General features: G+C 70.6%; 43 protein-coding genes (2 of these 43 cut by a window edge). 26 read left to right on the plus strand and 17 right to left on the minus strand.

All coding sequences use genetic code 11. The features are described from left to right. The 3 genes from ABZT02_RS03720 to ABZT02_RS03730 form a co-directional block, all read right to left on the minus strand. Positions 1-2694, minus strand: the 5' portion of a protein-coding gene (locus ABZT02_RS03720) for a caspase family protein (RefSeq protein ID WP_356013875.1). 2538 nt of this gene lie to the left of the window's left edge; 2694 of the gene's 5232 nt are visible here — the first part of the coding sequence; the start codon lies at positions 2692-2694; its stop codon lies beyond the left edge, outside the window. Positions 2695-2806: 112 nt separating this feature from the next. Continuing rightward, positions 2807-4498, minus strand: a complete 1692-nt coding sequence (locus ABZT02_RS03725) for a DUF2264 domain-containing protein (RefSeq protein WP_356013876.1) — start codon at positions 4496-4498, stop codon at positions 2807-2809. A gap of 88 nt (positions 4499-4586) precedes the next feature. Continuing rightward, positions 4587-5627 carry a rhamnogalacturonan acetylesterase gene (locus ABZT02_RS03730; RefSeq protein ID WP_356013877.1) on the minus strand — a complete coding sequence of 347 codons (1041 nt, stop codon included), beginning with the start codon at positions 5625-5627 and terminating at the stop codon, positions 4587-4589. A 193-nt stretch (positions 5628-5820) separates the two neighbouring features. Between ABZT02_RS03730 and ABZT02_RS03735 the strand changes: the two genes are divergently transcribed. Next, entirely contained in the window at positions 5821-7503 is a 1683-nt protein-coding gene (locus ABZT02_RS03735) for a rhamnogalacturonan lyase B N-terminal domain-containing protein (RefSeq protein ID WP_356013879.1), read from the plus strand. Positions 7504-7510: 7 nt separating this feature from the next. Here ABZT02_RS03735 and ABZT02_RS03740 read toward each other — a convergent pair whose 3' ends face one another. Both ABZT02_RS03740 and ABZT02_RS03745 read right to left on the minus strand, forming a co-directional pair. After that, a complete protein-coding gene (locus ABZT02_RS03740) occupies positions 7511-8920 on the minus strand; it encodes an RICIN domain-containing protein (protein ID WP_356013880.1) in 1410 nt (469 codons plus the stop codon). Next, positions 8917-9993: a glycoside hydrolase family 43 protein gene (locus ABZT02_RS03745; RefSeq protein ID WP_356013881.1), complete on the minus strand. Its 1077-nt coding sequence runs from the start codon at positions 9991-9993 to the stop codon at positions 8917-8919. Before ABZT02_RS03745 ends, ABZT02_RS03740 begins: the two co-directional genes overlap by 4 nt. Positions 9994-10182: 189 nt before the next feature. Between ABZT02_RS03745 and ABZT02_RS03750 the strand changes: the two genes are divergently transcribed. After that, on the plus strand, positions 10183-12273 hold the full coding sequence (locus ABZT02_RS03750) for an autotransporter (RefSeq protein WP_356013883.1): 2091 nt from the start codon (positions 10183-10185) through the stop codon (positions 12271-12273). 10 nt (positions 12274-12283) lie between these two features. Here ABZT02_RS03750 and ABZT02_RS03755 read toward each other — a convergent pair whose 3' ends face one another. Beyond that, positions 12284-13408 (minus strand): aminoglycoside phosphotransferase, encoded by a 1125-nt coding sequence (locus tag ABZT02_RS03755; RefSeq protein WP_356013884.1) that lies wholly within the window; start codon positions 13406-13408, stop codon positions 12284-12286. A gap of 89 nt (positions 13409-13497) precedes the next feature. On the opposite strand from ABZT02_RS03755, the gene mmuM reads away from it, so the two are divergent. Continuing rightward, the gene (gene mmuM, locus ABZT02_RS03760; protein ID WP_356013886.1) at positions 13498-14439 is read left to right on the plus strand and encodes a homocysteine S-methyltransferase; all 942 of its coding nucleotides are present in this window, start codon (positions 13498-13500) and stop codon (positions 14437-14439) included. Between the two features lie 222 nt (positions 14440-14661). Further along, entirely contained in the window at positions 14662-15717 is a 1056-nt protein-coding gene (locus ABZT02_RS03765) for a LacI family DNA-binding transcriptional regulator (RefSeq protein ID WP_356013888.1), read from the plus strand. A 19-nt stretch (positions 15718-15736) separates the two neighbouring features. On the opposite strand, the gene ABZT02_RS03770 is transcribed toward ABZT02_RS03765, so the two are convergent. The 7 genes from ABZT02_RS03770 to ABZT02_RS03800 all read right to left on the minus strand — a co-directional run bounded on the left by ABZT02_RS03770 (position 15737) and on the right by ABZT02_RS03800 (position 26830). Next, positions 15737-17323 carry a carboxylesterase family protein gene (locus ABZT02_RS03770; RefSeq protein WP_356013889.1) on the minus strand — a complete coding sequence of 529 codons (1587 nt, stop codon included), beginning with the start codon at positions 17321-17323 and terminating at the stop codon, positions 15737-15739. 89 nt (positions 17324-17412) lie between these two features. After that, positions 17413-18666, minus strand: a complete 1254-nt coding sequence (locus ABZT02_RS03775) for an alginate lyase family protein (protein ID WP_356013890.1) — start codon at positions 18664-18666, stop codon at positions 17413-17415. Positions 18667-18705: 39 nt separating this feature from the next. Beyond that, positions 18706-22059 carry an alginate lyase family protein gene (locus tag ABZT02_RS03780; protein ID WP_356013891.1) on the minus strand — a complete coding sequence of 1118 codons (3354 nt, stop codon included), beginning with the start codon at positions 22057-22059 and terminating at the stop codon, positions 18706-18708. Then, on the minus strand, positions 22056-23585 hold the full coding sequence (locus tag ABZT02_RS03785; protein WP_356013893.1) for a glycosyl hydrolase family 28 protein: 1530 nt from the start codon (positions 23583-23585) through the stop codon (positions 22056-22058). Before ABZT02_RS03785 ends, ABZT02_RS03780 begins: the two co-directional genes overlap by 4 nt. Before the next feature lie 34 nt (positions 23586-23619). Continuing rightward, positions 23620-24495 (minus strand): carbohydrate ABC transporter permease, encoded by an 876-nt coding sequence (locus ABZT02_RS03790; RefSeq protein WP_356013894.1) that lies wholly within the window; start codon positions 24493-24495, stop codon positions 23620-23622. Next, positions 24492-25484 carry a sugar ABC transporter permease gene (locus tag ABZT02_RS03795; RefSeq protein WP_356013896.1) on the minus strand — a complete coding sequence of 331 codons (993 nt, stop codon included), beginning with the start codon at positions 25482-25484 and terminating at the stop codon, positions 24492-24494. Before ABZT02_RS03795 ends, ABZT02_RS03790 begins: the two co-directional genes overlap by 4 nt. Further along, positions 25481-26830, minus strand: coding sequence for an extracellular solute-binding protein (locus ABZT02_RS03800; RefSeq protein WP_356013898.1), 1350 nt, complete (start codon positions 26828-26830; stop codon positions 25481-25483). The genes ABZT02_RS03795 and ABZT02_RS03800 overlap by 4 nt, the downstream gene beginning before the upstream one ends. Before the next feature lie 282 nt (positions 26831-27112). Between ABZT02_RS03800 and ABZT02_RS03805 the strand changes: the two genes are divergently transcribed. The 7 genes from ABZT02_RS03805 to ABZT02_RS03835 all read left to right on the plus strand — a co-directional run bounded on the left by ABZT02_RS03805 (position 27113) and on the right by ABZT02_RS03835 (position 36057). Continuing rightward, on the plus strand, positions 27113-28126 hold the full coding sequence (locus tag ABZT02_RS03805; protein WP_356013899.1) for a hydroxyacid dehydrogenase: 1014 nt from the start codon (positions 27113-27115) through the stop codon (positions 28124-28126). A gap of 243 nt (positions 28127-28369) precedes the next feature. After that, a complete protein-coding gene (locus ABZT02_RS03810; RefSeq protein WP_356013901.1) occupies positions 28370-29458 on the plus strand; it encodes a LacI family DNA-binding transcriptional regulator in 1089 nt (362 codons plus the stop codon). Positions 29459-29831: 373 nt separating this feature from the next. Beyond that, complete coding sequence (locus ABZT02_RS03815; protein WP_356013903.1) at positions 29832-31166, plus strand: extracellular solute-binding protein; 1335 nt, start codon at positions 29832-29834, stop codon at positions 31164-31166. A 20-nt stretch (positions 31167-31186) separates the two neighbouring features. Beyond that, positions 31187-32071, plus strand: coding sequence for a sugar ABC transporter permease (locus ABZT02_RS03820; RefSeq protein WP_356013904.1), 885 nt, complete (start codon positions 31187-31189; stop codon positions 32069-32071). Then, positions 32071-32976 carry a carbohydrate ABC transporter permease gene (locus ABZT02_RS03825; RefSeq protein ID WP_356013906.1) on the plus strand — a complete coding sequence of 302 codons (906 nt, stop codon included), beginning with the start codon at positions 32071-32073 and terminating at the stop codon, positions 32974-32976. Before ABZT02_RS03820 ends, ABZT02_RS03825 begins: the two co-directional genes overlap by 1 nt. Further along, positions 32973-34859 carry a family 43 glycosylhydrolase gene (locus ABZT02_RS03830; protein ID WP_356013908.1) on the plus strand — a complete coding sequence of 629 codons (1887 nt, stop codon included), beginning with the start codon at positions 32973-32975 and terminating at the stop codon, positions 34857-34859. The genes ABZT02_RS03825 and ABZT02_RS03830 overlap by 4 nt, the downstream gene beginning before the upstream one ends. 154 nt (positions 34860-35013) lie before the next feature. Continuing rightward, the gene (locus ABZT02_RS03835) at positions 35014-36057 is read left to right on the plus strand and encodes a LacI family DNA-binding transcriptional regulator (protein ID WP_356013910.1); all 1044 of its coding nucleotides are present in this window, start codon (positions 35014-35016) and stop codon (positions 36055-36057) included. A 197-nt stretch (positions 36058-36254) separates the two neighbouring features. Here the strand turns inward: ABZT02_RS03835 and ABZT02_RS03840 are convergent, their stop codons facing one another. Further along, positions 36255-36914, minus strand: a complete 660-nt coding sequence (locus ABZT02_RS03840; RefSeq protein WP_356013912.1) for a ThuA domain-containing protein — start codon at positions 36912-36914, stop codon at positions 36255-36257. 72 nt (positions 36915-36986) lie between these two features. On the opposite strand from ABZT02_RS03840, the gene ABZT02_RS03845 reads away from it, so the two are divergent. Both ABZT02_RS03845 and ABZT02_RS03850 read left to right on the plus strand, forming a co-directional pair. Next, the gene (locus tag ABZT02_RS03845) at positions 36987-37619 is read left to right on the plus strand and encodes a VOC family protein (protein ID WP_356013914.1); all 633 of its coding nucleotides are present in this window, start codon (positions 36987-36989) and stop codon (positions 37617-37619) included. 52 nt (positions 37620-37671) lie between these two features. Continuing rightward, positions 37672-38073: a VOC family protein gene (locus tag ABZT02_RS03850; RefSeq protein ID WP_356013916.1), complete on the plus strand. Its 402-nt coding sequence runs from the start codon at positions 37672-37674 to the stop codon at positions 38071-38073. Here the strand turns inward: ABZT02_RS03850 and ABZT02_RS03855 are convergent. Together ABZT02_RS03855 and ABZT02_RS03860 are read right to left on the minus strand one after the other, a co-directional pair. After that, positions 38056-38721 (minus strand): helix-turn-helix domain-containing protein, encoded by a 666-nt coding sequence (locus ABZT02_RS03855; RefSeq protein WP_356013918.1) that lies wholly within the window; start codon positions 38719-38721, stop codon positions 38056-38058. The two genes, ABZT02_RS03850 and ABZT02_RS03855, sit on opposite strands and share 18 nt — an antisense overlap. A gap of 9 nt (positions 38722-38730) precedes the next feature. After that, entirely contained in the window at positions 38731-39672 is a 942-nt protein-coding gene (locus ABZT02_RS03860) for an AraC family transcriptional regulator (protein ID WP_356013920.1), read from the minus strand. A gap of 81 nt (positions 39673-39753) precedes the next feature. Between ABZT02_RS03860 and ABZT02_RS03865 the strand changes: the two genes are divergently transcribed. Further along, a complete protein-coding gene (locus ABZT02_RS03865; protein WP_356013922.1) occupies positions 39754-40590 on the plus strand; it encodes an NmrA family NAD(P)-binding protein in 837 nt (278 codons plus the stop codon). A 142-nt stretch (positions 40591-40732) separates the two neighbouring features. Here ABZT02_RS03865 and ABZT02_RS03870 read toward each other — a convergent pair whose 3' ends face one another. Beyond that, complete coding sequence (locus ABZT02_RS03870; protein ID WP_356013924.1) at positions 40733-41878, minus strand: YihY/virulence factor BrkB family protein; 1146 nt, start codon at positions 41876-41878, stop codon at positions 40733-40735. A gap of 583 nt (positions 41879-42461) precedes the next feature. On the opposite strand from ABZT02_RS03870, the gene ABZT02_RS03875 reads away from it, so the two are divergent. From ABZT02_RS03875 to ABZT02_RS03930, 12 genes are all read left to right on the plus strand, one after another. Next, positions 42462-43670 (plus strand): heparan-alpha-glucosaminide N-acetyltransferase domain-containing protein, encoded by a 1209-nt coding sequence (locus ABZT02_RS03875; RefSeq protein WP_356013926.1) that lies wholly within the window; start codon positions 42462-42464, stop codon positions 43668-43670. A gap of 35 nt (positions 43671-43705) precedes the next feature. Then, on the plus strand, positions 43706-46174 hold the full coding sequence (locus ABZT02_RS03880) for a Pls/PosA family non-ribosomal peptide synthetase (RefSeq protein WP_356013928.1): 2469 nt from the start codon (positions 43706-43708) through the stop codon (positions 46172-46174). 35 nt (positions 46175-46209) lie between these two features. Next, on the plus strand, positions 46210-48297 hold the full coding sequence (locus ABZT02_RS03885) for a non-ribosomal peptide synthetase (RefSeq protein ID WP_356013930.1): 2088 nt from the start codon (positions 46210-46212) through the stop codon (positions 48295-48297). Positions 48298-48310: 13 nt separating this feature from the next. After that, positions 48311-49297, plus strand: a complete 987-nt coding sequence (locus ABZT02_RS03890; protein ID WP_356013932.1) for a TauD/TfdA family dioxygenase — start codon at positions 48311-48313, stop codon at positions 49295-49297. Then, complete coding sequence (gene sbnB, locus ABZT02_RS03895) at positions 49294-50325, plus strand: 2,3-diaminopropionate biosynthesis protein SbnB (RefSeq protein WP_356013933.1); 1032 nt, start codon at positions 49294-49296, stop codon at positions 50323-50325. Before ABZT02_RS03890 ends, sbnB begins: the two co-directional genes overlap by 4 nt. A gap of 31 nt (positions 50326-50356) precedes the next feature. After that, positions 50357-51340, plus strand: a complete 984-nt coding sequence (gene sbnA / locus ABZT02_RS03900) for a 2,3-diaminopropionate biosynthesis protein SbnA (protein WP_356013934.1) — start codon at positions 50357-50359, stop codon at positions 51338-51340. Positions 51341-51584: 244 nt separating this feature from the next. Continuing rightward, entirely contained in the window at positions 51585-53219 is a 1635-nt protein-coding gene (locus ABZT02_RS03905; RefSeq protein ID WP_356013936.1) for an acyl-CoA dehydrogenase family protein, read from the plus strand. Positions 53220-53463: 244 nt separating this feature from the next. Beyond that, positions 53464-54753, plus strand: coding sequence for a GAF domain-containing protein (locus ABZT02_RS03910; RefSeq protein WP_356013937.1), 1290 nt, complete (start codon positions 53464-53466; stop codon positions 54751-54753). 154 nt (positions 54754-54907) lie between these two features. Next, positions 54908-56203 carry a hypothetical protein gene (locus ABZT02_RS03915; RefSeq protein WP_356013938.1) on the plus strand — a complete coding sequence of 432 codons (1296 nt, stop codon included), beginning with the start codon at positions 54908-54910 and terminating at the stop codon, positions 56201-56203. Positions 56204-56220: 17 nt separating this feature from the next. Continuing rightward, a complete protein-coding gene (locus ABZT02_RS03920) occupies positions 56221-56793 on the plus strand; it encodes a GNAT family N-acetyltransferase (RefSeq protein ID WP_356013939.1) in 573 nt (190 codons plus the stop codon). A 127-nt stretch (positions 56794-56920) separates the two neighbouring features. Beyond that, on the plus strand, positions 56921-57004 hold the full coding sequence (locus ABZT02_RS03925; protein WP_349817346.1) for a putative leader peptide: 84 nt from the start codon (positions 56921-56923) through the stop codon (positions 57002-57004). Between the two features lie 125 nt (positions 57005-57129). Continuing rightward, positions 57130-57671, plus strand: the beginning of a protein-coding gene (locus tag ABZT02_RS03930) for a nitrite/sulfite reductase (protein ID WP_356013941.1). 1156 nt of this gene lie beyond the right edge of the window; the window shows 542 of its 1698 coding nt (coding positions 1-542); its start codon is at positions 57130-57132; its stop codon lies beyond the right edge, outside the window.

The raw sequence follows: 57671 nt of genomic DNA on the forward strand, positions 1-57671 counted from the left end.
TCCGAGCACGCCGATCCTGATGGCCTCGATGCCGTTGGTGTGGCCGGTCAGGGGATTGCCGTACTCCTGGCCCGCCGAGAGGTCCCAGACTCGGACCGTGCCGTCCACACCGCCGGCCAATGCCACGGTGTAGTCGCCGAGTTCACCGATGACGACCGCACTCACGGCGACGCCCATGGCCAGCGGCTCACCGATCTGCCGCTGTGTGGTGAGGTCCCACACCCGGACGGTCGCGTCGACGCTTCCGGTCACGGCAATGGGCCGTTCGTCCAGATCGCCCACGGCGACGCAGTCGACCAGCTTGGTGTGACCGCTCAACAGCCGGTGCGCGCCGCTCGCCGACCACCAGGCCCAGCGTGCCGTCCACGGCAGTGAGACGCCCAACCGCTCGATCCGGTCGGCCAGTTCGTCGGCTTCGCAGCGTCGGGCCGACAGTTGCAGGTCGGCCGCACGGGCGCCCAGCGCGCGGTCGGGCGTCAGCCGGTGCGCCACCTGCTCGTAGGCGGTACGGATGCGGCGCGCGGCCTCACCGTCGACCGACGCCAACGCCCGCAGCAGCCCGAGGGTCTCACAGGCCAGGAGGAACCCGGGATCCTCGATGAGCTCCGCGAGCCGACCCGCCGCCGCGGCGTGCGTGGCCAGATGCTGTCGTACATAGGGCGGCGCGCCGAACCAGTCCCACCTGCCGTCGGCCAGAGCGGGTACGACGGAGACGAGCGCCTCGACGACGGCGCTCTGGATGTCGGCGATCACCCGGCCCTCGGTCTTGCGCAGATGCTCCGCCAAGGCCTTGTGGTAGAGCCGGTAGACCGAGCGCCGGTCGTCGTCGACCACCTCCGCCACATACGCCCCGGCGACGTCGAGCGCCCATGAGACATCGGCCTCGGTGCACTTCGCACCGGAGAGCACGGTACTGAGCGTCGTCCAGATCCGGCCACGCGGCAGCCCAGTGCCTTCGGAGAAGGCGAGGGCCAGCAGCATGCGGCGTACCCGGGGTTCGTCGGGGCCGAAGCGCGCCAGGTAGTCGTCGAAGGCCTCCCCGATCTCGCTGGGCAGGTCATCAGCCCAGCCCGGGCGGCTGATGTCGACCGCGCTGCGGTCCGAGCGCAGGGTGCGAGCGGTGGTCCTGGCGTAGAGGTAGACCCCGGCGGCCCTGGCCGCGACACCGACCGCGACCGCAGTGGCGAGCCCGGGCCGGCCGCGGTACGGGCTGGGAACTTCCGGCTCCTCCGCGGCGAGCAGCATCTTGGTGACGTATCCGGTGACGTCGTCCTGCTCGGCCCGGTAGCCGGGGCGGTCGAGGTCGATGCAGCGGAAGGTGGGCCCCAGCGGAGTGACCAGTTCGTGGCGGGTTCCCACCAGGAGCCGTACGCCCTGGATCTCGGACATGGGGCGTAGCAACTCTCGTGTGATACGCCGCGGTTCTCCATGGCCGCCCGCGTCCGCCGCCGTGTCGGAGCCGGCCTCGTCCACCGCGTCGACCACGATGACCACCGGCGGCCCTTTGCGGCCCCGCCGGGTCAGCTCCTGGAGCAGGGCCGCCGAGCCGTCGACGGCCACGCCGAGGTGGTCCGCGATGCGCTCGACGATCTCGTCGAGGCGCTTGTGCCGGGCGTGGACCGCGGCCTTCACGCACCCTTCGGGAACCACCGTCGTCTGATCGAGGCCCTCCAGGTCGAACCTCGTCCGGTATCCGGGATCCGACAGGGCCACGACCCTCCCCAGGACTGCCGACTTGCCGCATCCCGGACTGCCCGTGACGACCCTCCCTCGGCCGTCGCCCTCCGGTGCGGTGAGCCACTGGGTGAGTTCGCTCAGAACCCTGGTGCGGCCACTGAAGTACAGACCGTGTTCCGATTCGAACTCCACACCACGCGAGCGCGGGCCGAAGTGGTCGACGAGGTCCTGTGCAGCGACCCGGCGTTGTACCTCCAGGTCGGTGCCGATGGGCGGCAGCGACTCCCGGTAGCCGGAGTTGGGCAGGAAGGGGGCCAGGCCGGTCACCAAGCCGCTGGCCAGTTCCGCCCGTTGCCCGAGGCCGTCCGCCTCAAAGCGCTCGTTGACGGCTTTCACCAGTTCCGTCAGGTCGAGGTACTGCTGTCGCTGACCGGTACGCTCGGTCGTGACGTCCACCGCCGCGCGCAGTGTGCCGACGAAGCGCCCCTCCTCGGCGATGTCCCTACGCCGTGCGGAGGCCAGGAACCACAGCCCCGTGCCGGCGCCGGCGTGGCGGTAGGCGATCGACTGCAGGGCGAGTGCGGCGGCCTCCGCGCTTCCGGCGCCCGCGGCGCAGGTGTCCAGGACGAGGAGCAGATGACGCAGCTCTCCCCGGCACAGGATGCGTACGAGGTCCTCGGTGGCCAGTGCGGTGGCCGCGACGTCCTCGTCGGCATGGGAGTCCCAGCACAGGAGGTAGTGCCGGTCCCGGTCCCGCGCGAAGCCGTGTCCCGCGAAGTACACGACCACCACGTCGTCGCCGGTGAGTGAGACGTCCGTGGACCAGTGGCGGAGCTTCTGGCGGATCTGCTCGGCGGTGTCGTACTCACCGAGGCCGGGCAGCACCGTCCGGTATCCGAGGCCGTCGAACAGTTCCCGCACGGCCCGGACGTCCGAGGGAACCTGTGCGAGTTGTTCGTCCGCCGAGAGGTGACGGTAGCGGCCGACGCCCAACGCCACGAAGAATCGCCGACCCACCCGCAGCCCCATCGCCCGCCCCCGCAGCGTTTCCGACCAATGCAGCGGGGCGATCACTCTTAGGTCCCGCGTAGGGAAAGTGCCCAACGGCTCCGCTGCCGAAGCGTGTTCGTCAGGAAACGGCGATCTGCTCCGCGTCCATCCGCACGCGGGTCACCTCGCCCTCGGCCCACCTGACCTGGAACCCGTCGCCGCTGGTGATCTCGACGGAGACCGTCTCCGCCAGGTCGCCGGGATTCCGTACGGCGGTGAGACGGGCGAGCGCGACGAAGAGCGACGGCCCGGCGCCGACGGTCCCGGCCAGCTCAGCGCCGGAAGGCTCCAGGCCGGACACGGGAAGCAGTTCGGAGGACACCCCGTCCCGCGCGGACCACCCGGTCAGCCTCACCTCCGCCCCCTCCGCAGCCCCGTCGACACGGAACGCCCGCACCTCCACGGCGCCCCGCGCGAGCACGACACTGGAAACCCGCGCACCCCCGGCCGCCGTGTGCCGGGAGGCCACCCATCCCGCACCGACCCCCAGCGGCTCGATCTCCGTACGGCTCGGATCGCCGCCCACGAGCACGCTGTTGTCGTACGACGAGGAGGGCTCCGTCACCGTCGAGTACGCGAGGCGGGTGTAGTACGGGTCGTAGCGGACGTCCTCGCTGCCGTGGTTGTGGAGGCGGACCACGCCGTCGGAACTCGTGGACTGGAGCAGCCAGTTGGGGGCGGCGATCGAGGTGACCGCGTCGGAGCGCTCGGCTGGGCCGGGCTCCTCCACCGCCGTCCACACCTCGTGGTCGGCCGGGAGCAGCAGGCCGAGGAAGCCCTTGCTCGCCCAGTACGGGGAGGCCGGGCCCGAATAGCCTTGCAGGACAGCCGGGTTGGGGCCGTGCCAGCCGAGGGTGAGAAGGCCGCGGGAGTCCACCGCGCCCCGGTCCAGGAAGTACTTGAGGGCCCCGGAGGCCAGCCGCCGGGTCTCCCCCGGGGGCAGCGGGGTGTGGCCCGTCAGCGCGCCCAGCCACAGGGGGACGGTGGTCGCGAAGCGGTACGTCAGTGAGCGGCCCTGGTGCATCGGGGCGCCGTCGGCGCCGAACAGGCGGGCGTAGTCGTCGAGATGGCGGGAGAGGCGACCGCCGTACAGGTCCAGCAACCGGTCGTCCTGCGCCAGCCAGGCGTGCAGCACCGGGTAGAGGTGCATGGCCCAGCCGTTGTAGTAGTCGAACTTGCGACCGTCGCCGTCGGTGTACCAGCCGTCGCCGACGTACCACTGCTCGATGCGCTCCAGGCCGCGGTCGACCGCCTTGCGGGAGGCCTCCTGCTCATACCCGGCCGACGCCAGGAAGCCCGCGACCGTGACCGGGAAGAGCTCCCAGTTGCAGGGCCAGGCCTCCGCGGTGAGCGCGTCGCCGAGCCAGGCCGCGGCGCGCTGCCGTACGGCGTCGTCGAGGCGGTCCCAGAGCAGCGGCTTGGTGATCCGCAGAGCGAACGCGATGGAAGCCGCCTCCACCAACGGCTGGCTGCGGTCCTCGATGCGGGGCCAGATCCCCGAGACACCGGCGGCGAGTCCGTCGGCGTACCGTTCCAGCGCGGTCGCGTCCTGGCGGAAGGCCGCCAGCAGGAGGGTACGGGCGTAGCCCTCAAGGCCGTCGGAGAGGCGGCCGGACCAGCTCTGGCGGTCACCGGGGAGGTGGTAGAGGGCGCGGTCCTCGGTCGCGTACGGCTCCACCGCGGCGAGCAGGGCGTCGGCGGCGGCCTCCCAGTGGGCGCGCGTGTAGCCGGTGCGGGGACTGAGGGTGCGGTCCTCGGGGGGCAGCTGCATCGGTTCTCTCTTTTTCGTACTCGCAGGCTCGCAGGCTCGCATGACAAGACCTGGGGCGCCCCGGTTCCGGTCGGGACGCCCCAGGCGTCTATCCCACCCTCACAGCCCCTTTGGGCACCAGTCCCTGTGCGACCAGTTCGTCGCGGACCAGGCCCGCGTACACGGTGGCGCCGTGCACGGAGGTGTGGGTGTTGTCCTTCTTCTCGTTGTAGAGGTAGATCGCCTTGGAGCCCTCCACTCCCAGGGACTCAACGAGCGTCTTCGTCTTCGCCGTCAGGTCGATCAGCGGGACGTCCTCGTCCGCGGCCACCGAGCGGATCACCGCGGGATGGTCCACCCCGAGTCCGTTGACCAGCAGGGCCGTCCCGTTGTTCAGCGTGCCGTCCGAGTTGAACCAGCGTCGCACGATGGGCGTCACGAGGACAGGGTTCCCGCCTTTCTCCCTCACACCCGCGACCAGAGTCTCCAGGTTCGCCCGGTACGTCGCCTCGTCCGTCGTCTTGTCGTTGTGGGCGAGCTGGACGAGGACGAGGTCGCCGGGGCGGATCAGCGGCTGGACCGTGGCCCACAGGCGTGGCTCGGCCAGATAGGTCACCGTGCTCTCGCCGGAGTCGGCGTAGTTGGCCACGGACACGCCCTTGCGCAGGTACTGGGGCAGTTGCTGGCCCCAGCCGGAGTAGGGGTCGGCGGGCTGGTCGCAGACCGTGGAGTCGCCGACCAGGAAGATCTGGCGGGCGTGCCGCGCGCGGGTGACCTCGATGTCGGCGAGGGCGGGGGCCGAGCCGCCCAGCGCGAGGTCCAGGCCCGGCGTGCCGTCGGGGCCGGTGGGCTCGCCCTCCGGGGTGCGGACGTTCACGGTGAAGCTGCGGAAGGCCCGTTCGCCGGCGGCGACCGCCGTCTCCGGCAGCAGTGAACGCCGGGTCTCGCCGCTGATCGCGGTGCTCGACGCGGCATCGCCGCCGAGGCGGACCTTCACGTCGTACGTGCCCGGCGGGACGTCGAAGTGGCAGCCGGCGGTGGTGCAGTTCTCGATGCCGAGGGGGCGGCCGGTGTGCGCCTGCGCCGGTACGGCGGTCAGGCCCGCGCTGAGCGTGACCGCTGCCAGCACGGCGAGGTTGAAACGTCTCATTCGAGGCTCCTCAGACGGACGACAAGGCCTGGCGGCTGGACCGTACCCCCTTCGGCAAGCGCTTTCTAGCCCCCGGGCCGATTTCACAAGATTGCCAACCTCCAGCACGCGAAAGCCCTTTCGCGAAATCGATTCAACTGTCACTCTCCAAAGTGCCTGCCCCACCCCCACACCTCTCGAAGGAGGCACCCCCATGTCCGAATCCGCCGTGAACAGACCGGTCGGACGCCGTACCTTCGTCCTCGGCACCGCCGCCGCCGCGGGCACCGCCGCCCTCGCCGGGCCGCTCGCCGGGAGCGCGTCCGCCGCGAGCTTCGGCTACTCCGACGACGGCTCGAACTACGTCGTCGACACCGGCGCCAACCTCGTCTTCAAGGTCAGCAAGACGAACGGCGACCTGACCTCGTTGGTCTACAAGGGCACGCAGTACCAGGGCTACGGCGGCAAGAACTCGCACATCGAGTCCGGCCTCGGCACCTCCACCGTCACGATCAAGCAGTCCGGTACGACGATCCTGATCTCGGTCGCGTACGGCACGCTGAAGCACTACTACGCGGCCCGCAGCGGCGAGAACAACGTCTACCTGTGGACCAACAAGGCCGACGACTCGGTCTCGGCGACCCGCTACATCCTGCGCGTCAACGCGGGCAAGTTCCTCAACGACGAGCCCGACTCGTACACCTACGCGCCCACCACCATCGAGGCCTCCGACGTCTTCGCGAAGTCCGACGGCCAGACCCGCTCCAAGCACTACGCGAAGGCGCGGGTCATCGACTACAACTACGTCGGCTGGACCACCGGCAGCGTCGGCCTGTACATCGTGCGCTCCAACCACGAGAAGGCCTCCGGCGGCCCGTTCTACCGCTCCCTCCTGCGCCACCAGAGCGCGGACGGTGGCGGCCTGTACGAGATCCTGTACTACGGCGAGAACCAGACGGAGGCCCAGCGCTTCGGCCTCCAGGGCCCCTACGTCATCGCCTTCACCGACGGCGGCGCCCCCTCCTCCTCGCTGTACCCGGGGACCCTCACCACCTCGTGGGCGGACTCGCTCGGCATCTCCGGGTACGTCCCCGCGAGCGGCCGGGGCAAGGTCGCCGGCGTAGGCATCACCGGCCGGAACACGGCGTACGCCTACACCGTCGGACTCGCCAACTCCGCCGCCCAGTACTGGGGTTCGGCGCGGTCCTCGGACGGCTACTTCTCCATCGGGGGTGTGCTGCCGGGGACGTACACCCTGACCGTCTTCAAGGGTGAACTCGCTGTCTACACCGGCTCGGTGAGCGTCAGCGCGGGTGGCACGACCACCCTGAACAGCATCGCGATCCCGTCCTCGAACGATCCGAGCAACGCGAGCGCGATCTGGCGCATCAACAACTGGGACGGCACGCCGGGCGGCTTCAAGAATGCCGACCTGATGACGTACGCCCACCCGTCCGACGTACGCGCCTCCTCCTGGACCGGCAACGTCGTCATCGGCAGCGGCACCGAGACCTCGGCCTTTCCCTGCTATCTGTGGAAAGACGTCAACAGCGGAATCATCGTCTACTTCAAGCTGACGGCCGCCCAGGCAGCGGCGGCGCACACCCTGCGCATCGGGGTGACGACGGCCTACGCCAACGGCCGCCCGCAGGTGGTCGTCAACGACACCTGGACCTCCGCCGTCCCCTCCCCGCCCACCCAGCCGAGCACCCGGTCGCTGACCGTGGGCTCGTACCGGGGCAACAACTACACGTTCACCTACAGCGTGCCGGCGTCCGCCTGGCTGACGGACACCAGCGCCTACAACACGCTGAAGATCTACGTGGCGAGCGGTTCGGGTTCGACGTCCTTCCTCAGCGCGGGCACATCGATCGACGCGATCGACCTGCTCACCTGATCCAACGTCAGGTGCCGCGCGTCCACTGCTGGTTGGCCGCTCCATTGCACGTGTACGTGATGATCGCGGCGGAGTTGGCGGTGGACGCGCCGTTCACGTCCAGGCACTCACCACTGGCTCGGGCCTTGATGTTCACGTACGAGCCCGAAGTGACCACCGACCACTGCTGGCTGGTCGCGCTGCCGCAGTTCTCCTGGGTGACGGCGGTGGCGTTCTCCTGGAGGCACAGCGAGCTGCCGCGGCCGACCAGCTGGTAGTAGCCGGTGCCGAGGTTCTTGAACCACCACTTCTGGTTGGCGCCGCTGTTGCAGGTGTACTGGCTGATCGCGACGCCCTGCCACAGCGACTGGTTGGCCACGTCCGCGCACTTGCCGCTGTTGCGGGAGACCAGCGTGTTGTACGTGGCACCGGTGCCGGAGATCGTCCCGGCCGCCGCGTCGATCGTGACCTCGGGGTACCAGGACATCGACATGGTGGTGGAGCTGGGGAAGGTCAACGGCAGCCACACGTAACGGGAGTCGTTGACGGTCCCGCCGAAGGAGTTGCCCCAGCGGTCGCCCATGTAGAGGTACGAGGTGCCCGAAGTCCCCTGGACCGGAAGGACGTACGCGGTCTGCGAGTTGTAGGTCGTGGAGTCGCCGACGTTCGCCATCGAGGTCCATGGACCGGCGAGGGAGGTCGCGGTGGCGTACTGCTGCTGGTTGGCGCTCCAGCCGGTGGCGCCCGACGTCAGCATGAAGTAGACGCCGTTGCGTTTGAACAGGGCCGGGGCCTCGCGGTGGCCGCCCACCCACGGGTTGGCGACGAGGCTCGCGACGCCGGTGTAGTCGGCGGTGAGCTTGTAGATGTGCAGGTCGTAGTTCTCGTTGGCCGCCGAGACCATGTAGCCGGTGCCGTCGGTGTCGACGAACGTCGTGATGTCACGGGACATGTTGTCGCCGAGCGGGCGGAAGCTGCCCTGGTAGGTGTAGTTGCCGTCGACCGTGGACGACACGGCGACGGCGGCGCGGGCCTCGCTGTAATCGGTGCCGTTCTCCTTGTGCATCCACATCACGAACTTGCCGGTGGTCGCGTTGTAGATGACCTTGGGCCGCTCGATGTAGGCGGTGGAGAGCTCGGAGGCGCTGGACTGGGTCAGGACGTGGTTCCTGAACTCCCAGTTCTTCAGGTCGGTGGAGCGGTAGGCGTCCACGTACCGGAAGGTGTTGTCGGCGTTGCGGTCCTCGCCGAACCAGTAGTAGTAGGAGCCGACCTTGATGACGCCGCCGCCGTGGGCGTGCAGGGCGCCTCCCGAAGTGTCCGTGAACTGGACGCCGTTGGGAATCGTCAGCGGGGCGGCCTGGGCCGGTCCGGCGGTCACCAGGGCGCCGGCCAGGGCCAGGCAGAGGGCGAGCAGTACCGCGTGAGCACGTCTCATGACGCAACCTCCGTGTCCGGGGCGGTGTCCGCCACCGGTATGCCGAAGTTCGGGGTGCCGTCCGTGTGCCAGCCGAGCTTCTGGACGCGGGTGTGGCGGTTGGGGTCGTTCAGCGGGTCGCCGACGATCTCCTTGTACTGGCGGGCGTGGTAGACGAGGACGTCACTGCGGCCGTCCTCGGCGACCGTGAAGCAGTTGTGGCCGGGGCCGTACTGCCTGGTGGTGTCGTTGCTGGTGAAGACGGGGGTCGGTGACTTGGACCAGCTCGCCGGGTTCATGAGGTCGGCGTCCGCGTCGGCCGTGAGCAGGCCCATGCAGTAGTGCCAGTCGGTGGCGCTGGCCGAGTAGGACATGAACAGGCGGCCGTGGCGGGCGATGACCGAGGGTCCTTCGTTGACCTTGTAGCCGACGCACTCCCAGTCGTACTCCGGGGTGGAGAGCCTGATCTGAGGACCCGTCAGGGTCCATGGGTTCGCCATCCTCGACAGGAAGATGCCGGTGTTGTTGTCCAGGCCGGGCTCGTGCTGGGCCCAGGCGAGGTAGCGCTTGCCCCGGTGGCTGAAGGTGGTGGCGTCCAGGGAGAAGGTCTCCCAGGCCGTTCTGACCTGCCCCTTCTCCACCCAAGTGCCCTTGAAGGGATTGGGGTTGGCGTTCTCCAGGACCCAGATGCGGATGTCCCACACGCTCTCGGCGGGCGCGGAGGCGAAGTAGATGTACCACTTGCCGCCCACGCGGTGGATCTCCGGCGCCCAGATGTGGGCGCCCATGACACCGGTCGGGTGCTTGGTCCAGATGACGGACTCGTCGGCGCTCGCGAGGCCGTTGATGGTGCGGGAGCGGCGCAGGATGATGCGGTCGTACTCGGGGGCGGTGGCGGTGAAGTAGTAGTAGCCGTCGGTGTGACGGTGGATGTACGGGTCCGCGCGGTTGCGGACGAGCGGGTTCACGAAGGGCGCGGCCTTCTTCGGGCGCGGGGCGGCTTCGGCAACGGTGGGGGTCGCGGCCAGGGCGCCCGCGGCCAGGGCACCTTTCAGCAGCAGTCGTCGGTGGGGGACGTCGGGGGCGCGGCTCATACGGACTGCCTCTCCGGTGGGGGTGTCCTGAGAGCGATGTTCGGTATTGAGAACATCTGTTGTTATTGCGAACAGCCGAAAGGTACGGCTGGGGAACCAGGAGGTCAACGGGTCGGACGCGACTAAAAGAAGGCGCTTTCTGTTCTCGGTTTTCTGTTATCGGCTCCCACGTCGCCCGTCTCCGATCATGTGCGCAGCCATTTCCACAGAACAGCAGCGGCCGCCGGTGCCCTGGCCGCGGTCGCCCTCATGGTCACCGCTCCCCAGGCGCTGGCCGCCGGCCCCCGTGATGTCACGGCCGACGTCCTCGCGGACCGGGACGTCACGCTGAGCGGCGACACGGTCGTCACCGTGCCCGCGGGGACGACGACGTACGACGGGGTGTTCCGCGGCGAGGGCACGCTGACCGTGCGCGGCGGCGGGACGCTGATCCTCACGAAGGACAGCGACTTCACGCTGCCCGAGTCCCGGCAACGGCAGTCCGTACGGACGCCGGGCGGCAACCACCCGTACGTCACCACGACCCGCCCGGACCCGCCCGCGATCACGGTCGAGCGCGGGGCGACCCTGCAGTACGGCAACGGCGGGACGACCGGCCTGATCGGCCACTTCCCTTACAACACCCCGGCGTTCCGGCTGAACCAGGACAACATCCGGGTCGACGGCACCCTGCGGCTGTCCCTGAAGAGCGCCTACAACCTGGGCACCGTCAGCGGCTCCGGCCTGGTCACCCAGCCACGCTTCCTCTGGGGCACCTGGGACCTGACGTCCGGCCCGTTCTCCGGGGTCGTCGACAACGGCACACAGGCCAACGCGGGGCGGCCCGAGTACGCGACCGCACTGCCCAACATGCGCAAGGTGCTCAACCAGGGCACCTGGACCGTGGACACGCCGCTGGGCCAGACCGTCACCCAGCGGATGGACTTCTACCAGCGTGAGTACGGCAGCGACATCAACGTCCAGTCCCGGCCGGGCGGCAAGGTGGTCCTCACGGGCCAGTACAGCTGGTCGAACCAGGGCGGCGACACCGACCCCTCGCTCAGCGACCCCGCCCTGAACTGGACGCCGGCCGCCAAGAACGTCAACAAGCGCGGCACCAACATCAAGGGCGCCAACGTCCAGTGGGGCGACGGGACGACCAGCAGGATCTTCATGCCGGGCACGGCGGAGACGGTGTACATCAACCTCCTCGCCGCGCGCTCGCGTTCACGGCTGACCTTCGACTACAACGGTCCGGTGACCCTGGGCGCCCCCATCGGCGGCGGCCGTTTCCACGACACCCTGTCCGCGCCCGGCGCGGGTGACATCGTCATCAAGGGGACCAGGGGCAACGACGTCACCTTCGCGGCCGTCCAGTACTACGACGGCTCCACGACGGTCGAGAAGGGCGCCGTGCTCCGCCTCGGCAGTGGCAAGCCGGGGGGCGACGGCGGGCTCTACACCGGGGGCGGCCTCTACAAGGTCGTGAACAACGGCTCGCTGGTCCTCGACAACACGGCCAAGCCCCTGACCCTGCCCCGGATCAGCGGCAGCGGCTCCCTCACCCAGGCGGGCAGGGCGACGACGACACTGACCGGCGGCGCGGTGACGTACACGGGGACGACGACCGTCCGCAAGGGCACGCTCGCCCTGCGCGGCGGAGCAACTCTCGCCCACAGCAGGGGGATCCGGCTCACCTCGTCGGCCGCACGGCTCGACCCGGGCACGGCCGGGCTGAGGATCGTGTCCTCGCTGACCGGAAAGGGCACGGTGAAGGGCGCGGTCACCAACGACGGGGTGGTCGCGGGCGGGCTCACCGTCTTGGGTGGCTACACGCAGAGCGCGAAGGGTGAACTGGTCCTGGGAGCTGCTCCGTTGAAGGTGACGGGCCCGGTACGGCTTGCCGGCGTCCTCGACTTCTCTGCCGTCGGCACCGCCCCCGCCCGCCGGATCACCCTGCTGAACAACAAGGGCACGTCGAAGATCAAGGGCGCCTTCAAGGGCCTGAAGGAGGGCACGCGACTCAAGCTCGCCGACACGACGTACCGGATCACCTACCGCGGCGGGGACGGCAACGACGTCGTACTGACCGCCGTCTCGGCCACCGCATCCCCGGGTGTCCGTTCCGCTGCGACGCCGAAAGCAGCGGCCGCGGCGCCCCACGCCGCGGGTGAGGTGGCCGAGGGGCTGGGCTGGTGGCCGTACATCCTGGCGCTGGGTCTGCTGGGCGGTCTGGTGGTCCCGCCGACGGTGCGGAGGCGAAGCAGGCGCCCCAGGGGCGGGCGCCACGCGGCGCACTGAACCACAGCCGTCACAGCGAAGCGCTCGGCGCCTCGGGAAAGCCCAGCCGAGGCGCCAGCTCACGCGCCTCCTCCGCCCACTCGGCGAGAAAGGTCAGCGCCAGCCCCCGCTCCCGGTACCGGCGCTGCGCGGAAACCTCCCGCCCTCCCCCGTAGTCCAACTGCCGTTCCTCCCCCGCCCGAGCCAGCATCAGCGCGGTGAGCCAGTCGTACTTCACGGCCGACGCACACACCCCGAGCCGCACGAGCCGATCGTCCCCCCGCCACCCGCCGGCCCGGAGCCCCTCCAGATAGGCGTGATACGCGGCCGCCGCGTACCGGGGCAACCGGGCGGCAGGCAGGAACAGGTCGAAGACCGAGTCGGGAAGGTAGTTGCCGAGGTCCTCCCCGAGCGCACCGTCACCCGCGAACGCCCAGTCGAGCAGCACACTGCCCCGCCCGTCCGCCCGGACGTTCGCGGGCCACTGGTCGAGATGGCTGAAGGCGCGCGGCAGGGACTCCATGATCTGGAGGAACCACTCGCGGTCGTGATGGAGGCGGACCATGTCCCGGCGCAGCTCCGCGGGGAAGTGGTCGCGCACCAGAGGCTGTCGCCAGGCCTCGTCATCGTCGAGAAGCTCCAGCCCTACGGTCTTGCCGCCGATGTACTCGCGCAGGAACCGACGGGACAGCCAGGGTTCGTCGAGCGCGCCGACGGCCCCCTGGGCCGCCCCCAGACGGTGGGCGTGCCGTACATGCGCGTCGATCGACCAGCGCTCGGCAGGCTTGCCCTCCACCCGCTCCAGCCACAACGCCACATCTCCGTCCGCCCGCTCGACACAGGCGATCAGACGGGGCGCGCGGATGCCGTACGGCTGCCAGGCCCGGGCGAGTCCCGAGGTGTAGACGTCCGCCTCGCGCCGCCAGTAGTTCCAGTGCCGCGGGTCGTCGGAAGCCGCCCACGGTCCGGTGACGTCCTTGGTGCGGGTGAGGACCTTCAGCACCGCCCTGCGCTCTCCGGACGTGATGCTCCAGACGCCGCCGGTGACGCCGTTTCCCGGGTTGTGGGTGAGGGAGGAGGCGAAGGCCAGGCCCGTGCCGGGGCCGAGGACCTCCACCACTTCGGCGGCCACGACGTCGATGTCCAGTTCGGTCATGCGCGAGAGCGTAGGGCCATGTACCGGTCCCGGTGTTCGCGTACCGGACGGCCGCAGCCGTTTCCCTGCCCTTCGGCTAGCGTCGGGGTATGACCAGCGAGACCCCCGAAGTCCCCGATGTTCCCGCCCGCCCCTTCGCCGAGGCCCTCGCGGCCGGTCCGGTCGTGCTCGACGGCGGTATGTCCAACCAGTTGGAGTCCGCCGGACACGACCTGAGCGACGAGCTGTGGTCGGCGCGGCTGCTCGCGGAGCGGCCCGAGGCGATCACCGAGGCTCATCTCGCCTACTACGAGTCGGGCGCGGACGTGGCGATCACGTCCAGCTACCAGGCCACCTTCGAGGGGTTCGCCAAGCGCGGGATCGAGCGCGAGCGGGCGGCCGAACTGCTCGGCCTGAGCGTCGGGTTGGCGCGCGAGGCGGCGCGGCAGGCGCAGGCGAAGGGGGTCCGGCGGCCGCTGTACGTGGCGGCCTCGGTCGGGCCGTACGGCGCGATGCTCGCGGACGGCTCGGAGTACCGGGGGCGCTACGGCCTGAGCGTGGCCGAGCTGGAGGCGTTCCACCGGCCCCGGCTCGAGGTGCTGGCGGCGGCCGGACCCGACGTCTTCGCCCTGGAGACGATCCCGGACAGCGACGAGGCCGAGGCGCTGCTGCGGGCGATCCGCGGCCTCGGTGTCCCGGCCTGGCTCTCCTACTCCGTCGCGGGCGACCGTACCCGGGCCGGTCAGCCCCTTGAGGAGGCGTTCGCCCTGGCCGCCGACGCGGACGAGGTCGTCGCGGTCGGCGTCAACTGCTGCGTCCCGGAGGACGTGAACGGCGCGGTCGAGACCGCCGCGCGGGTCACCGGCAAGCCGGTCGTCGTCTATCCCAACAGCGGGGAAGTCTGGAACGCGGGCACGCGCGCGTGGGAGGGCGACTCGTCCTTCGCCCCGGAGCAGGTACGCGACTGGCAGGGGGCCGGGGCGCGACTGATCGGGGGGTGCTGCCGGGTGGGACCGGAGGCGATCTCGGGGATCGCGGGGGCGCTGCGCTGACTTCCGCGGTGCGCCTTCTCGCCGTAATCTCCCGGCGTCTCACGGCTGCGGGTTCGTCGTGGTTGCTCGCGCAGTTCCCCGCACCCCTGCGGGGCGTGCTGTGCGCCCCCCGGATTTCCCCCGCTCCCGCCCCTTAGCCTCGCCCCCCTCCCCCTGCTAGCCTCCCGCTCGGGAACCGGTTTCCATCGGTGTTGCCGCTGTTCCGAAGGGGGAGGCGGAAGAATGACCAGGAAAAGCGAGGACGCGAGCCGGAGCACGATCCGGGACGTGGCGGCACGGGCCGGGGTGTCCGCGTCGACCGTGTCACGGGTGCTCGGCGGGGTGTATCCGGTGAGCGCGGCCACCCGCACGCGCGTGATGCGTGCCGTACGCGAGATGGACTACGTCGCCGACGCGCGCGCGAAGGCGATCGCGGGCGTCGGCACGCCCACGCTGGCCTTCGTCCTCGAGGACATCACCGGGCCCTCGTTCGCCCTGATGGCGCACGGCGTGGAGCGCGAGGCGACCCGGCTGGGCCATCTGTGTCTGGTGTGCAGCACGGAGGGCGACGTCGAGCACGAACTGGAGTTCGTGGAGATGATGCGGGCCCAGCGCGCCGCCGCCGTGATCCTGGTGGGCGGCGCCGCCGACACCGTCGAGTACCGCGAGCGCACCCGGCGTATGGCCGACTCGCTGGCCTCGGCGGGATCGCGGCTCGTGCTGTGCGGCAGACCCCCGCTCGGCCCCGGGGCGCCCGTCACGGTCATCGAGTACGACAACGAGGGCGGCGCCTACGCGCTCGTCGCCCACGTCCTGTCCCAGGGCCACCGGCGGGTGCTGTTCCTCGGCGGCAGGGCCGACCACACCACCGCGCAGGGCCGTGAACGCGGGTATCTCGCCGCGCACCGCGCCCGCGGCCTGGACCCCGACCCCGCGCTGGTCCTGAACGGCGACTTCACCCGCGACTCCGGTCACCGCCTGATGCGCCGGGCCCTGAAGGAGGGCCCGAACTTCACGGCCGTGGTCGCCGCCACGGACATGGTCGCGGCGGGCGCCCTGACCGCCCTGCACGAGGCCGGACTCGAAGTTCCCGGTGACGTCTCCCTGGCCGGCTACGACGACATCCCCTTCGCCCGCGACCTGCACCCGGCGCTCACCACCGTCCACGTGCCCTACGCGGAACTGGGCCGTCTCGCCGTCCGCACCGCGCTGGGCCGCACGGCGGAGGACCCCGCCGAGCATCTCCTGGTGGGCACCCATGTGGTGGTCAGGGACTCGGTCGGGGCGACCGGCACCTGAGACCCGGCGGGGGCGGCCCTCAGTGCCGCCGCGCGAGCCCCGAGCGCCGCAGCCGTCGTACGACCGACCGCAGTTCCGCGGTCCGGGCCGGCCAGCCCTCCACCGGCTCCGACACGGGCGCCGTCTCCTCGGTGGTCGGGTCGGCCGTCCACACCGCGAAATCGGCGTCCCGAGGGCCGGACGCGAGGTAGGGGTCGCCCTTGCCGAAGATCTGCACGGGGTGGGTGGCGTCCCAGGGCCGCCAGCCGGGGTCGCCGTCGACGGCGAAGCGCACCCACGCCCCGTGCATGGCGTCGGCGAGCTCGGTCGGGGCGCCCTCACCCGCGAGCTTGGCCGACTCGGGGGTGTTTCCGGTGTCGAAGACGAAGCCCAGCTCCAGGGCGTGGCAGGCGCCGAGGTCCGGGCGGTCGGAGGGCCAGGCGAACTCGTAGACGTACGACGCACCGGGGCGGGCCTCGGCCAGGCGGTGCAGGGGGATGCGGAGGACGTGGTCGGTGACCATCTGGCCGACGATCTCGGCGGTGCCGGCGTCGGGGTGCAGGGCACGGTAGCCGCGGACCACCTCGGAACCGCAGTGGCAGCGGGCCATGGCACCGGCGAGGGCGACCGGGCCGAGCCGGTCGACCCGCTCCAGGAGTCCGCCGGGGACGAGCCAGAGGCGGTACTCGTCGCTGGTCCAGCCCAGCATCAGGTCGACGTCCTTCGCGATGCCGGGACCCGGCTCGGTGAGGGCCTCCAGGGGGTCGCGCGGCACGAGGTCGCCGTCGACCACGATCCCGAACGCGGGGCCGCCGAGGACCGGGCTGCTGAGCCGGCCCACCTCGGCCTGGGTGCGCAGCAGCAGGTCACGGTCCACGTCGGCGAAGGCCACAGCGGTGGCGGGGACCTTCAGCCGGGTGGCCATCCGGCGCACCATCCGCCGTACCTTGTCCCGGTCGCTCGCCTCCGGCGGCCCGCTCTGGAGGACCGCGCGCCGGAACAGGCCCTGGGCCTGCGGGGCGGCCAGCAGGGCTCCGGTACTGATCGCGCCGGCCGACTGCCCGGCCAACGTCACCCGCCCGGGGTCGCCGCCGAAGGCACGGATCGACTCGTGGACCCACGTGAGCGCGGCGAGCTGGTCGCGCAGGCCGGGGTTGGCGGGGGCGTCCGGGAAGAGGCCGTAGCCCTCCACGCCGAGCCGATAGTTCACCGAGACGCACACGACGCCGTCCCGGGCGAAGGCATGCCCGTCGTACACCGGCACCGCGGAGGATCCCCTGGTCAGCGCGCCGCCGTGCAGCCACACCAGGACCGGGAGCCGGGCCCCGGGGCCGGGCGCGGGCGTCCACACGTTGAGATTGAGGCAGTCGTCGCCGGGCACGAACGGGTCGGAGAGGTACTGCGCGAAGGCCTCGGAGTACGGCGGTTTCGGCGCCGTCGGCCCGAAGTCGACCGTGTCCCGCACGCCGTCCCAGGGCTCGGGCGGCTCCGGCGGCCGGAAGCGGCGGGGGCCGAAGGGCGGGGCCGCGTAGGGGATGCCCCGGAACACCGCGACGCCGCTCTCGTACCGGCCGCGTACGGCCCCGTACGGCGTGCCGACCACGGGATCCGCCTGGACTGCTGTCATCCGCCGGCCTCCTCACCGCGCTACTGCACCGTGAACAACAGAGCACCACATTTCGGCTCGGTATTCCGGTGCAGAGCGCGGTTCGGCGGCTACTTGGCGTACATCAGGGTGCCGAAGCCCAGCTGGTCGAAGCCGCCGCTGGTGGTGCCGTAGTCGCCGCCTCCTCCCTCGGGGGCGACGAGGTCGTAGTACATCTGCGAGATGTACTTGTCGTCGAGGCCCAGGCGCCGGTTGTAGTGGAAGTGGAGCATCGCCCAGACGGGCCGGATCTGGCCCCGGGAGGCGGCGGAGACCACGGTCTGGGACGAGGCGGCGCAGTTCTGCCCGGTGCCCCAGTTGTAGGTGGTGAAGGGGACGTCCTGGCCGAGGTTGTACTTCGCGACGTACTGGGCGGCCTTCATGAAGCGGCGGCTGTCGTACGAGTAGAGGTCGTCGCCCTGGTTCCAGGCCATCTCGCAGAGGGCGCCCATCTGGCCCATGCCCATGACGGTGTGCCCCTGGTCCCGGCCGGACTCCTGCCACTGTCCGAGCGCGTACCCGGCGGAGTCGGTGTACAGGTAGGGCACCGCGTGGGCGATCGAGCCGTTGCCCGCGCCGGACTTGAAGTAGGTCACGGCCTGGTCGTACTTGGCGCTGTCCTCGTTGAGGATGCCGATGGCCAGGACCGAGGCCATGTTGCACAGGTCCCAGTTGGCCCAGTAATTGGTGATGCAGGCGTCGTTGTGGTTGGTCAGGAAGCTGTTGTTGAGCGGGTAGAAGACCTTGGCCAGCATCTCCTGGGCGGCGGCGAGGTCGAATCCGCTGTAGCCGCGCATGAGTTCGCAGGCGTTGGCGAACTGCCAGCCGTAGATCCCGGCCGCGAGGAAGCGGTCGGCGTTGCCGGTGACCGAGGTCAGCGTCGTCGACCAGGCGTTGAGGATCTTCGCGGCGCACGCGGCGTTGGCCTCGGTGCCGCCGACCTGCCAGCGCAGGGCGTTCTGGTAGGCGGCGGCGATGTCGTTGAAGAGCAGGGAGTAGTTCTCGCCGGTGCCGCCGCGGATGATCGTGGCCGTGGCCCGGTTGGTCCAGGTGGACTGGGAGTGGGAGTTGGCGACCAGCTTGTTCCAGCCGGAGAGCCAGGGGTCGGTGCCCGCGGCGACCCTGACCTTGGCCCGGTTGATGTCGCCGGCGTTGTGCAGCATGCCGGGGTGGGTCCAGGTCGCGGGCGCCGCGTCCGCCGTGGTGGCGGCGAAGGCGCCGCTTCCCAGGGCGAGCGCGGCACCGAGACCACCGGCGGTCCTGAGCAGACCGCGGCGGCTCAACTCGGCTTGCCGGAGAGGCTCGTGGGGGGATGTGCGGCTCATGCTGTGCATCTCCATTCCGTGGGGGGAATCAGATGTGGATCACATGGGGGTGATGCTCACCTCGTCGAACTCGGAGGTGACGAGGGCCAGTGGGCTGCGGGAGCAGGCCACCAGGCCGACGTGGAAGGGGGCGTCACCGAAGCCGGGGATCTCGCCGGAGGCGAGGTCGGTCCAGGTGGCGCCGTCGTCGCCGGAGACGGACGCGGTGAAGAAGGTCCCAGTGCGCTTCAGCCGCAGCAGGGCGGGGAGTTGGACGGTGCCGTTGCCGGAGAAGGCGGAGGCACCCGCGACGGTCTTGCGCAGCATGAGCTGCGCTGTGGTGCCGCCGGTGACGATCACCCCGGCCGCCTGGTCGAACGGCGACAGCGACTTGGCCATCAGCAGCCCGACCCGGTCGGCGGTCGCCCCGGTGCGGGAGACCAGCCGGGCGGTGACCTGGCAGTCCCCGGTGACGGGCCGCCGTACGAACTGGCCTGTCATTCCCTGGTTGTTGACGCTCAGATCCACGCCCGCGCCCCGCACCACGAAGGTCCCGTCCTCGTGGGCGGTGCTGCCGGGGGTGAGGACGGCGGCCACGCCGAGCGTCCCGAAGTCACGGTCGTCGAGGACCACGTCACCGAGGTCGCCGTACGTCCACGGGGACGGCGGGGGTGTGCCGACCGTGAGGGTGAGGCCGCCGGTGCCGTCGCCGGCCGCGTTCCCGGCGGTGGTGGTGACGGTGAACTGGCCTGCCTCGCGGGGCGTTCCGTGGATCAGTCCGGTGCGCCTGTCGACGCGGAGGCCGTCGGGCAGGCCGGTGGCGGTGAACCGTACGGGCTCGTGGGAGGCCCGCAGAACGTGCCGGAACTCCACCCCCTTGTTCGTGAACGCCGTTGCCGCAGAGGTCAGTCGCGGAACCGAAGGGCTCGGCATCACCGCGGCCGCCGGCTCCGAACGCGGGCCGCGCCCGGCCGCGTTGGTCTTCGCGACGGCGTAGTGGTACGTGGTCCCGGGGGTGCCGGTGGCGTCCGCGTACTGGATGCGGGTGCCGGACCCGACCGGGCCGATGCCACTCGCGAGGGTGCGGTAGGGGCCGTCGGGGTCCGGCGCGCGCAGGACCTTGTAGCGGGCGGAGAGATCCGGGTCGGTCCAGGCCAGTTCGACGGCGTCGGAGCCCGCGCTCGCCCTCAGGTCCCCGGCCGTGCGGGCGGGTTTGGGCACGGACCAGATCTCGCCCCCGGACGCGGAGGTCACGGTGACGTTGTCGAAGGCACCGGTGCCGGTCTCGGCGTAGTCCGCGTCGACTCCGAGGCAGGAGGTGAGAAGCAGGCCCGCGTACGCGGTGCGCCCCAACGCGACCTCGGTGGAGCCGACTTCGGTCCAGTGGACGCCGTCCGGGGAGATGGCGCCGGTGCAGCGGCGGCCCGTGCGGGTCACACGGACCCAGTAGGGCATGCGCAACCGGTAGCCGTCGCCCGCTCCCTCGACGTACGGCGCCTCCAGCGGGGTCGCCGACTCGGGCAGGGTGCCGAGGCCGGAGATCGGGAAGGCCGCGCTCGTGGTGATCGCCGTCTGCTGCGAGGACGGCACCGGTGTGCTGCCGGTCGCGGAGACGGTGGCCCCCTTCGACGGCCGCACGGTCCACACCCCGCTCCAGGTGTGCAACGGCAGCCCCTGGATGACCATGGCGGCGTGGGCCGCGTCCGCGTCGAGGGAGTCCCTCAGGCTCACGCCGATCTTGGAGTACTGCGAGCTCAGCGGCCACACGATCCGTGCGGTGATCGTGCCGTCGCCGCGCAGGGGCAGGTGGACGAGCCGGTGGGTGTCGGCGGTGCCGCTCGCCTCCAGGACGAACCGCTCACCGTCGAAGACGGCCGAACCGGGGATCCTCACGTCCCCGATGTCCTGCGTCGACCAGGGCTCCGGGAGACCCGCGCTGGCCGAGGCGGGCGCTGAATCGCCGCTGCTACCGAGGGAGTTGGCGGCGATGACGGTGTAGTGGTACGTCCGTCCCGGGTGCACCCGGTCGTCCGTGCAGGTCGGCTTGTCGAGGCCGGTGGCGATCTTCACGTACGGCCCCTGGGGGCGCGTGGCGCGCAGGACGGTGTAGCTCGTGGCCCACGTCGAGGGCAGCCAGCTCACCGTGATCCCGGCCCGCTCCCCCACCGCCGTGACCCCCGCAGGGGCGGTCGGCGCGCTGGGGGCAGGTGCCGTGGCCCCTGCGTACGTGAACGTCCCCCAGCTCGGCAGGTCGTCGTTGCTGCCCTCGACGATCCGGGCGCCGCCGCTGCCCCGGAAGACGGCCGCCTTGGTGTACGGGGTGTCGAGGCCGCGGACGCCGGCGTAGTGGGCGTAGGCCATCTCGTAGATCGGGGGCAGGGTGCCGCGGCCGGTCGCGGAGACGGTCTGCTTGATGTACTTGCCGGTGCGGTCGAGGTCGGGCGTGAAGGGGACGTCGTTGCCGAGGTTGTAGCGGGCCGCGTACTCGAAGTTGGCGAGGACGCGGTTGTCGTCGTAGCCCCACAGGTCGACGCCCTGGTTCCAGGCGACCTGGGCGATGTCACCGGTCAGACCGACCGCGAGCTGTTCGTGGCCCTGGTCGCGGCCGGCCTCCTGGCCCTGGCCGGCCTCGGTGACGACGCGGTGCGCGATGCTGCCGTTGCCGGCACCGGCGGCCGCGAAGCGCAGCGCGTCCTCGAAGAGGGTGGGCTCCTCGCAGAACACGCCGATGGCCAGGATGGTCTGCAGGGCCGTCAGGTCCCAGTTGCCGTTGGCGTAGAGCATGTAGCCGGAGACGGCCGGATACCAGACGTCCAGGAAGGACCGTTCGCAGCGGGCGATGTCCGCGTCCGCCCAGCCGTCGTAGCCGGTGTGGCGCAGCAGTTCGGCCGCGTTGACGAACTTGAAGGCCTGGAGTCCGGCGCCGAGCGGGCCGTCGGCGCCCGTGATCATGGTGAGGGACGCCGACCATGCGTTGAGGAGGTCGCGGGCCTTGTCGGCGTTGGCGCGGTCGCCCGTGACGGCCCACATGAGGGCGTTCTGGTAGGCGGCGGCGGAGTCGGCGACGGCCTGGTTCTGGAAGTTGGTGGGGCCGCGGCCCCAGGAGGTGATCTGGCCGGTGTTCTGGATGGTGTACGTCGACTTCGAGCGCGCGTGGGCGGCGAACGCCAGGTAGCCGTCGTAGACCGGGGACTGCTTGGCGGCGACGGCGGCCTTCATGCGGGCGAGGTCGTCGGCGGTGTGCAGGAGGCCGGGGTGCGTGAACGCGCGGGAGTCGTCGGTGCGTTCGGCGGCCCGGGCGGTGGCGGGTGCGAGCAGTCCGTTCGCACCCGCCACCAGCAGCAGGGCGGCCGTGCCGCCGAGGAAGCCCCGGCGGCTCGGGGGGAGGTCGGTTCCGGGACGGCTGGTGCTCATGACGCGGCGGCCGCCTCGGCCTCGGCGGTGGTGAGGAACTTCAGGTTCGTCACGTGCTCGTTGGAGAACCACTGGATCGTGTCCGTGGTGTAGTACCAGCTCGGCTTCTTCATCGAGTCGGCGACGACCAGCCCGTTGATCACCAGGTTCTCGAAGGTGACGTCCTTGATGGCGTGCTTGGCGTCATAGCCGAGGAAGAGCGAGGGCTTGGCGTTCGTGCCCGTGTAGCTGAGGTTCTTCACGTAGACGTTCTCGATGCCGCGGCCGACCGAGGTGTTGTACTTCGTGTTGTACATGACCTTCATGTAGATGACCTGGCCCCAGCGGAAGTCCTCGATCCGGATGTCCTCGATGCGGACGTTCTTGATCAGGTTGGAGTCACCGGGGTTGAGGGCGATGCAGCCCTGGTAGTTCATCTGCGGTTCGCGGTGGTCGAGGATGTCGATGTTCTTGAAGCGGAGGTTCTTCAGCACCTCGGGGTTGTCGGTGTTGCCGTGCGTGCCGACGTTGACGGGGTGGGCGACGTCCGCCCAGAGGGTGGAATTGCGGACGGTGATGTCCGTGGTGTCGCCGTAGTAGTCCCAGCGGTGGGTGTAGATGGCGATGCAGTCGTCGGAGTTGCGCATGAAGACGCCGTCGATGACGACGTTGCTGGAGCAGAAGACGTCGATGCCGTCGCCCCAGCCCTTGTTGCTGAAGGAGCCGAGCCCCTTGATCGTGACGCCGGTGGCCTCGCCCAGCTGGACGGCGTAACCGTTCGGGTTGAGCACGGTGACGGCGCCGATGGAGATGTTCCGCGAACTCTCCACCAGGGCCCCGCCGCCCGCGGTCCCGGCGAGCACGCCCCGGCCGGCGATCCCGGCGTGCTCCACGTTCCGGAAGATCACGGTCGCCTTGAGGACGGCGCCGCCGTCGAGGTACACGGTCTTGCCGGACGGGACGAGCAGGGTGCCGTCCGCGGTGGTGTGGACGCCGGGGCCGTAGTAGAGGACGTCGGGGTCGTCCTGCGCGGGCTTCTTCTTCTCGACGGCACGGGCGAACAGGTGGAGGCAGTCGAAGATGTCGTCGTTGATCTGGACGACGACGTTGCGCGGCTGGTCGAGCGTGAAGCGCAGGGTGTCACCGAGCACCTCGGGCTTGATGCCGTAGGAGTCCGGTCTCACGCGGACCTTGGTGGTGCCGCCCTTGAGGTAGGTGACCTCCACCTCGACGGAGCCCTGGAAGTCGAAGTACGCCAGCGAGGAGTTGTAGGTCTTGCTGGAGCCGGTGGTGGGGTTGATCTCGCCCAGCTGGGGCCGCCAGATGTCGAGGGTCTGCCACTCGCCGTCGGGGGCGGTACGGACCCGCACCTTGAAGCTGGTGTTCGTCGGCATCGCGGACGGGCGGGGGTAGGTCACCAGCTTCGGCGTGACGGCGGCGGTGTCGTCGGCCCGGGCCGCCGTGGCCGTCAGGTTGGTGAGGCCGGCGGCGAGCACGGTGGCACCGGCCGCCTGGAGGGCCGTACGGCGGGACAACGGCGTGTTCATTCGGAACTCCTTGCGAACAGGGGTACGGGGACGGCTACTTGAGGCCGGTCGTCGACATGCCGGCAACGAAACCGCGCTGGGCGACGAGGAAGATCAGCAGGATCGGGACGACGTACATCACCGAGGCCGCGGCCTGGAGGTTGGTGACCGGGGTGCCGGCCGAGGTGACGTAGGTGGACATGACGGCGACCGCGAGGGTGGTGCGGTCCGTGGACAGCAGGAGCTGCGGGGCGATGTAGTCGCCCCAGGCCCAGGTGAAGGCGATCACGAAGCTCGCGGAGAGCACCGGCCAGGACTGCGGGAGGAAGATCCGCCAGAAGATCGCCGCGTAGCCGCAGCCGTCGACGATCGCCGCCTCCTCCAGCTCGCGGGGCAGGCCCGCGAAGAACTGCCGGAAGAGGAAGACCAGATAGGGGGCGGAGGACAATCCCCACAGCACCCAGGGCCAGTAGGTGTCGACCATGCCGAGCTTGGCGAAGATCAGGTAGGTCGGCAGCAGGGTGATCATCTGGGGCAGCATCATCGAGCCGAGCAGGATCCCGAACAGGGTCTTCTTGCCGGGGGCTTCGAGGCGGGCGAAGCCGAACCCGACCCAGGCGGAGCTCAGGGTGACGAGGGTGGCGTAGATGAGCGCGATGATCAGGGAGTTGCGGGCGTAGCCGAGGAAGTCGATGAGGTTGAAGGCGTCGGCGATGTTGTGCCACTGGACATGGTCGGGCAGCCAGTGCACGGGTGAGGCCGCCAGCTCGGCCGGGGTCTTGAGGCCGGAGATCACCAGCCAGCCGAAGGGGCCGAGGAACAGGCCGGTGATCGCGACGAGAACTGTGTAGAGGACGAGGCGGTTGACGCGGAGGCGGGGGCCGCGCTTCGGGGTGAGGCTGGTGGCGGTGGTAGCGGTGGTGGCGGTCACTTCTTCGCCTCCGGGTCGACGTTGTAGAACACCACGCCGGACGTGGCCTTGAAGATCACTCCGGTCGCGACGAGGATCAGGACGAAGAGCACCCACAGCAGCGCGGAGGCGTAGCCGTAGCGGCCGAACGCGAAGTACTCCGCGAACACGTGCATCATGTAGAGGTAGTTGGACTGCGGGAGCGCGGTGATGCCGGCCGGGGTCGGGTCGGGGGCCAGCAGCAGCGGCATGATGGTCTGCACCGAGGCGATGACCCCGGTCACGGTCTGGAAGAGCAGCACCGGCGACAGCAGCGGCACCGTGATGCTGCGGAAGCTCCGCCAGGCGCTCGCGCCGTCGATCCGGGCCGCTTCGAGGAGCTCACGGGGGATGTCCTGGAGCCCCGCCAGCGAGATGATCATGATGTTTCCGGCCGTCCAGAGGACCGTCATGATCAGTACGTAGCGGGCGTAGGGGTCGGCGAGCCAGCCGAGGGCGTCGATGCCGAAGAGGTTCAACGCCCCGTTGGCGGCACCGGAGTTCTGGTCGAAGAGCTGCTTGAACGCGATACCCGCGCCCACCGGGGGCACCACCGCCGGCAGATACAGCAGGGTGCGGAACAGCCCGCGCGCCCTGAGCGGCCGGTTCACCAGGACGGCGAGCCCGAGCCCGGCGATGATCGACAGCGGCACCGAGGTGATCGCGAACAGGCCCGTACGGCCCAGCGACTGCCAGGTCTGCGAGTCGGAGAACAGTTCGCGGTAGTTGCCGAACCCGACGTAGTGCCAGTGCGGCGAGATGCCGTCGAAGGTGGTGAAGCTCAGCCACAGCGCGTACGCCATCGGCGCGATGGTCAGCAGCGCGAAGCCGATGATCCAGGGTGAGGCGAACATGTAGAACGCCCGGTGCCTGCGGGTGGCGATGGAGGTGGTCGGCCGGGAAGCGGCCGGACCCGCCGCCGGGGCGGGGCCGTGTCGCTCGGCGACTTCGGAGATCTGATCGACCGTCATCCGACCTGCTCCTTACCGCGCTTGAGCTGCTCGTTCATGGCCGAGTTCAGGCGTCCTGCGAGCGTGTCGACGGACATGCCGCCCGTCATGGCGGCCGGGGCGATCTGGTTGAAGAGGGCGAGCAGCGAGTCGGCACTGGCGTACGGCGTGAAGGCGATCACCGAGTAGCGCTTCAGCTCGGCCTCCTGCACCGTGAGCACCCGCTTCTGGTAGTCCTCCTGGTCGGGCATCAGCGGTCGCAGCGACTTCAGGGTCGGGATGCCCCAGCCGCCGGAGGCGCGCGCCTTGGCCGGCGCCTCGCCGAAGAACCACTCGAAGACCCGCCAGGCGGCGTCCTTGTGGTGCGACTTGCTCGGGATCCAGAAGCCGGTGCCGGCCTGGCAGGGGCTGACCCGTCGGCCGCCCTCGAAGTACGGGGCGGGGGCGAGCCGGGACAGCGGCGCCAGCTTCTTGTCCGCGTTGATCAGACCGCCGAGCCAGTACCCCGAGTTCGACATGGCGAGCCGGTTCGCCTGGAAGGTGGGCCCGTCCCAGGTGTTGGGGTCGGGCTGGATGATGCTGGGGCCGACCTTGGTCCGGCAGTAGTCGACGTACCAGCCGAGCGCCTTGCGGGCCTCTGGGGTGGTGAAGTCGACCCGGGAGTAGTCGTCGGTGAAGAGGTTCCCGCCGGCGGCCACGGTGAGGCTCGCCAGGAGGTTGGGGGTGAGCACGCCGTTGTAGCTGCCGCCGAACACGGTCGTCTGGCCGTTCCTGCGGCGGGTGAGCCGCTTGGCCTTGTCCAGCCACTCCTCGTAGGTGACCGGGTCCAGCTCGGGCGGGTAATCGACGTCGGCCTGGTCGAACAGGGCGGTGTTGTACCAGAACATCGAGTCCTGGGAGAAGTCCTTCGCCATGCCGTAGCGCGGGCCCTTGCCCTGGGTACGGCCGTCGTAGCGCCACAGGTCGTTCACCGGGTCCAGGTCGTCCGGCCGGAGAACGCTGCTCTTCGCGAAGTACGGGTCCAGGTCCTCCATCACGCCCCGGGCCGCGTAGTACGGGGCGTCCACGGCACCCACCCCGCGCACCAGGTCCGGCGGGTTGCCGTTGGTCATCATCGCGATCAGCTTGCTGGTGCTGTACAGCACCGTGTTGATCCTGACGCCGATGTCCTTCTGGGCCTGCTTGATCAGCTCCGGCGAGAGGTCGTCGGCCTTGGCCATCACCGTGACGGTCTCGCCGGAGCCACCGACCGCGCTCGACACCTGCATCGCGCAGCCGCTCAGCGCCGCCGCCCCCGCCGCGGCACCACCTGCGGAAAGGGAAAGAAAACGGCGGCGGCTCAGCGCGGCACCGGCATGTGGGCGCACGACGCCCCACCTCCTGCTCTGTCCGTTCATGGGCACGCGGCGAACCGGTAGACAACCGGTTGCTGCGTGTGGCAGAGCTTCGGCCCTGTCCGGAAACGGCGTCAAGAGGCTTGACGAACTTTCGAAAAGACTGTGTAACCTCGCCGACACCACACGGACAGAGAAACCGGTTGTCATCCAGGGCTCTTCAGCGATTGACCACCGCTCGATGCCAGACCTACGGTAGATCTGCCGTAGAAGACGTTTTCAGAAACTGTTTCCACTCAGTGTGTCAGGAGTGACATGCCCAGCCCTCAGCCACCCAGGGCCGTGTTCGCGATGGATCCCGTACACCTCCCCCTGCTCTTCCCCCCACCCCTGATGACCCGGCTGAGCGAGGCCGCCGACCTCGACCCCGCGCTCGTCGTCCAGGACTTCACCGACCCGCGTGCGGCGGACGCCCTGACCAGGGCCGACGTACTGATCACCGGCTGGGGCTGCCCCCACCTCGACACCGGTGTCCTCACCGCGGCGCCCCGGCTGCGGACCGTCCTGCACGCCGCCGGCTCGGTCCGCTCACTCGTCGGCGACGCCGTGTGGGAACGCGGCGTCGCCGTCTCCAGCGCGGTCACCGGCAACGCCCTGCCGGTCGCGGAGTACACCCTCGCGATGATCCTGCTGTGGGGGAAGGACGCGTTCGACCACCGCGAACGGTTCCGGATCACCCACGCGTATCCGCCGCCCGCGGAGACCGCGGCCACCGGCAACGTCGGGCGGCGGGTCGGGGTCATCGGGGCGTCCCGGGTGGGGCGGCGGCTGCTGGAGCTGCTACGGCCCTTCGACTTCACGGTGCTCTTGCACGACCCGTACGTCAGTCCCGCGGAGGCCGGCGCGCTCGGGGCCGAACTCGTGTCGCTGGAGGACCTGTTGCGGCGCAGCGACATCGTCTCGCTGCACGCGCCCGACATCCCTGAGACGTACCGGATGCTGGACGGGGACCGGCTCGGACTGATCCGCGACGGGGGCGTGCTCATCAACACGTCCCGCGGAGCGCTGGTCGATCCCGACGCGCTGGCCGATGAGCTGGTCTCCGGGCGGCTGCGGGCGGTGCTCGACGTCACCGAACCCGAACCGCTGCCCGCGGAGTCGCCGCTGTACCGGCTGCCCAACGTGTTCCTCACACCGCACATCGCGGGGTCGCTCGGGAACGAACTGGAGCGGCTGGGGCGGATCGTGGTGGAGGAACTGGAGCGGGTGGCGGCGGGGGCGGGGTTGATGCATGAGGTGCGGTACGCGGACATGGGGCGGGTGGCTTGAGCTTCACCTGGCCCGGGGGCTACTTCACCTGGCCCGGGGGCTACTTCACGTGCTCGCACTACCTCGGTTCGGTCGCCTCCGGGGGCGCCCCCACGGCCGGTGTCCGGGGTGCAGTTCTTGTCGGTGGGCACTTGCCGCCCGTTGGCACTACGCCGTCGGACCAGTGCTGGAGTAACAATGGGATACGGTTTCCGGACCCTGGGTCCTGGGTGGCCGGGTCACTATCGCTAAGGAGCCGCAAGGGTGAGTCAGCGCAAGGCGTCCGGGGACGTCGGTCGGGCCACCATCCGGGACGTGGCCGAGCGGGCCGGGGTGTCCGTGGCCAGCGTTTCGCGCGTGCTGTCCGGGAACTATCCGGTCTCCGAGGACCTCCGGCGCAGGGTGATGAAGGTCGTGCGCGATCTGGACTACGTCACCAACGCGCACGCCCGGTCGCTCGCCGGGGGCGGCACACCCACCGTGGCCATCCTCATCAACAACATCACCGGCGCCGCGTTCGCCCACGTGGCCAAGGGAGTTGAGGGAGCCGCCACCCTGCGGGGGTGGTTGTCCCTGGTGGGGACCACCGGGGACGACCCCGAGCGTGAGCTCGCCCTCGTCAACCTCATGCGCCAGCAGGGGGTCGCGGCCGTGGTGCTGCTCGGCGGGGCCTACGACTACGACGAGTACCAGCTGCGCATGGCCCGGTTCGCCCGTTCCCTGGACGCCGCCGGGTCTCATCTCGTGCTCGTGGGACGGCCGCCGCTGGAAGGTGACGTGCCGGCCACGACCGTCGACTACGACAACGAGGGCGGGGCCTACGCCATGGCCAGCCACTTGCTCTCGGCCGGCCACCGGAGGGTTCTCGTGTTGCCAGGACATTCCGAACTCACGACCGCCCAGGGGCGGTTGATGGGGGCCCGGCGTGCCTTCGAGGCGTACGGCGTGCCGTTCGAGGCGTCCATGGTGCGGCACGGGGCCTACGACTACGAGCACGGGTACGAGGCCGTCGAGCAAGGCCTGCGCGACGGGCTCGAGTTCACCGCCGTCCTCGCCGGCACCGATGTCGTCGCCGCCGGGGCCATGCAGGCGCTGCGGGCGGCCAAGCTGCGGGTGCCCGAGGACGTGTCGATCGTCGGGTACGACGACATCCCGCTCGCCTCCCAGCTCACCCCGCAGCTCACCACCGTCCATGTGCCCTACGAGGAGATGGGACGGGTCGCCCTGCGCGCGGTCGCGGACCGGCGTGAGGGCGGTGGAACGCGGCGCCGGGGGGCCGACGGGGACCATCTGGTGCTGGGCACCCATGTCGTCGTACGGAACTCAGTACGGCCGCCCGCACCACCCCGATAGCAACAGAAGAAGAGATCGTTTCGTAAACGGTTTCCGCCGCTGGGCGGGGCTCGGTCCGGCGGGCTTCCGGCTGTGCCTCATTCGCTCCGGCGCGCCTCTGAGCTGGCAGTACATCAGGTGGGGCGCGGGCTCGTGGGCGCGTCCGAACCTAACCAGGTGGACAAACCGGCGTAACAAAATTGCCGTCTCCCTCTTGCTAACCACCGGGCCCGCGGCCTACCGTCCCAGCAACCGGTTACTACAGCTTCTGCTGGGCCGACCCCCCGCAACCGCGAGCCGATGAACTTCCGGCCGCCGTTTCCGGCCGACACCGAGCCGTCGATCCCCCTCTCTCCTCTCCGAGACGCCCTACTTTCCGAAGGAACACGGTCAGATGAACTTCAGCAGCCCCCGGAGAAGGTTCGCCCGCGTCGCCGTTGCGGGACTCGCGTTGTCAGGTCTGCTCACCGCCTGTGGCGGGTCGGACGATTCCGGCGACTCGCAGTCGTCCGGACCGGTCACCCTCCCCTTCTGGGGCTGGGCGAACGGCCAGGACGCCGTCGTCAAGGCGTTCAACGCCTCGCACAAGGACATCCAGCTGAAGTACACGAAGGTCACCGACCAGCTGACCATGCAGAAGCAGCTGACCAACGCGGTGAAGGCGGGCAACGCGCCCTGTCTCGTGCAGAACACCGCCGAGTACGTCACCAGCTGGGTCGCGCAGGGCGCGCTCGCCGACATCACGAAGTACGTCGAGGGCGAGAAGGGCAAGTTCAACACCGGGTCGTGGGCGAGCGCGCAGGTGCAGGGGAAGTCGTACGGCGTACCGACCAGTTCGTCGCCGAACTTCACCATCTACCGCACCGACCTCTTCAAGAAGTACGGCATCGAGCCGCCGGCGACCTGGGACGAGTTCATCGCCGCGGGCAAGGTGCTGAAGAAGCACGGCATCAAGATCACCAACTACGCCGGTGAGGACCCCAGCACCCTTGAGGTGCTCGCCATGCAGGCCGGGGCCCACTGGTACTCGATCGACGGCAACTCCTGGAAGGTGGACTTCCAGGACGCGGGCACGCTGAAGGCCGCCAAGGTGATCCAGGAGATCATCGACAACGACCTCAACAGCAAGCTGTCCTTCGCCGACTACGCGGCCGTGCAGCGCAACTACGACAACGGCGGCACCGCCACCCGGCAGATCTCCACCTGGCAGATGGCCGGCATGGTGCAGAACTTCACCAAGTCCTTCGGCAAGTGGGGTCTTTCGCCCTGGCCGACGTTCACCGGTGAGGCCGCCAAGACCCCGGCCGGCACCAACCTGACCGGCAGCGTGACCCTGGTGACCAAGGGCTGCAAGAACCAGGAGCAGGCCGCCGAGGCCGCGCTGTGGATGTCCACGAACACCGGCGCGGTGAAGATCATGGCGAGTCCGACCACCGGCAACGGCGTGATGCCGGCGCTGGCCGACAGTGACTCGTACGTGCCCGAGGCGGTCTCCGAGAAGCTGCTCGGCTCCCAGTACCAGGCCGGTCAACAGGTCGTGAAGGACAGCCTGAAGACCGTCACCACCGACTGGACCTTCGGGCCCGACTGGACCGCGATGTTCACCGAGATGCAGGCCGGCTGGGCCAAGGTGGTCAGCAAGGAGCAGACGGTGACCGAGCTGCTGGCGCACATGCAGGAGTGGACGGTCAACGACCTGAAGTCCCGCGGCATCAGCGTCAAGGGCTAGAGGCTTAAGGGCTGCTACTGATGATTCGCTCACTGCGCTGGAAGGGTGCCGCCTTCACGGTGCCCTTCCAGCTCGGCTTCGTCTTCCTGTACCTGCTGCCGATCGGGTACGCCGTCTATCAGTCGCTGTACCGGTCGCACTCCTCCGGGCTCGGGCTCGGTGGCACGACCGACGAGTTCTCCGGTCTGGACAACTACCAACAGGGCCTGACCGACTCGGCGTTCATGGGATCCGTGCTGCGGGTCATGCTGTTCGCCTGTGTGCAGATCCCGGTCATGCTGCTGGTCAGCCTGGTGCTGGCGCTCTTCCTGGACGCGCTCGGCTCCAGGACGGCCGGACGGTTCCGGATTCTGCTGCTGGTGCCGTACATGATCCCGGGCGTGGTCGCGGCCATCGTGTGGCTGAACCTCTACAGCCCGGACGTCGGCCCGCTCACCCCGCTCGGCGAGATCTTCGGGTTCTCCTGGAACTTCTTCGCGCCCTCGATGGTGTGGCCGTCCATCGGCAACCTGCTGACCTGGCACGGCATCGGTTACAACATGGTCATCATCTATTCCGCGCTCCAGGGGGTGCCCCGCGACCTGTTCGAGGCCGCTCGGCTGGACGGGGCCTCCGAACTGCGGATCGCGCGCAGCATCAAGATCCCGTTCGTGCGGGGGGCGCTGGTGCTGACCGGGATGCTCTCCATCATCCAGATGCTCCAGATCTTCAACGAGCCCGCGCTGTTCCGGAACGTCACCCCGCAGACGGTCAGCGACTCCTTCACCCCGATCATGATCATCTACAACCAGGCGTTCAACGCCGGCAACTACCACTACGCGGCGGCCCTTTCGGTGCTGCTCGCCCTGATCCTCGGCGTCGCCTCCTTCCTCTTCTACCGGTTCACCTCGAAGGAGGCCGACTGATGACCCTCGTCGAGGAACCCACGAAGAGCACGCCCGTCCGGCGGCTCACCAAGCCCGATCCGGCGGCCCGTTCGCGTGGCGGGCAGCGGTTCCTGCTCGTCGGACTGTCCCTGGCCAGCGTCTACAGCCTCTTTCCGGTGTGGTGGCTGGTCGTCGCCGCCACCAAGGACCGCACCGGGCTCTACCAGTCCAACGGCCTGTGGTTCTCCGGCTGGCATCTGTGGGACAACCTGCATCAACTGTTCACCTACGAGCACGGCATCTTCCTGCGCTGGACGGCCAACTCGTTCCTGTACGCCGGTGTCGGCTCGCTGGGTGGCACGCTGCTGGCGCTCGCCACCGGTTACGGCCTCGCGCGCTTCGACTTCCCCGGCCGCAACCTGGTGTTCGCGTGCGTGGTTGGTTCCTTCCTGATCCCCATCGCGCTGCTCACCCTGCCGCTGTATCTGCTGTTCTCGGAGATCGGCCTGGTCGACACGCCCTGGGCGATGCTGATCCCCTGTCTGATCAACCCGTTCAGCGTGTACCTCGCCAAGGTGTACACCGAGGCCACGATCCCCTTCGAGCTCCTTGAGGCGGCCCGTATCGACGGTGCCGGGGAGCTCAGGATCTTCTTCAGCATCGTGCTGCGGATGATGACCACGGGCGGCGCGACGGTGTTCCTGCTGGCCTTCGTGAACACCTGGAACGCCTTCTTCCTGCCGCTGACCGTGCTGCGCGGCGAGAACAACTGGACGCTCAACATCGGCCTCTACAACTGGTCCGGCAAGCGCCTGGAGTCGGGCGTCGACCTCACCAGCCTGGTCCTCACCGGAGCTCTGCTGTCCATCGTCCCGATGGCGATCATGATGGTCGCGATGCGCCGCTACTGGCGTTCCGGAGTCACCCTCGGAGCCCTCAAGTGACCCTGCTGCACAACCCGGTGATCCGCGGCTTCGCCCCCGACCCGTCGATGGTCCGCGTCGGCGACCGGTACTACGTGGCGACCAGTTCCTTCGAGTGGTTCCCGACGATCCCGCTGCACCGCTCCCGCGACCTCGCGCACTGGGAGTACGCGGGCCATGTGCAGGGCGCCGTCCCGGGCGACTCCCTTGCCGGCGTCCCCGATTCGGGCGGCATCTGGGCACCCTCCCTGAGCTGGGACGGCGAGCGGTTCTGGGTGGTCTACTCGATCGTCCGCTCGGTCGGAACGCCGTACTTCGACACGGACACCTATGTCTGTACGGCGACGGAGGCGTCCGGCGTCTGGTCGGCACCGCGGCGGATCGCGAGCCATGGTTTCGACCCCGCGCTCTTCCACGACGCCGAGGGCCGGCTCTGGCTGCTCAACCTCCAGAACGACCACCGCCCCGGCGGCCGGCGCTTCTCCGGGATCGTGCTGACCGAGCTGGACCGGAAGACGCTGGCGCCCGTCGGTGACACGCATCTGCTGCTCCAGCACGAACGGCTCATCGAGGGGCCCAAGCTCCTTCGGCACCAGGACTGGTACTACCTGGTCCTCGCCGAGGGCGGTACCGGTTTCGAGCACGGGGTCCTGGTCGCCCGCAGCCGGGACATCACCGGCCCGTACGAGCTGGACGACCGGCCGCTGCTGACGTCCCGGGACGATCCGTCGCTGCCGTTGCAGAAGGCGGGGCACGGCGAGCTGGTCCAACTGCCGGACGGCAGCTGGGTGTTGAGCCACCTCACGGCCCGCCCGTTGGACACGCCGGCCGGGCCGCGCTGCCCGCTGGGCCGGGAGACGGCGATCCAGGCGGTGACCTGGGACGCGGAGGGCTGGCCGAGGATGCGGCACGGGGGTTCGCATCCTTCGGTCGAGGTCGACATACCGACACTTCCGGCATCGGGGGCGGGGGCCGGGGTGCCTACGCACGCCCACCGGGAAGGCGAGGCGGGCGCACGGAAACGTGCGGAGCAAGGGGGCGAGGCGGGTGCACCGACATCCCCTCAGCCCGGAACCGAGACCGGCACACCCGCCCACGCCCACCCGGCGACCGACCCCGACACACCGACACCTGCGAAACCAGGGGACGAACCCGGCACACCGGCAGCTCAGTCGCCAGAGGCCCGGGCCGCCGCCGACATACCGCCGCATTCACCCTCCGCGGCCGAGTTCGCCGTACCGACACTTCCGCACCCACGGAAGCACCCCGTGGTCTCCGAAGCCCCGTTGGGCTGGCCCTGGAGCACTCTGCGGGCCGCGCCCGACCCCTCCTGGGTCGACACCGCTGCCCGCCCCGGTTGGATCCGGTTGCGGGGGCGGCACGGGCCGGAGTCGCGGTGGGCGCACAGTCTGCTCGCCCAGCGAATCACCGAGCACCGGGCGGAGGCCGAGGTCACCGTGGAGGCCCGGCCGACGTCGTTCACGCAGGCCGCCGGACTGCTCCTCTGGTACGGCACCGAGTCGTATCTGGCCCTCGACCTGACGTGGGCGGAGCCCGAGGGCGAGGAGCAGCGCGGTCAGCAGTGGCGGGGCGGCGGGCGGACCGTGCTCAGCCTGGTCGAGCGGGACGAGGGCAGCACCCGGCAGGTGGCCGTGGTCGACGTCGGCACAGAAAGCGCCTTCACGCTAGGGGTCACCGTGGCGGACGGGCTGGCTCGATTCCGGTACGTGGGCGCGGACGGCACATGGACGCCCGTCGGTCCGGAACTGGACTTCACCCGCCTCTCCGACGACCACGGGTCCAAGCTCCGGTTCACGGGCGCCATGGCCGGAATTCATGCCGTGGACCTGGTCGACGCGGCGTTCACGGCCGACTTCACGGGGTTCCGCCTGAGTTGCGGCTAGCGTTCGAGGTTTCGAAAGTCAGGAGGACATGAAGACCCGCTGAGCCCGACCTCTTCCCGACTTCATCGGTGCGAACCTAGGGTAGGAAGCGCTTACTGTTTCGCGCTGGTCGAAACTTTCATGGCCCACGGGCGGGCCGGAGAGGTGGTTCCCGATGGTCCGCACGGGGAGTGCGAGCGTGGCGGCCGGTCCCACGCTGGCGGTCGTGGCCCGGGAGGCGGGCGTGTCGGTGCCGACCGCCTCCAAGGTGGTCAACGGCCGTGAGGACGTGGCCCCCGAGACCCGTCGCCGGGTCACCGAGGCACTGGACCGGCTCGGCTATGTCCGCAGACCGAGGTTCGACGCGGCGAAGTCGTCGGGACTCGTCGACCTGGTCGTGCACTCGCTGGAGACCTCCTGGTCGGGGGCGGTGCTGCACGGGGTGGAGGCGGCCGCCCACGACGCGGGGCTGGAGGTGGTGGTCTCGGCCGGACTGACCCGGAACCGGGCGGGGCGCCCGGATCGCGGCTGGATGGACAAGCTCACCGCACGAGGCTCCTCCGGTGTGCTGTTCAACCTGGCCGAGCTGACGTCGTCGCAGTACAGCTGGCTGGACCAGCACCGCATTCCGTACGTCCTGATCGACCCGGTCCTGGAGCCGCCGCCGGGCGTGGTCTCGGTGGGCGCGGCGAACTGGCAGGGCGGGGTCACGGCGACCGAGCACCTGCTCGCGCTGGGCCACGAGCGCATCGCGGTCGTCGCCGGTCACCAGCGCAAGATGTGCAGCAGCGCGCGCGTGGCGGGCTACCGTTCCGCGCTCGCGGCGGCGGGGATACGACAGCGGCCCGAGTACGTCCGCCACGCAGGATTCGACGAGAGCGCGGCCCACCGCCGCACGCTGGAACTCCTCGATCTGCCCGAACCGCCCACCGCGGTCTTCGTCTGCTCCGACCACATGGCCCTCGGCGTGTACGAGGCCCTGGCCGAACGGGGCCTGCGCGTCCCCGAGGACATCAGCGTCGTGGGCTTCGACGACCTCCCCGAGGCCCGCTGGACCACTCCGGCCCTCACCACGGTCCGTCAGCCCCTGTCGGAGATGGCGGCGACGGCCCTGCGCCTGCTGGTCCGCATGATGGAGGGCGACCGCCCGGAGAGCACCCGGACCGAGCTGTCGACGCGGCTGGTGGAGCGGGCGAGCACGGCCCCGCCGCCCCACTGACCCGTCGACCGGCTGCAGCGGCCACCCACCACCGGATGCGTTCAGCTTCGGTCATCTGCGGGCGAGGGGAACTGGCCGGGGCGGACGGGCGTCCGTCCGCGTCCCCGGGCCGGCGGGGGTCGGTCCGTCCGGCGTACGGCGGTGTGGTCCGGGAGCGCGGGCCGTACGGGGACCTGTCGGGACGGGCTGGGACGGGCTCAGTCCCCGCTCCGCTCCGGACGAGTCGCCCAGGTGATCCCGCCGAGCAGATGGGCCCGGAAGCCGGAGTCCTCGTACGCCTCGGCGGCGTGTCCGAGCGCCGTGTAGAAGACCCGGCCCGCGCCCTGCTCCCGGCACCACACCAGCGGATGGTCGGCGCCCATCCCGCCGCCTTCGTACGAGGACTCGTCGGCGCAGGCCAACACCCGTACAGACCCTCGGGGGTTGGTCCGGAAGTCGTACCACTCGTCGGTGAACTCCCATACGGCGGGCAGGTGTCGGGTGGCCGGGTGCTCGTGGTCCTCGACGCGGACCCTGCCGGGCTGGTAGGCGGGATGCTTGTCGAACCGGGCGCCCAGCAGCTCGCCGTAGTAGGGCCAGGTGTACTCGGTGCAGGCGGCGGCGTGCACCCCGACGAACCCCCCGCCCGACTCCACATAGGAGGCGAGCCGTTCGCGCCCGGCCGGGGTGAGGATCTCTCCGCTGGTGGAGAGGAAGACGACGGCGGCGTACCGGTCGAGGGGCCGCTCCAGGTCCGCCGGGTCCTCGCTCGCGTCCACCTCGAAGTCGCCGAGGGCGCGGACGGCGTCGACGGCGGCCGGGATGGAGTCGTGGCGGTAGGCGGTGGTGCGGGTGTGGACGAGGAGTCGGGGAGCCATGGCCCGAGCCTAGAAGGTGTGTCGCCGTACAGGTGTTCCACCGCGTGGTCCGCGGGCCGTAGCCTCGGCGCGGTGAACGCGATTCCCGCACGGCTGGACCATCTCGTCCTCGCGACCCCGGACCTGGCGGCGACGGTCGCCGACTTCACCCGGCGTACCGGTGTGACCCCCGCCCCCGGCGGGGTGCACGTCGGTCTCGGCACCCGCAACCATCTCGTGTCGCTGGGCGGCACCGCCTATCTGGAGATCATCGGTCCGGACCCGGAGCAGGCGGAGCCGATGGGTCCGCGCCCCTTCGACGTCGACGCGCTCGCCGCCGCCCGCACGGTGACCTGGGCGATCAGCCCGCCCGACCTGGACGCGGCGGTGGCGGCGGCCCGGGCCCGTGGTTACGACCCGGGCGAGATCCGCCCGATGAGCCGCCGCCGCCCCGACGGCACCCTGCTGGAATGGCGCCTCACGGACGGCGACACCCAGCATCCCTCCGGACTGGTCCCCTTCCTCATCGACTGGGGCGCCTCCCCGCACCCCACGGCCGCGGGCCTCCCCACCACTCCCCTGCTGTCCCTGACGGCGACGGCCCCGGCCCCCGACGAGATCCGCCCCCTCCTCGCCACCCTCGATGTCCGCCTCCCCCTCGCCGAGGGCCCGGTGGGGCTCTCCTTCACGGTGGACACCCCGCGGGGGCCGGTGATCTTCGGCTGACGTGTCCGATTCCTTCAAGACCGGGCGCCGAAGGGCTGCCTACGGTGACGGCATGACTCCACGATTCGACGCCATCGGTCTGGTGGCCTCCGACATGGCCGCCTCCGTCGCCTTCTACCGGCGCCTCGGGTTCCCCTTCCCCGAGGGGGCCGAGTCACAGCCGCACGCGGAGGCCGAACTCCCGGGCGGTGTGCGCCTGATGCTCGACACCGAGGACACGATCCGCTCCTTCCACCCCGGCTGGCGAGCTCCGGCCGGCGGCAGCCGCAGCGGGCTCGCGTTGCGCTGCGACAGCCCGGCCGAGGTCGACGCGGTGTACGAGGAGCTGGTGGGCGAGGGTTTCCACGGGGAGCTCAAGCCGTGGAACGCCGACTGGGGCCAGCGGTACGCGTCCCTGCACGACCCCGACGGCAACGGCGTCGACCTGTACGCCCCGCTAGCCGGCCGCGAGTAGCCGTCCGAGCGGGACGCCCGCCAACTCCCGTACGTCCCGGGCGAGATGGGCCTGGTCCGCGAACCCGCTCCGGACCGCCGTCTCCGCGAACGGCACCCCGGCCCCAGCCAGCGCGAGGGCCCGCCGCAGCCGCAGGATCCGGGCCAGCATCTTCGGCCCGTACCCGAACGCCACGAGCGACCTGCGGTGCAACTGCCGTGCGCCGAGGCCGAGTTCGTCAGCGGTCACGGCGACGGGACGGCCCGCGTCGAGAGCGGTGACGAGGGCGTGCAGGACCGGGTCGGCCGGGATCGCACGCTCCAGGGCGATGTCTTCGAGTGCCCTGGCGGGGTCAGGGGCCTCGGCGATTCGGCTCCGCAGCCGCCGTACCTCTGACACCGGCCAGAGATCGGCCAACTCCACCCGTTGGTCCCGCAGTTCATGGGCGGGCACCCCCAGGAAGGCGGGCGCGGAACCGGGAGAGAAGCGCAGGCCGGTCCAGGCGCTCGGGGCGCCCGCGGTGACGTACGCGCGTGTGTCGGGCCCGGCGACGAGCAGCCGGCCCTCGTTCCAGAGCAGGTCCATGCACCCGTCGGGCAGGACACGTCCGGAGCCGTCGCCGGTCCAGATGACGGCACCGGCGAGCCGGGACGGCCGTTCCGTGTACACGTCCCCAGGCTACGGCGGGCCGACCCGCAGCCGGAACTCCTGCGGACTGACGCCGTACCCCCTCTTGAACGCGCTGGACAGTGCGAAGGCGCTCCCGTAGCCCACCTGCCGGGCGATCGCGTCCAGCGTCGTGGTCCCCTCCCGCAACCGGTCCGCCGCCAACGCCAGCCGCCATCCGGTCAGATACGTCATCACCGGCTCCCCCACCAGTTCACCGAACCGCCGGGCGAGCGCCGCCCGCGACACCCCCGCCTTGGCGGCCAGCGAAGCCACCGTCCAGGGATGCGCGGGATCGTCCTGCATCAGCCGCAGCACCCGCCCCACGACGGGGTCCGCCAGCGCCGCGTACCACGCGGGCGGCTCCGCCTCGGGCCGGGAGAACCAGGCCCGCAGCGCCGCGATGACCAGCAGGTCCAGCATCCGGTCCAGGACGACCTCCTGACCCGGCTCGTCGCGGACGATCTCCTCCATGAGCAGGGGGGTCAGCGGGCACTCCCACACGTCGGTGGTCAGCGAGAGCAGCGGCGGCAGCGCGTCCAGGAGCCGGTTGCTGATCTCGCCCTCCATCAGGTACGTCCCGATGAGGATCACGGCCTCGCCGTCGAGCCGGTCGCCCCAGGTGCGTACCCCGAGGTCCATGGAACCGTTCAGGGCCCGCCCGACGGGGTAGCGGCACTCCGCGCCCGGCAGGATGAGCGCCTGCGGGACCGTACCGGGGTCGTCGGCGCAGGTGTAGGGGTCGGGGCCGCGGGCGATGGCGAGGTCGCCGGGGCGCAGCCGGATCCGCTCGCCCGAGTCGGGCAGGATCACGGCTTCCCCACGGACCATCAGCATGACCGTCAACGGCGCCCGGTCCTCCACCCGCACCGCCCACGGCGGGTCGAAACACGCGCGGATCATGAAGGCGCCACGCGCCCGCGGTCCTTCCAGCAGGCCTGCCAGAGCGTCCATACGGCCAGCGTAGACGCGCGCGCATGGGAATGAGCCGTTCAGCGATGGTCCCTTGTCGGGCACGGGAGTTGACTCGACGGCATGACGGAGAACGCGCGGAACATGACGGTGGTGGTGACCGGTGCCTCGGGTCGTACGGGCAGCCGGGTGGCGCGGTCCGCGGAGGCCGCGGGGCTGACGGTGCGGGCGGCCTCGCGGGCGCGGGGGTTCGACTGGCAGGACCGGTCGACGTGGGCGCAGGTGTTGCGGGGCGCGGACGCGGCGTACCTCGTGTACCCCTCGGACATCGGTGCTCCCGGGGCCGCCGAGGCGGTCGGGGCGGTCGCGCGGGAGGCGGTGGGGATGGGCGTACGACGGCTGGTGCTGCTGTCGTCGCGGGGGCAGGACCGGGCACAGGACGCGGAGGAGGCGCTGCACGCGTCGGGCGCCGACTGGACGGTCGTACGCGCCGCGTGGTTCGCGCAGAACTTCAGTGAGGGGCCGCTGGTGGAGGAGCTGCGGCTGAGCGGGGAGCTGGTGTTCCCGGCGGGTGAGGTGCGGGAGCCGTTCGTGGATGTCCGGGACATCGGGGACGTGGTGGTGGCAGCACTGTCGGCGGGCGACCGGTATGTCGGGGAGACGGTCACCGTGTCGGGGCCCCGTCTGCTCACCTTCGGCGAGGCGGTCGCGGAGATCGCCAAGGCGGCGGGGCGTGAGCTGACGTACCGGGCGGTGTCGCCTCAGCAGTACGGGGAGAACCTGCTCGGGTTCGGGGTGCCGGCGGCGGAGGTGGACGCGCTGGTGGAGGCGTTCACGCAGTTGCTGGACGGGCGTAACGCGTATCTGTCGGACGGGGTGCGGCAGGTTCTCGGGCGGGAGGCGCGGGACTTCACGGAGTTCGCGGGGGAGGCGGCGGCCGCGGGGACCTGGAGGGCCTGACCCTGGGCTGCGGCTGGTCGAGGGTGGCGGGGGTGGGTGTCGCTCGCCGGGCCGGCGGAGCTGTACCGATGTGCGGCTCCGCAGGGTGGTCGCCACCGGTCCCCAGCGGCTCGCACCGGCCCGCAGCCGACAACCCGCCCCCTCAGGAACCTTCCGGCTTCTGCGGGGGATGCGTCGTCTTGGCGTGGGCCCGGAAGCGGGACGTCACGTCCTCCGGGGGCAGGAAGCGCGACCACCTCTCCGGGAACTCCGAGGGCATGTCGGGGTCGTCGGGATCGTCGGGGTCGACGTCCCGGCCGGCCGCCGCGCGGGCCACGTACTCCGCGACCTGCGCCTCCCGCAGCCGCTCCTGCGCCGCGCGCGCCGCCGCCGTGGCCGCCGCCGGCCACACCCGGTCGATCGCGGCGTTCATCGCGGCGCCCACCAGGACCGCGAAGGCCGAGACGCCGATCCACAGCAGCACCGCCACCGCCGCGGCGAGCGAGCCGTAGATCGTCGCGCCCTCGATCGTGCTCTGGAGGTAGATCCGGAGCAGGAAGCTCCCCAGCACCCACATCGCCAAAGCCACCAGCGCGCCCGGGACGTCCTCGATCCACGGTGAGCGCACCGGCACCGACACGTGGTAGAGCGTCGTCAGGAAGGCGACGGACAGGATGATCACCACGGGCCAGTACAGGACCTGCACCACCGTCGTCGACCAGGGCACGATCCGCACCACCGCGTCCGGTCCCGCCACCATCAGCGGCAGCGCCACCGAGCCGATCAGCAGGGCCGCGATGAACAGCGCGAACGCCACGAGCCGGGTCTTGACGATGCCGCGGACCCCGTCGAGGCCGTACATGACGGTGATGGTGTCGATGAAGACGTTGACCGCGCGCGACCCGGACCACAGGGCGAACAGGAAGCCGACGGAGATGACGTCGGGGCGGCCGCCCTTCATCACGTCGTCGAGGATCGGCTGTGCGATCTGCCGTACCCCCTTGTCGGACAGGACCGTGCGCGCGGCGTCCAGGATGTTGGCCTCCAGGCTGCTGATGCTGTCGGTGCCGGTCCAGTCGTCGACGTAGCCGAGCAGACCGATGAGGCTGAGCAGCAGCGGCGGCACGGACAGCAGCGAGAAGAACGCGGCCTCGGCGGCGAGTCCCAGGATGCGGTACTCGATGCACGAGTTGACGGTGTCCTTGAGCAGCAGCCAGGCGGTCCTGCGCTTCGAGACGTTCCGGTAGAGAGCGCGGGCCCGGTGGAGCCGGCCGGAGGGTGGTTGAGGGGATTCGCTTGCTGCCTGCACGACCTAAAGGTATCCGCCATGGGAGCGTGCACTCATCCCCGCGTCCCGGTCGGGTGCACGCCCGTGCGGGGAACGCCCGCTCGTGTTCGGTTCCGTCATGGCGCGGAAAACACCGGGCAATCCCGCGGAAACCGTCAAGGAAATCGAACCCCTTTTCTGTCATGAACCCGTTGGCCGGATTTCGCGGACCCGGAAAACGGAATGCCAGATGACATATGCACCACCCATGGGGTGAGTTCCCCGGTGGCGCCACCGAACTGCACGGACGAGTCCTACCGGCAAGGCACGGCCGACCAGCAAGAAACGGCCATTGACTGAAACGTGCTTGACCCGTTCATGAGCGCCTCGAAACAATTCGGATTGCATTCTCAGGGCCCTGACCTTGGCTCGAGTCGGCCACCCCGTCCCCGTCGCGTGGTCACTCCAGGCGCATACCGAACCGCTCCTTCTCTCATTCCATTCCGTGCCTCGCGGCACTTCCTTTTCTTTCGGAACACCGGAACCACGGGTGTCCTTCTTCATGATTTTCCGCTGCGCGGTGAACAGCGGGCAATATTCCGCCGTATCCCACTCTGGAGAATTCATGCCTGCTCCGTACACGCCGAAGCAAGCCGTGCCGCGCATCGTGGGGGTTGATGTGGCACGGGGCATCGCACTGCTCGGAATGTTCTCCGTTCACGTGTTCGGCGCGTTCGACGAGGCAGGATCGCCCACGCCCGCCTGGATGTTCGCGGGCGGCCGTTCCTCGGCGACGTTCGCCGTGACGGCCGGGATCGGTCTGGCCTTCACGACCGGCGGTCGCCGGCCGGCGACCGGGCGGCCCGCGGCCGTAGCGGTGGCGGCGCGAGCCGGTGTCATCGCGCTGATCGGGCTGCTGCTCGGCTTCGCCTCCCGCGCGGCCGACCTGGACGTGGACGTGATCCTGGCGTTCTACGCCCTGCTGTTCCTGATCGCGATCCCGCTGCTGGGCCTCGCCCCGCGGACCCTCGCGGGTCTCTCCCTGGCCCTCGCCGTGGGAGCACCGTTCGCCGTCCATGCGCTGCGAGGTGTACTGCCCCCGCCCGCGTTCGACGGCGATCCCACGCTCCAGGACGTGGTCACCGATCCGCTCGGCCTGGTGTCGGACCTGCTCGTGCACGGCGACTACCCGGTGCTCGCCTGGACCGCCTATCTGTGCGCCGGACTCGCCCTCGGCCGACTGGACCTCACCTCACGCAAGATCGCGCCCCGGCTCCTCGGGGGCGGCCTCGCACTCGTGGCCGGGGTCTGGCTGGTCTCGTCCCTGGTCCTGTTCCGGTTCGGCGGGCTCGGGCACCTGTGGCGAGCGGAGTTCCCGGGCGCCTCCCGCGCCGAGGCCCTGTGGGACAGCCCGGACGGCGAGACCTGGTGGGCGCTGCTCTCCCGCGCGCCGCACGCGACCACGCCCTTCGACATGCTCCTCACCCTGGGCTCGGCGGCGGCGATCCTCGGCGGCGCCCTGCTGCTGACCAGGAGTGCCCCGCTCACGCGGGCGCTCACGCCGCTCGCGGCGGCGGGCAGCATGCCGCTGACCCTGTACGCCGCCCATGTGCTCCTTCTCGCCACCGGCGCGCTTCCCGACTCCCCCGAGCTCCTCTACGCCGTCATGACCCTCGGAGCGCTCCTGTTCGCCCTCTCGTGGCGGCGCGTCGGGCGTGGCCCGCTGGAAACGGTCGTCGCAGGCGCGGCCCGGCGGTGTCGCGAGGCCGTAACACCACCGCGACTCCCGGAACCGGTGAAGGACCCGGTCCGACTTAGCAGGCACACCGAATAGTCCATAAGACCAAAAGTAATGATCTAGGAGCTCAAGTGGTGGTAAATCCCGGCGAGATCACGACAGTCACCCCGGTGGACGGCACCGCCCAGGTCCTCGCCGAGGTGTTGGCCGGGGTCGTGAAATCGGATCAAGTTCCGCTCGACAGCCACTTCTTCGACGATCTGGGCGCCAACTCCCTGGTCATGGCTCAGTTCTGCGCCCGGGTGCGGAAGCGGGACGATCTGCCGCAGGTGTCGATGAGGGACATCTACGGCCACCCGACGATCCGTTCTCTGGCAACCGCCCTGGCCGAGGTCCCGGCCACCGGACCGGCCCCCGCGCTGCCGGCCGAGCCGCCTCCGCCGCCGGGCAGCAGCGCCCGCTACGCGCTGTGCGGGGTCGTGCAGTTCCTCGTCTTCGCCACCTACTGCTTCGCGGCCGGTGTCGCCACCGCCCAGGGGTACTCCTGGATATCCGGCGCCGACGACGTGCTCTCCGTCTATCTGCGCTCGCTGGTCTTCGGCGGCGCCCTGTTCCTCGCCCTGTGCACCCTGCCCGTCGTGGCGAAGTGGGTGCTGGTCGGCCGGTGGAAGGAGACGGAGTTCCCGGTGTGGGGCCTCGCCTACGTCCGCTTCTGGCTCGTCAAGGCGCTGCTGCACGCCAACCCGATGGTCCTGTTCACGGGCAATCCGCTGTACGTCCTCTACCTGCGGGCCCTCGGCGCCCGCATCGGCCCGGGCGTGACGATCCTGTCCCACTCGGTGCCGGTCTGCACCGACCTGCTGACCGTCGGCGCCGGCACGGTGATCCGCAAGGACGCCCTCCTCCTCGGCTACCGGGCGCACGCGGGCCGGATCCGCACCGGCCCCATCACCCTCGGCCAAGGCGTCTTCGTCGGCGAGAAGACCGTCCTCGACATCGGCACCTCGATCGGCGACGGCGGCCAGCTCGGCCACTCCTCCGCGCTGTACGACGGCGCCGCGATCCCCGCCGGCGAGCGCTGGCACGGCTCCCCGGCCCGCCCCACCGACGTCGACCACATCCGTGTCCCCGCGACCCGCTGCACCACCCCGCGCCGGGCCGGCTACGCCCTCGTGGCGCTGCTCCAGACACTGCTGGTGTACGTCCCGCTCGGCATCGGCGGCACCTTCCTGGTGATGGACCTGGTACCGGCGCTGGACCCGCTGCTCGAACCGGATGCGAAGGAACTGGCGTCGGCTGCCTTCTACGCCGAGGCGCTCGCCCTGTCGGTCGCCCTCTTCACCGGCTTCCTGGTCCTCGGCCTCGTCACCGTGACCGTGTTGCCACGGTTGCTGAACCTGACCCTCAGGGCGGACCGGGTCTATCCGCTGTACGGCTTCCACTACTCGGTGCAGCGTGCGATCGCCCGCATCACCAACATCAGGTTCTTCAAGTGGCTGTGCGGCGACAGCTCGTACATCGTCCCCTACCTGCGGTCCATCGGCTACGACCTCTCGCGCGTCGAACAGACCGGCTCGAACTTCGGCACCGAGGTGTCGCACGAGACGCCGTACCTGGCCACCGTCGGCAGCGGCACGATGGTCGCCGACGGGCTGTCGGTCCTCAACGCCGAGTACTCCAGCACCTCGTTCCGGGTCTCGCGGGTCACGATCGGCGGACACAACTTCCTCGGCAACCACATCGCCTATCCGGTCGGCGGCCGCACCGGCGACAACTGCCTGCTCGCCACCAAGGTGCTGATCCCGCTCGACGGCGAACTCCGCGAAGGTGTCGGCCTGTTGGGCTCTCCGCCCTTCGAGATCCCGCGCACGGTGGAGCGCGACACCCGCTTCGACCACTTCCGCCAGGGCGACGAGCTGCGCCGCCGCCTGTCGGCCAAGAACCGGTCCAACGCCCGCACGATGGCCCTGTTCCTGTTCCTGCGCTGGCTGCACTGGTTCCTGCTCACGATCCTCGGCTTCGCGGCCGTCGATCTCCACGGCGGCCGCGGCGTCCTCGGTGGACTGCTGATCGGCGGCTACCTGATGGCCGGCCTCGCGGTCACCGTCGGCTACTGGGCGCTGGTGGAGCGCGTGATCACCCGCTTCCGGCCGCTGCAGCCTCGGCTGTGCTCCATCTACGACCCGTACTTCTGGTGGCACGAGCGGCTGTGGAAGGTGCCCGACCACCATCTGGCCGTGTTCAACGGCACCCCGTTCAAGAGCCTGATCTGGCGGCTGCTCGGCGTGCGGACCGGCCGCCGGGTCTTCGACGACGGCTGCTACATCACCGAGCGGACTCTGGTCGCACTCGGCAGCGACACCACGCTCGGCCACCACTCCAAGGTGCAGGCCCACTCCCAGGAGGACGGCACCTTCAAGTCCGACCACATCGTCATCGGCGACGGCTGCACCCTCGGGGCGGGCGCGCTGGTCCACTACGGCGTCTCGATGGGCGACGGCGCCGTGCTCGGTGCCGACGCCTTCCTGATGAAAGGCGAGGAGATGCCGGCGGGGGCGCACTGGGGCGGGAATCCGGCGGTGGCGCTGCGACGCGCCTGACCCGCCCGAACGAGGAAAACAGGGGGAAGAAAGTCATGCAAACAGCTCCGCACCGCACGCCCGGCTCGATACCGGACGTCATCGAGTACGCGGTCCCGCTGCCCGGCGGCACACCGACCGGCCCCGCCGCGCTGCTCGCGGCCCACACCAAAGTCCTCGCCGCCCTCTCGGGCGAGCCGGAGGGCACTGTCGGCGACGATCTGCGGGTCGCGGCCACCGACGGTGAGCTGCGGCTGCGCTACCGCGCCGGCACCCTGGACACCGAGGCGGCCGCCCGTATCGCCGGCTACCACCTCACCGCGCTCGCCCACCCGGACCGCAAAAGCCTGCTGTCCGAGGACGAACTCCGCTTCCAGCTGGACGAGTTGGCGGGCCCGGTCCGTGAACTCCCGGACCGGCGGGTGCACGAGCTGTTCGAGGAGCGGGTCGAGAAGCACCCGGACGCCGTGGCCGCCGTGCAGGACGAGCGGCGGTGGACGTACGCCGAGCTCAACTCCCGCGCCAACCAGGTCGGTCGGGCACTGCTGACCCACGGCCTGGCGGCCGAGGACGTCGTCGCCGTGGTCATGGAACGGAACCTGGACTGGATGGCGGCCGTGCTGGGCGTGCTCAAGGCGGGCGGGGTGTATCTGCCGATCGAGCCGAACTTCCCGGCCGAGCGGGTCGCGAGGACGCTGTCCCGGGCGGACTGCCGGCTCGTCGTCACCGAGGAGGGCAGCACCGGCTCGCTGTCCGGTACGGCCGCCGAGACGCTGTTCGTGGACGCCGTGTACGCCGGGGGCCACCCGGACGACGACCTCGGCATCCCGGTCTCGGCGGGTCAACTGGCCTACATCTACTTCACGTCCGGCTCCACCGGTGAGCCCAAGGGCGCGATGTGCGAGCACGCCGGCTTCCTCAACCATGTGCTCGCCAAGGTGGAGGACCTGGGGATCGGCGAGGACGACGTGGTCGCGCAGATCGCCCCGCAGTGCTTCGACATCTCCCTGTGGCAGCTGCTCGCCGGGCCGGTCGTCGGGGGGCGGACGCTGATCGTCGGACAGGACACGGTCCTGGACGTGCCGCGGTTCGTGGACACGGTGGTCCGGGGGCGGGTCGACGTGCTCCAGGTCGTGCCGTCGTATCTGGAGGCCGTGCTCGCCGAGTTGGGGCAGCGGCCTCGCGAACTGGCCGACCTGCGCTGTGTGTCGGTCACCGGCGAGGCGGTCAAGCGGGAACTGGTGCAGCGCTGGTTCGCCACCGCGCCCGGCATCCGCCTCGCCAACGCGTACGGGCTGACCGAGACCTCCGACGACACCAACCACGAGGTCATGGACCGGGTGCCGGACGGCGACCGGATCCCGCTCGGGCGGCCGGTGCGCAATGTGCGGGTGTACGTCGTCGACGAGGACCTGGTCCCCGTGCCGCTGGGCGCGCCGGGCGAGATCGTCTTCTCGGGGGTGTGCGTGGGGCGCGGGTACGTCAACGACCCCGAGCGCACCGCGGCCGCGTTCATGGCGGATCCCCACCGGCCCGGGGAGCGGCTGTACCGCAGCGGTGACCTGGGACGCTGGCGGTCCGACGGAAAACTGGAGTTCCTCGGCCGCCGGGACACCCAGGTCAAGATCCGCGGGTTCCGCGTCGAGATCGGCGAGATCGAGAACGCGCTGCTGCGGGTGGACGGGGTACGCGACGGGGCCGTCGTGGTCGTACGGGGTGCCCAGCTCGCCGCGTTCTGCGCCGGGCCCGAGCCGGTGGCCGCGGACACGGTACGGGAACGGCTGGCCGCGTCGCTGCCGTCGTACATGGTCCCGGCCGTCGTGCACTGGCGGCAGCGGCTGCCGCTGACCGCCAACGGCAAGACCGACCGCCGGACGCTCACCGCGCTCGCCGAGGAGCTCGACGCCGGTGCCTCGGGCGAGCCCGTGACGGCCGGCGAGCGGCGGATGGCGGACGCCTGGGCCGAGGTGCTCGGCGTGCCCGCCGACCGGATCGGCCGCCTCGACCACTTCTTCGACCGCGGCGGCAGCTCGCTGTCCGCCGTGCGTCTCGCGATCGCCCTGGACCGGGCGATCACCCTCCAGGACGTCGTCCGCCACCCGGTCCTCGCGGACCTGGCGGGCCTGCTCGACCGGCGCAGCTGAAAGGAATCCCGAGATGTCATCCACGAGTCTCCTCCCCTACCTGGAGCCGGCCCCGGGCAGCCCGCCGCTCCTGCACGCCGAGTCCGCCGGCGACGCGGTGAGCTGGGCCGCCGCGCACCGCGACCCGCTGCGTGCCCTCGTGCTCGACCACGGCTGCGTCCTGGTGCGCGGTCTGGGCCTCACCGACCCCGGGACGAGCGAGGCGGTCTTCCGGCGGCTGACCGACCGGCTGATGCCCGACCGTGAGCCCTTCGCGCCCCGGCGCCGCTACGCGGACGGCGTGTACTCGTCGACCAAGTGGCCGCCGAACCAGCAGATGTGCATGCACCACGAGGTCAGCTACGGCCTGGAGTTCCCGGGCCTGCTGCTGTTCGCCTGCCTTGAGGCACCCGGGTCCGGGGGCGCGACCGCGCTCGCCGACGCGTCGGCGGTGCTGCGTGACCTGCCCCGCGACCTGGTCTCCCGCTTCGAACGGGAGGGCTGGCTGCTGACCCGGGCGTACCACGAGGACATCGGCGCGTCGGTCGAGGAGGCGTTCGGCACGGACGACCGCGCGGCCGTGGAGCGCTACTGCCGCCGGCACGCCATCGAGTGCGCCTGGCAGAGCGACGGCTCCCTGCACACCCGGCAGCGGCGCGGCGCGGTGCTCCGCCACCCGTCGGGCGGCCTGCCCTGCTGGTTCAACCAGATCGCCTTCCTCAACGAGTGGACCATGGAGCCGGAAGTGCACGAATACCTGGTGGAGGTGTACGGCCCCGACGGCCTGCCCTTCAACACCCGCTTCGGCGACGGCGATCCGATCGGCGCGGACGTCGTACGGACGATCAACGAGGTCTACGACGCCCACACCGTGCGGGAACCCTGGCAGGACGGCGACCTCCTGCTCGTCGACAACATCCGTACGGCGCACGGCCGCGAGCCCTTCGAGGGACCGCGCGAGGTGCTGGCCGCGCTCGGCGAACCGGTGCTGCGCGCCGACGGCGAGGTGAGCGGCGTATGAGCACCGTCGGCGCTCCCTCCTTCGCGCTCGTCACCGGCAGGCAGGTCCAACAGACCCTGCACGGACGGGAACCGGAGATCGCGGACCTCGTCGAGACCGTGTACCGGCTGCACGGCGCGGGCGACTCGGTGAACCCCCCGTCGTATTTCCTGAAGTTCCCGGACCGCCCGTCGTCCCGGATCATCGCGCTGCCCGCCTCGCTGGGTGGACCGCTGCGGGTGGACGGTCTGAAGTGGGTGTCCAGTTTCCCGGAGAACATCGAGTCCGGGCTGCCGCGCGCTTCGGCCGTGCTGATCCTCAACGACCCGGACACCGGTTACCCGTTCGCCTGTCTGGAGAGCTCGGTCATCAGCGCCACGCGCACGGCCTCGTCGGCGGCGCTGGCGGCCGGGAGGCTCAGCGCGGGCCGGGTCCGCCCGACCCGGGTCGGCTTCATCGGCACCGGGTTGATCGCCCGGTACATCCACACCCATCTCATCGCCACCGGCTGGGAGTTCGAGGAGACGGGCGTGCACGACCTGTCCGCGGGGAGCGCCGCCGGGTTCCGCGGCTATCTGGAGCGGTCCGGGGCGCCGGGGAAGGTGGCCGTGCACGACTCGGCCGAATCCCTCATCCGCTCCAGTGACCTGGTGGTCTTCGCCACGGTCGCCGGGGCGCCGCACGTCCACGACCCGTCGTGGTTCGGCCATCACCCCCTGGTCCTGCATGTGTCCCTGCGCGATCTCGACCCGGAGATCCTGCTCGCGTCCGCCAACTTCGTCGATGACGTCGAGCACTGCCTCAAGGCCGAGACCTCCCCGCACCTGGCGGAACGGCTCACGGGGAGCAGGGACTTCATCGACGGCACGCTCGACGACGTGCTGACCGGACGGGTGACCGTCCCGACGGACCGGACGGTGGTGTTCTCGCCCTTCGGACTGGGGGTCCTGGACCTCGCCGTCGGCAGGTTCGTCCACGACGAACTGGCCCGGCGCGGCGAACTGCACGTCGTCGACGGGTTCTTCAACGAGCTGCGCCGGTACGGCTGAACGATCAGTGGCGCATGAGGAGGGGGGCGTCATGCCCGTCATATCCGATCCTTCGGAGTTCAACGAGTCCGACCTCTACGTCGACCTGCGGGCGGCGCTGGAGCTACCGCTGTTCCTGAAGTGCGAGGGCTTCAACTTCGCCGGGTCCATCAAGCTGAAGGCGGCCCGCGAGATGGTGAACGCCGCCGAGCGCGACGGCACCCTGCGGCCCGGGTCGATCCTGGTCGAGTCGTCGTCGGGGAACCTGGGGGTGGCCCTGAGCATGATCGCGGCGAGCCGGGGCTACCGGTTCCTGTGCGTGACGGACACCCGGTGCAACGCGGTGACGATCCGGCTGATGGAGGCACTCGGCACCCGGGTGCACATGGTCAGGGAGCCGAACCTGCACGACGGTTACCTGGGCGCCCGGCTCGCCTACGTGCGGGCGCTGTGCGCCTCGGACGAGCGGTACGTGTGGCTGAACCAGTACAGCAACCAGGGGAACTGGCGGGCGCACTACCGCACCACCGCGCCGGACATCGCGCGCCGCTTCCCCGACCTGGACGTCCTGTTCGTGGGGGCCGGCACCACCGGGACCCTGATGGGCTGCGCCCGCTGGTTCTGGCAGTGGCGGCGGCCGGTGCGCATCGTCGCCGTCGACAGCGTCGGCTCGGTCACCTTCGGCGGGCCGCCCGGCGTCCGGATGATCCCGGGGCTCGGCACCAGCGTGCCGCCGCAGCTGCTCGACAGGTCGTACATCGACGACGTGGTGCTCGTCGAGGAACCGGACACGCTCCAGGTCTGCCGACGGCTGGCCGCCCGGGGTTTCCTGTTCGGCGGCTCCACCGGCACGGTCGTCAGCGGTGCCCACCAGTGGCTGTCCGCCCACGGCCGGCGCGGCCTCACCGCGGTGGCGATCGCCCCGGACCTCGGCGAGCGCTACCTCGACACGGTGTACCGCCCCGACTGGCCGCACGGCCTGCCCGAGGCGGACCCCGTTCACCAGACGGCGGAGGTGATGGCCCACCTCGCGTGAGCGCCGAACACCGGACGGCAACCCTGTCGCCCGTCCTCCGCAGGGCGGGCGAAAGGGCGCGGCGCGGTCGGCGGAGGCGGGCGGGCGGTGCCCCGCGGAACAGCGGAGGTTCCACCTGCCGACACCGGCGCCGGCCGGCCGGGGTCGTGGCAGCGTGGGGAATCCACGGCTCGCCCTCCGCGATCACGCCACCCGGCGCCGTGTCCGTGAGGTGACCGCCGCCGTGCGGGGTACTTTCGCAGGCATGGCAGGCACCACGCACACCGTGACCAACCAGCCCCCAGCCCTGATCGGCTACGACGTCTACGGCGCCGACCGCGCGCTCAAGGAGGCCGTCCAGCGGCACCTCGACCCGGCCCTGCTCGACGAGGTCCACGGCGAGCTGGCCGCGCTCGGCCGGGCCTGCGGCTCGGCGCAGGTGCAGGAGTGGGGGCTCCAGGCCAACGAGAACCCGCCCCGGCTGCGCACCCACGACCGCCACGGCCACCGTATCGACGAGGTCGAGTTCCATCCGGCGTGGCACCGGGTGCTCGGCAAGGGCGTCTCGGCGGGCCTGACCGCCGCCTGGGCCCGCCCCGGCGGACACGTACGGCGAGCGGCGGCCTTCCTCCTGTGGACGCAGGTCGACGCGGGCAACTGCTGCCCCCTGTCGATGACCCACGCCGCGGTCCCCGCTCTGCGCACCGACCCGGACCTCGCCGCCGAGTGGGAGCCGCGTCTGACCTCCATGGTCTACGACCGCGAGCTGCGGCCCGCCCACCTCAAGGCCGGTGCGCTGTTCGGGATGGGGATGACGGAGAAGCAGGGCGGCAGCGACGTCCGGGCGAACACGACGTCCGCGCGGCCCCTGCCCGACGGCGAGACCTACGAACTCACCGGCCACAAGTGGTTCTGCTCGGCCCCCATGTCGGACGGTTTCCTGGTCCTCGCCCAGGCGCCGGGCGGACTCACCTGCTTCCTCGTCCCCCGCGTCCTGGAGGACGGCACCCGCAACACGTTTCTCCTCCAGCGGCTCAAGGACAAACTCGGCAACCGCTCCAACGCCTCCGCGGAGGTCGAGTTCGACCTGACGTGGGCCCGCCGCGTCGGCGACGAGGGGCGCGGGGTCCGCACCATCATCGAGATGGTCGCGGCGACCCGGCTCGACTGCGTCCTCGGCTCGGCGGGCCTGATGCGCCAGGCCGTCGCCCAGGCGATCCACCACTGCACCCACCGCGAGGCCTTCGGCGGCAAGCTCGTCGACAAACCGCTGATGCGCAACGTCCTGGCCGACCTCGCCCTGGAGTCCGAGGCCGCGACCACCCTCGCCCTGCGCCTGGCCGCCGCCTACGACACGGACGACGAGCAGGAGCGGGCCTTCCTCAGGATCGCGGTGCCGGCGGCCAAGTACTGGATCACCAAGCGCTGCACCCCGCTGACGGTGGAGGCCGCCGAATGCCTGGGCGGCAACGGCTACGTGGAGGAGTCGGGCCTGCCCCGCCTGGTCCGCGAGTCACCGCTGAACTCCGTCTGGGAGGGCGCGGGCAACATCCAGGCCCTGGACGTCTTGAGGGTCCTCCAGCGAGAACCCCAGGCTCTGAACGCCTACCTCCTGGAGATCGGCGTGACCCGGGGCGCCGACCACCGCCTGGCCGCGGCGACCAAGAGCCTCTTCACCGAACTGGCCGATCTGGAGGGCATCGAGGGCCGGGCCCGGCACCTGACGGAACGCCTCGCGCTCGTCCTGCAAGGCTCCCTGCTCGTCCGCCACGCCCCCGCGGAGGTCGCCGACGCCTTCTGCGCGTCCCGCCTGGGCGGCGACAGCGGTTCGGCCTTCGGCACGCTGCCCACGACCCTGGACCTCGCGTCGGTCGTGGAGCGGGCCCGGCCCGTGGAGTGAGCTTCAGGACAGGAGAACGGGGGTGGTGCTGCGCCGACACGGCACCACCCCCGTTGCGGCCCTCGGAGGCCGAAACACGCCGCTGCGAGACGGCGTTCGCCCAAGTTTCAAACAAGTCGGAGCCCACCACCAGGGTTGCAGGGGGTTGCAACTTCCTGGTGTCTGTCGGCGGAGTGTGTTCCTCCGCGAGCCGCGACCGGCACTATGAGACTTACAGTCAACGGATCCGGGACCGGGAGGACCTGTGCCGCTCTTGCCGACGCATGTGACCCACCTAGCCACCGTGGACACGGCACGTGCAGCCCGGGTACTGAACGACATCCGCTCCGCCACCCTGTCCGGCCGCCGCGCGCCCCTCGCCCCGCGCCCCGTGATCGAGGAGTCCTGGAGCCGGATGCTGCGCGGCGGCGTCGACCCGGACCACGACTTCCGGTCAGGTCTGCTGCCCGCCGAGGAGGTGCAGCGGCGCCGGGAGGGCACCCAGCTGAGGCATGTCCTGCCGGTGCTCAGGGAGGGACTGCTGTCGGTCGCCGACATCGCCCACCACATCATGGTGGTCGCCGACGACGACGGCCGCGTGCTGTGGCGGGAGGGCAGCTCCCCCGTGCTGCGCAAGGCCGACGGCACCGGCTTCGAACTCGGCGCCGACTGGCGGGAGGACGTCGTCGGCACGAACGGCATCGGCACGCCGGTGGTGGTGCGCCGCCCCGTCCAGGTCTTCGCCTCCGAGCACTTCGTGCGCTCCCAGACCTCCTGGACCTGCACCGGCGCCCCCATCAAGGACCCGCGCGACGGCCGGCTGATCGGCGTGGTCGACGTGAGCGGCCCCCTGGACACCATGCACCCGGCGACGCTCTCCTGGGTCGACTCGGTGGCCAAGCTCGCCGAGTCCCGGCTGCGCGAGATGCATCTGACCTCGCTGGAGCAACTGCGGGCCGTGGCGGCGCCGGTGCTCGCCCGGCTCACCGGCCGGGCGCTGGTGGTGGACCGGGACGGCTGGACGGCGGCGGTGACCGGAATGCCGTATCCCAACCGGATCGCGCTGCCCAAGTCGCTCTCTCCGGGACGCCGATGGCTGCCGGCGCTCGGTCTGTGCACCCTGGAACCGCTGGCGGGCGGCTGGTTGATCCGCGCCTCCGACGAGCCGGAGCCGCAGGGCGCCATCCGGATCGTGCTGGACCTCGCGCAGCCGCGCCGCTGGACGGTGACGGTGTCGGGCGGCGCGGGCACCTGGAGTCACGAACTGAGCCCCCGGCACGCCGAGTTGCTCTACCTGCTGGCCCTGCACCGCTCGGGCCGCAGCGCGGCGGGCCTGGCGCAGGACATGTTCGGCGATCCGGGCCGCACGGTGACCGTGCGTGCGGAGATGTCCCGGGTACGGCGCTATCTCGGGGCGTTCCTGGAACACCGGCCGTATCGTTTCTGCGAGGGCGCCGAGGTCGAGGTGCTGCTGCCGGGCAACCCGGGCGACCTGCTGCCGCACTCGACGGCTCCGGCCGTACTGGGGGCCCGCGCTTCCACCGAGACCGGGTGAAAACCCTCGCTCATGGTGCATCTTCCGCATAATTGCGGCGTCTTCGTCCCCGGCGGTGCCTTACTGCCGTAGCATCCCTCTACGGGCCACCCCACCTGCTCCTCGGTCAACGTACGGATCATCAGGCGCAGTTGGCCCGCCTCGGGAGGACGGTATGAAGCAACGTGGCAGACACCGCAGGCGCAAGCGGGGCCAAGCGCTGCGCGCCTTCCTGGCCGGGACCGCCCTCGCGCTGACCGCCGCCGCCACCATGATCAGCGCCTCGCAGGCCACGGTGGCCGCCAATCCCGGGACGCTGAAACCGCTGACCTCGGCCGCCGAGACCGCTCCGCTGCGCCTCAAGGAGTCCCCGGTTCCGAAGAGTGCCCTCGACCGGCTCTCCTCCGGGATGGGGCGCCCGGTCGGTGTCTCCGCCGTCCTCGACTCCGCCGACCGGCCCCTGCGCGACGCGATCGACTGCACGTCCGGTGAGCGCGCGGCACTGCCCGTGGAGCCGACGGCCACCGCCGCCTACTGCTGGGACGCCGCCGACACCCGCGCCTGGCGGGCCGGGGCGGTCACCACCTCCGGGGACGCCGACGACGACGGCAGGTGGGGCACCCACCGCGTGATCCTCTCCGCGTGGAGCCGCACCGGCACCGCGGCGGACGGCGGGGGCCTGGCCCGGGTCGCCTTCGTCGACGCCGACGACCTGAACCAGCTCACCTACTCCTGGGTCCTCCTCGCCGTCCCGGTCGACGGCGGACGCGACTTCCGCGGCCTCGTCTCACAGGTCTCCGGAATGGTCTGGTACCAGAACAAGCTGCTGGTCACCGCGAGTGGCGACGGCGGCGACGCGCTGTACGTCTACGACATGAACCGCGTCCAGCGGGCCACCGTCGACAGCAGCACGGTGGGCAGGGTCCGCGGCGGCTGGTCGGCGCACGGCGCCCAGTGGGTCCTGCCCGCCGTCGGCTCCTACCGCCTGACCGACCAGGCGGGCGCCACCCGCCCCGACTACCTCTCCCTGGACCGCAGCACCGCGCCCGACAGCCTGGTCGCGAGCGAGTGGATCTCCGGTGAGGGCGACACGGGCGCCCGCGTGTGGCGCTACGACTTCAGCGGCGACCCCGGCCGCTCCGGTCTCCTGGCCACCGACGCCGACGGCTACGCGCGCGTGGCCGAGGCCTACGTCACCAAGGCCTCCGGCTCCGGCCCCGTCCTGTCGCACGACTCCCAGTGGTACCTGGGCCGGGCGGCCGGGGCGGAGGGCGACCACGGCACCCTGTGGCGCCAGAACTCCTCGAACCCCGCGAAGGCCACCCGCTGCGGCACGGACGAGACCCGCAGCTGCTGGAGCGGGGAGTCGGAGTCCCTGTCGTACTGGGAACAGACGGGCGACGTGTGGTCCCAGTCGGGCCGGGTGCTGTTCGCGCTGCCGCTGGCCTCCATCGACAGATCTCTGGGATAGATGATTCCCTGACCGGCATGCCGAACATCGCCGTGACCACCTGGTCCCTGGAACAGACCGCCCCCACCGACCTCCTCCCGGCCGAACCCCCGGAGGGCGACGTGCACATCCGCCGCGCGGAAGTCCCCTCCCCCGAGTTCAGCCGCTTCCTCTACGCCTCGGTGGGCGGCGACATCCTCTGGACCGACCGGCTCTCCTGGACGTACGCGCGCTGGCGGGAGCACCTGGAGCGGCCGGGCGTGGAGACCTGGGTGGCGTACGAACAGGGCACGCCCGCCGGATACGTCGAGCTGGAGCCCCAGGACGACGGTGTCGTGGAGATCGTCTACTTCGGCCTGATCCCCGCCTTCCGCGGCAGGCGGATCGGCGGTCACCTCCTCTCCTACGGCACCGCCCGCGCCTGGGACCTCGCGGACCGCTGGCCGGGGCTGACGGACACCAAGCGGGTCTGGCTGCACACCTGCTCCAAGGACGGCGAGCACGCCATGGCCAACTACCAGCGCCGTGGCTTCCAGCTCTTCGACACCAAGGTCGATGAGGAGGCCGACGTGTCCGCACCCGGCCCCTGGCCTGGGGCGTACCCGGCCTGACCTGCGGGAACAAGAGGTCCCGCGAGCTTTGTGACCAACGACACCCTGGTCTCGCCTGTCGAGACATGAATGTCCACATGCTGGATATTGCTGGACTGTGTCCAGATCGCCGTGACACGCTTCCGTCATGTCTGGAACTGGAATTGCCTTGGTGAGTCGGCGGCACGTCGATCTCGGCCGCATGTCCAGCGCCATCTGTCCGGTGCGCTGACGAGCCGCAGCGTCTCCCGACACATCTTCTCGTTCTCCTTCCTGCGCAATGACGCGCACGTACACCCATGCGCCCGTACCCGCAGGTAAGAGCCGCTTCCCGCCTGTCCCGAAGGACGTACAACGATGGCCGCCACCCCGCAGAACCCTGCCTCCGCAGCGCCCCGCCGCAAGGTGAGCCGTCACCGCGGTGAGGGTCAGTGGGCCGCGGGGCACCACACCCCGCTGAACGGCAACGAGCAGTTCAAGAAGGACGACGACGGTCTCAATGTGCGGACACGCATTGAGACGATCTACTCCAAGCGGGGCTTCGACTCGATCGACCCCAACGACCTGCGCGGCCGGATGCGCTGGTGGGGGCTGTACACCCAGCGCAAGCCCGGGATCGACGGCGGCAAGACCGCGATCCTGGAGCCGGAGGAGCTGGACGACAAGTACTTCATGCTGCGGGTGCGGATCGACGGCGGGCGCCTCACCACCCAGCAGCTGCGGGTCATCGGCGAGATCTCCGAGGAGTTCGCGCGCGGCAGCGCCGACGTCACCGACCGGCAGAACATCCAGCTGCACTGGATCCGCATCGAGGACGTGCCGGAGATCTGGAACCGCCTGGAGGCGGTCGGCCTCTCCACCACCGAGGCCTGCGGTGACTGCCCGCGCGTCGTCATCGG

The organism is Streptomyces sp. NPDC005402 (assembly GCF_040606575.1).
Taxonomy (GTDB): Bacteria; Actinomycetota; Actinomycetes; order Streptomycetales; family Streptomycetaceae; genus Streptomyces.

Bases quoted from the DNA above. Each gene is read 5' to 3' on its own strand.
- ABZT02_RS03725 (WP_356013876.1), bottom strand. From the start codon at position 4,498: ATGCAGCTGCCCCCCGAGGACCGCACCCTCAGTCCCCGCACCGGCTAC.
- ABZT02_RS03730 (WP_356013877.1), bottom strand. From the start codon at position 5,627: ATGAGACGTTTCAACCTCGCCGTGCTGGCAGCGGTCACGCTCAGCGCG.
- ABZT02_RS03735 (WP_356013879.1), top strand. From the start codon at position 5,821: ATGTCCGAATCCGCCGTGAACAGACCGGTCGGACGCCGTACCTTCGTC.
- ABZT02_RS03740 (WP_356013880.1), bottom strand. From the start codon at position 8,920: ATGAGACGTGCTCACGCGGTACTGCTCGCCCTCTGCCTGGCCCTGGCC.
- ABZT02_RS03745 (WP_356013881.1), bottom strand. From the start codon at position 9,993: ATGAGCCGCGCCCCCGACGTCCCCCACCGACGACTGCTGCTGAAAGGT.
- ABZT02_RS03755 (WP_356013884.1), bottom strand. From the start codon at position 13,408: ATGACCGAACTGGACATCGACGTCGTGGCCGCCGAAGTGGTGGAGGTC.
- mmuM (WP_356013886.1), top strand. From the start codon at position 13,498: ATGACCAGCGAGACCCCCGAAGTCCCCGATGTTCCCGCCCGCCCCTTC.
- ABZT02_RS03765 (WP_356013888.1), top strand. From the start codon at position 14,662: ATGACCAGGAAAAGCGAGGACGCGAGCCGGAGCACGATCCGGGACGTG.
- ABZT02_RS03770 (WP_356013889.1), bottom strand. From the start codon at position 17,323: ATGACAGCAGTCCAGGCGGATCCCGTGGTCGGCACGCCGTACGGGGCC.
- ABZT02_RS03775 (WP_356013890.1), bottom strand. From the start codon at position 18,666: ATGAGCCGCACATCCCCCCACGAGCCTCTCCGGCAAGCCGAGTTGAGC.
- ABZT02_RS03780 (WP_356013891.1), bottom strand. From the start codon at position 22,059: ATGAGCACCAGCCGTCCCGGAACCGACCTCCCCCCGAGCCGCCGGGGC.
- ABZT02_RS03785 (WP_356013893.1), bottom strand. From the start codon at position 23,585: ATGAACACGCCGTTGTCCCGCCGTACGGCCCTCCAGGCGGCCGGTGCC.
- ABZT02_RS03795 (WP_356013896.1), bottom strand. From the start codon at position 25,484: ATGACGGTCGATCAGATCTCCGAAGTCGCCGAGCGACACGGCCCCGCC.
- ABZT02_RS03805 (WP_356013899.1), top strand. From the start codon at position 27,113: ATGCCCAGCCCTCAGCCACCCAGGGCCGTGTTCGCGATGGATCCCGTA.
- ABZT02_RS03815 (WP_356013903.1), top strand. From the start codon at position 29,832: ATGAACTTCAGCAGCCCCCGGAGAAGGTTCGCCCGCGTCGCCGTTGCG.
- ABZT02_RS03820 (WP_356013904.1), top strand. From the start codon at position 31,187: ATGATTCGCTCACTGCGCTGGAAGGGTGCCGCCTTCACGGTGCCCTTC.
- ABZT02_RS03825 (WP_356013906.1), top strand. From the start codon at position 32,071: ATGACCCTCGTCGAGGAACCCACGAAGAGCACGCCCGTCCGGCGGCTC.
- ABZT02_RS03835 (WP_356013910.1), top strand. From the start codon at position 35,014: ATGGTCCGCACGGGGAGTGCGAGCGTGGCGGCCGGTCCCACGCTGGCG.
- ABZT02_RS03840 (WP_356013912.1), bottom strand. From the start codon at position 36,914: ATGGCTCCCCGACTCCTCGTCCACACCCGCACCACCGCCTACCGCCAC.
- ABZT02_RS03850 (WP_356013916.1), top strand. From the start codon at position 37,672: ATGACTCCACGATTCGACGCCATCGGTCTGGTGGCCTCCGACATGGCC.
- ABZT02_RS03860 (WP_356013920.1), bottom strand. From the start codon at position 39,672: ATGGACGCTCTGGCAGGCCTGCTGGAAGGACCGCGGGCGCGTGGCGCC.
- ABZT02_RS03865 (WP_356013922.1), top strand. From the start codon at position 39,754: ATGACGGAGAACGCGCGGAACATGACGGTGGTGGTGACCGGTGCCTCG.
- ABZT02_RS03875 (WP_356013926.1), top strand. From the start codon at position 42,462: ATGCCTGCTCCGTACACGCCGAAGCAAGCCGTGCCGCGCATCGTGGGG.
- ABZT02_RS03885 (WP_356013930.1), top strand. From the start codon at position 46,210: ATGCAAACAGCTCCGCACCGCACGCCCGGCTCGATACCGGACGTCATC.
- ABZT02_RS03890 (WP_356013932.1), top strand. From the start codon at position 48,311: ATGTCATCCACGAGTCTCCTCCCCTACCTGGAGCCGGCCCCGGGCAGC.
- sbnB (WP_356013933.1), top strand. From the start codon at position 49,294: ATGAGCACCGTCGGCGCTCCCTCCTTCGCGCTCGTCACCGGCAGGCAG.
- sbnA (WP_356013934.1), top strand. From the start codon at position 50,357: ATGCCCGTCATATCCGATCCTTCGGAGTTCAACGAGTCCGACCTCTAC.
- ABZT02_RS03905 (WP_356013936.1), top strand. From the start codon at position 51,585: ATGGCAGGCACCACGCACACCGTGACCAACCAGCCCCCAGCCCTGATC.
- ABZT02_RS03915 (WP_356013938.1), top strand. From the start codon at position 54,908: ATGAAGCAACGTGGCAGACACCGCAGGCGCAAGCGGGGCCAAGCGCTG.
- ABZT02_RS03920 (WP_356013939.1), top strand. From the start codon at position 56,221: ATGCCGAACATCGCCGTGACCACCTGGTCCCTGGAACAGACCGCCCCC.
- ABZT02_RS03925 (WP_349817346.1), top strand. From the start codon at position 56,921: ATGTCTGGAACTGGAATTGCCTTGGTGAGTCGGCGGCACGTCGATCTC.